This window comes from Hymenobacter latericoloratus (assembly GCF_014199535.1).
In the GTDB taxonomy this organism is placed as follows: domain Bacteria; phylum Bacteroidota; class Bacteroidia; order Cytophagales; family Hymenobacteraceae; genus Hymenobacter; species Hymenobacter latericoloratus.
In genome coordinates, this window is sequence record NZ_JACHNV010000003.1 from 311,289 (window position 1) to 367,610 (window position 56,322).

51 protein-coding genes and 2 tRNA genes (1 of these 53 cut by a window edge) are annotated in these 56,322 nt (G+C 60.1%); 23 read left to right on the plus strand and 30 right to left on the minus strand.

Annotated features, from left to right (window positions below; all coding sequences use genetic code 11):
• Positions 1-140: 140 nt before the first annotated feature.
• Together GGU46_RS11760 and GGU46_RS11765 are read right to left on the minus strand one after the other, a co-directional pair.
• Positions 141-214 (minus strand) — tRNA-Asp (locus GGU46_RS11760).
• 364 nt (positions 215-578) lie between these two features.
• Positions 579-652: transfer RNA gene (locus GGU46_RS11765), tRNA-Asp, on the minus strand.
• Positions 653-907: 255 nt separating this feature from the next.
• On the opposite strand from GGU46_RS11765, the gene GGU46_RS11770 reads away from it, so the two are divergent.
• From GGU46_RS11770 to GGU46_RS11790, 5 genes are all read left to right on the plus strand, one after another.
• Positions 908-1,855 carry an acetyl-CoA carboxylase carboxyltransferase subunit alpha gene (locus GGU46_RS11770; RefSeq protein ID WP_183403737.1) on the plus strand — a complete coding sequence of 316 codons (948 nt, stop codon included), beginning with the start codon at positions 908-910 and terminating at the stop codon, positions 1,853-1,855.
• Positions 1,856-1,963: 108 nt separating this feature from the next.
• Positions 1,964-2,815, plus strand: a complete 852-nt coding sequence (locus GGU46_RS11775) for an MBL fold metallo-hydrolase (protein ID WP_183403738.1) — start codon at positions 1,964-1,966, stop codon at positions 2,813-2,815.
• Between the two features lie 101 nt (positions 2,816-2,916).
• Positions 2,917-3,681: a patatin-like phospholipase family protein gene (locus GGU46_RS11780; RefSeq protein ID WP_246398994.1), complete on the plus strand. Its 765-nt coding sequence runs from the start codon at positions 2,917-2,919 to the stop codon at positions 3,679-3,681.
• Positions 3,682-3,766: 85 nt separating this feature from the next.
• Positions 3,767-4,336, plus strand: a complete 570-nt coding sequence (locus GGU46_RS11785) for a 1-acyl-sn-glycerol-3-phosphate acyltransferase (RefSeq protein WP_183403740.1) — start codon at positions 3,767-3,769, stop codon at positions 4,334-4,336.
• 95 nt (positions 4,337-4,431) lie between these two features.
• Complete coding sequence (locus GGU46_RS11790) at positions 4,432-4,986, plus strand: hypothetical protein (protein WP_183403741.1); 555 nt, start codon at positions 4,432-4,434, stop codon at positions 4,984-4,986.
• Between the two features lie 83 nt (positions 4,987-5,069).
• Here the strand turns inward: GGU46_RS11790 and GGU46_RS11795 are convergent, their stop codons facing one another.
• Positions 5,070-5,735, minus strand: coding sequence for a DUF4159 domain-containing protein (locus GGU46_RS11795; RefSeq protein WP_183403742.1), 666 nt, complete (start codon positions 5,733-5,735; stop codon positions 5,070-5,072).
• Between the two features lie 139 nt (positions 5,736-5,874).
• Between GGU46_RS11795 and GGU46_RS11800 the strand changes: the two genes are divergently transcribed.
• The gene (locus GGU46_RS11800; RefSeq protein WP_183403743.1) at positions 5,875-6,573 is read left to right on the plus strand and encodes a hypothetical protein; all 699 of its coding nucleotides are present in this window, start codon (positions 5,875-5,877) and stop codon (positions 6,571-6,573) included.
• On the opposite strand, the gene GGU46_RS11805 is transcribed toward GGU46_RS11800, so the two are convergent.
• Positions 6,558-7,295 (minus strand): 16S rRNA (uracil(1498)-N(3))-methyltransferase, encoded by a 738-nt coding sequence (locus GGU46_RS11805; protein WP_183403744.1) that lies wholly within the window; start codon positions 7,293-7,295, stop codon positions 6,558-6,560. The genes GGU46_RS11800 and GGU46_RS11805 overlap by 16 nt on opposite strands.
• Before the next feature lie 396 nt (positions 7,296-7,691).
• Here GGU46_RS11805 and GGU46_RS11810 point away from each other — a divergent pair, with 396 nt between their 5' ends.
• The gene (locus GGU46_RS11810) at positions 7,692-8,780 is read left to right on the plus strand and encodes an SDR family oxidoreductase (protein ID WP_183403745.1); all 1,089 of its coding nucleotides are present in this window, start codon (positions 7,692-7,694) and stop codon (positions 8,778-8,780) included.
• A gap of 122 nt (positions 8,781-8,902) precedes the next feature.
• On the opposite strand, the gene GGU46_RS11815 is transcribed toward GGU46_RS11810, so the two are convergent.
• Positions 8,903-9,688: a S1/P1 nuclease gene (locus GGU46_RS11815; protein WP_183403746.1), complete on the minus strand. Its 786-nt coding sequence runs from the start codon at positions 9,686-9,688 to the stop codon at positions 8,903-8,905.
• Between the two features lie 115 nt (positions 9,689-9,803).
• On the opposite strand from GGU46_RS11815, the gene GGU46_RS11820 reads away from it, so the two are divergent.
• A complete protein-coding gene (locus GGU46_RS11820; RefSeq protein ID WP_183403747.1) occupies positions 9,804-10,361 on the plus strand; it encodes a hypothetical protein in 558 nt (185 codons plus the stop codon).
• A 42-nt stretch (positions 10,362-10,403) separates the two neighbouring features.
• Here the strand turns inward: GGU46_RS11820 and pckA are convergent, their stop codons facing one another.
• Positions 10,404-12,017 carry a phosphoenolpyruvate carboxykinase (ATP) gene (gene pckA, locus GGU46_RS11825; RefSeq protein ID WP_183403748.1) on the minus strand — a complete coding sequence of 538 codons (1,614 nt, stop codon included), beginning with the start codon at positions 12,015-12,017 and terminating at the stop codon, positions 10,404-10,406.
• Between the two features lie 253 nt (positions 12,018-12,270).
• Here pckA and GGU46_RS11830 point away from each other — a divergent pair, with 253 nt between their 5' ends.
• Positions 12,271-13,695: a peptide MFS transporter gene (locus GGU46_RS11830; protein ID WP_183403749.1), complete on the plus strand. Its 1,425-nt coding sequence runs from the start codon at positions 12,271-12,273 to the stop codon at positions 13,693-13,695.
• Between the two features lie 392 nt (positions 13,696-14,087).
• On the opposite strand, the gene groL is transcribed toward GGU46_RS11830, so the two are convergent.
• The 13 genes from groL to GGU46_RS11895 form a co-directional block, all read right to left on the minus strand.
• Positions 14,088-15,725: a chaperonin GroEL gene (gene groL / locus GGU46_RS11835; protein WP_183403750.1), complete on the minus strand. Its 1,638-nt coding sequence runs from the start codon at positions 15,723-15,725 to the stop codon at positions 14,088-14,090.
• A gap of 39 nt (positions 15,726-15,764) precedes the next feature.
• Positions 15,765-16,055, minus strand: coding sequence for a co-chaperone GroES (gene groES / locus GGU46_RS11840; protein ID WP_119656410.1), 291 nt, complete (start codon positions 16,053-16,055; stop codon positions 15,765-15,767).
• Between the two features lie 332 nt (positions 16,056-16,387).
• The gene (gene secG, locus GGU46_RS11845; RefSeq protein WP_183403751.1) at positions 16,388-16,780 is read right to left on the minus strand and encodes a preprotein translocase subunit SecG; all 393 of its coding nucleotides are present in this window, start codon (positions 16,778-16,780) and stop codon (positions 16,388-16,390) included.
• Entirely contained in the window at positions 16,781-18,202 is a 1,422-nt protein-coding gene (locus GGU46_RS11850) for a hypothetical protein (protein WP_183403752.1), read from the minus strand.
• 105 nt (positions 18,203-18,307) lie between these two features.
• Complete coding sequence (locus GGU46_RS11855) at positions 18,308-18,841, minus strand: LptE family protein (protein ID WP_215906337.1); 534 nt, start codon at positions 18,839-18,841, stop codon at positions 18,308-18,310.
• A complete protein-coding gene (locus GGU46_RS11860; RefSeq protein WP_183403753.1) occupies positions 18,822-20,150 on the minus strand; it encodes a sigma-54 interaction domain-containing protein in 1,329 nt (442 codons plus the stop codon). Before GGU46_RS11860 ends, GGU46_RS11855 begins: the two co-directional genes overlap by 20 nt.
• Before the next feature lie 177 nt (positions 20,151-20,327).
• Positions 20,328-21,788, minus strand: a complete 1,461-nt coding sequence (miaB, locus tag GGU46_RS11865; RefSeq protein ID WP_183403754.1) for a tRNA (N6-isopentenyl adenosine(37)-C2)-methylthiotransferase MiaB — start codon at positions 21,786-21,788, stop codon at positions 20,328-20,330.
• Positions 21,789-21,958: 170 nt separating this feature from the next.
• Entirely contained in the window at positions 21,959-23,242 is a 1,284-nt protein-coding gene (gene pabB / locus GGU46_RS11870; RefSeq protein ID WP_183403755.1) for an aminodeoxychorismate synthase component I, read from the minus strand.
• Positions 23,243-23,557: 315 nt separating this feature from the next.
• A complete protein-coding gene (locus tag GGU46_RS11875) occupies positions 23,558-25,072 on the minus strand; it encodes a tetratricopeptide repeat protein (RefSeq protein WP_183403756.1) in 1,515 nt (504 codons plus the stop codon).
• Between the two features lie 58 nt (positions 25,073-25,130).
• Positions 25,131-25,880: a zinc ribbon domain-containing protein gene (locus GGU46_RS11880; protein WP_183403757.1), complete on the minus strand. Its 750-nt coding sequence runs from the start codon at positions 25,878-25,880 to the stop codon at positions 25,131-25,133.
• A complete protein-coding gene (locus tag GGU46_RS11885) occupies positions 25,870-26,970 on the minus strand; it encodes a Nif3-like dinuclear metal center hexameric protein (protein ID WP_183403758.1) in 1,101 nt (366 codons plus the stop codon). Before GGU46_RS11885 ends, GGU46_RS11880 begins: the two co-directional genes overlap by 11 nt.
• 75 nt (positions 26,971-27,045) lie before the next feature.
• Positions 27,046-27,741 carry a uracil-DNA glycosylase family protein gene (locus GGU46_RS11890; RefSeq protein WP_183403759.1) on the minus strand — a complete coding sequence of 232 codons (696 nt, stop codon included), beginning with the start codon at positions 27,739-27,741 and terminating at the stop codon, positions 27,046-27,048.
• 74 nt (positions 27,742-27,815) lie between these two features.
• Positions 27,816-28,556: a protein phosphatase 2C domain-containing protein gene (locus GGU46_RS11895; RefSeq protein ID WP_183403760.1), complete on the minus strand. Its 741-nt coding sequence runs from the start codon at positions 28,554-28,556 to the stop codon at positions 27,816-27,818.
• Between the two features lie 189 nt (positions 28,557-28,745).
• On the opposite strand from GGU46_RS11895, the gene lpxK reads away from it, so the two are divergent.
• The 4 genes from lpxK (at position 28,746) to GGU46_RS11915 (ending at position 33,105) form a co-directional block, all read left to right on the plus strand.
• Positions 28,746-29,807 (plus strand): tetraacyldisaccharide 4'-kinase, encoded by a 1,062-nt coding sequence (lpxK, locus tag GGU46_RS11900; protein ID WP_183403761.1) that lies wholly within the window; start codon positions 28,746-28,748, stop codon positions 29,805-29,807.
• Positions 29,800-31,863, plus strand: a complete 2,064-nt coding sequence (locus GGU46_RS11905; protein ID WP_183403762.1) for a putative porin — start codon at positions 29,800-29,802, stop codon at positions 31,861-31,863. The genes lpxK and GGU46_RS11905 overlap by 8 nt, the downstream gene beginning before the upstream one ends.
• Positions 31,864-31,952: 89 nt before the next feature.
• A complete protein-coding gene (gene miaE / locus GGU46_RS11910; protein ID WP_139921604.1) occupies positions 31,953-32,549 on the plus strand; it encodes a tRNA-(ms[2]io[6]A)-hydroxylase in 597 nt (198 codons plus the stop codon).
• Positions 32,550-32,640: 91 nt separating this feature from the next.
• The gene (locus GGU46_RS11915; RefSeq protein WP_183403763.1) at positions 32,641-33,105 is read left to right on the plus strand and encodes a hypothetical protein; all 465 of its coding nucleotides are present in this window, start codon (positions 32,641-32,643) and stop codon (positions 33,103-33,105) included.
• 17 nt (positions 33,106-33,122) lie between these two features.
• On the opposite strand, the gene GGU46_RS11920 is transcribed toward GGU46_RS11915, so the two are convergent.
• Both GGU46_RS11920 and GGU46_RS11925 read right to left on the minus strand, forming a co-directional pair.
• Positions 33,123-34,967 (minus strand): glycoside hydrolase family 2 protein, encoded by a 1,845-nt coding sequence (locus GGU46_RS11920; protein WP_183403764.1) that lies wholly within the window; start codon positions 34,965-34,967, stop codon positions 33,123-33,125.
• A gap of 144 nt (positions 34,968-35,111) precedes the next feature.
• Positions 35,112-36,389 (minus strand): asparagine synthetase B, encoded by a 1,278-nt coding sequence (locus GGU46_RS11925; RefSeq protein WP_183403765.1) that lies wholly within the window; start codon positions 36,387-36,389, stop codon positions 35,112-35,114.
• Between the two features lie 116 nt (positions 36,390-36,505).
• On the opposite strand from GGU46_RS11925, the gene GGU46_RS11930 reads away from it, so the two are divergent.
• From GGU46_RS11930 to GGU46_RS11940, 3 genes are all read left to right on the plus strand, one after another.
• Positions 36,506-37,870: an ABC transporter permease gene (locus GGU46_RS11930; protein WP_317171909.1), complete on the plus strand. Its 1,365-nt coding sequence runs from the start codon at positions 36,506-36,508 to the stop codon at positions 37,868-37,870.
• 59 nt (positions 37,871-37,929) lie between these two features.
• Entirely contained in the window at positions 37,930-38,346 is a 417-nt protein-coding gene (locus GGU46_RS11935; RefSeq protein ID WP_183403767.1) for a hypothetical protein, read from the plus strand.
• 305 nt (positions 38,347-38,651) lie between these two features.
• A complete protein-coding gene (locus GGU46_RS11940; protein WP_183403768.1) occupies positions 38,652-39,311 on the plus strand; it encodes a helix-turn-helix transcriptional regulator in 660 nt (219 codons plus the stop codon).
• A gap of 82 nt (positions 39,312-39,393) precedes the next feature.
• On the opposite strand, the gene mtaB is transcribed toward GGU46_RS11940, so the two are convergent.
• The 3 genes from mtaB to GGU46_RS11955 form a co-directional block, all read right to left on the minus strand.
• A complete protein-coding gene (gene mtaB / locus GGU46_RS11945) occupies positions 39,394-40,734 on the minus strand; it encodes a tRNA (N(6)-L-threonylcarbamoyladenosine(37)-C(2))-methylthiotransferase MtaB (protein ID WP_183403769.1) in 1,341 nt (446 codons plus the stop codon).
• 281 nt (positions 40,735-41,015) lie between these two features.
• Positions 41,016-41,384: a hypothetical protein gene (locus GGU46_RS11950; protein WP_183403770.1), complete on the minus strand. Its 369-nt coding sequence runs from the start codon at positions 41,382-41,384 to the stop codon at positions 41,016-41,018.
• A 60-nt stretch (positions 41,385-41,444) separates the two neighbouring features.
• A complete protein-coding gene (locus GGU46_RS11955; RefSeq protein WP_183403771.1) occupies positions 41,445-43,304 on the minus strand; it encodes an LTA synthase family protein in 1,860 nt (619 codons plus the stop codon).
• A 313-nt stretch (positions 43,305-43,617) separates the two neighbouring features.
• Here GGU46_RS11955 and GGU46_RS11960 point away from each other — a divergent pair, with 313 nt between their 5' ends.
• Entirely contained in the window at positions 43,618-45,807 is a 2,190-nt protein-coding gene (locus tag GGU46_RS11960; protein ID WP_183403772.1) for a glutamine synthetase III family protein, read from the plus strand.
• A gap of 168 nt (positions 45,808-45,975) precedes the next feature.
• Here the strand turns inward: GGU46_RS11960 and GGU46_RS11965 are convergent, their stop codons facing one another.
• From GGU46_RS11965 to GGU46_RS11975, 3 genes are all read right to left on the minus strand, one after another.
• Positions 45,976-46,401: an STAS/SEC14 domain-containing protein gene (locus tag GGU46_RS11965; protein ID WP_183403773.1), complete on the minus strand. Its 426-nt coding sequence runs from the start codon at positions 46,399-46,401 to the stop codon at positions 45,976-45,978.
• A gap of 35 nt (positions 46,402-46,436) precedes the next feature.
• On the minus strand, positions 46,437-46,766 hold the full coding sequence (locus GGU46_RS11970) for a hypothetical protein (RefSeq protein WP_183403774.1): 330 nt from the start codon (positions 46,764-46,766) through the stop codon (positions 46,437-46,439).
• Positions 46,767-46,980: 214 nt separating this feature from the next.
• A complete protein-coding gene (locus tag GGU46_RS11975) occupies positions 46,981-47,481 on the minus strand; it encodes a hypothetical protein (RefSeq protein ID WP_183403775.1) in 501 nt (166 codons plus the stop codon).
• A gap of 115 nt (positions 47,482-47,596) precedes the next feature.
• Between GGU46_RS11975 and GGU46_RS11980 the strand changes: the two genes are divergently transcribed.
• Both GGU46_RS11980 and GGU46_RS11985 read left to right on the plus strand, forming a co-directional pair.
• A complete protein-coding gene (locus GGU46_RS11980) occupies positions 47,597-48,574 on the plus strand; it encodes an NAD(P)H-quinone oxidoreductase (RefSeq protein WP_183403776.1) in 978 nt (325 codons plus the stop codon).
• A 115-nt stretch (positions 48,575-48,689) separates the two neighbouring features.
• Positions 48,690-49,349, plus strand: coding sequence for an NAD(P)H-binding protein (locus tag GGU46_RS11985; RefSeq protein ID WP_183403777.1), 660 nt, complete (start codon positions 48,690-48,692; stop codon positions 49,347-49,349).
• A 72-nt stretch (positions 49,350-49,421) separates the two neighbouring features.
• On the opposite strand, the gene GGU46_RS11990 is transcribed toward GGU46_RS11985, so the two are convergent.
• The gene (locus tag GGU46_RS11990) at positions 49,422-50,045 is read right to left on the minus strand and encodes a thioredoxin family protein (protein WP_183403778.1); all 624 of its coding nucleotides are present in this window, start codon (positions 50,043-50,045) and stop codon (positions 49,422-49,424) included.
• 62 nt (positions 50,046-50,107) lie between these two features.
• Positions 50,108-50,602 (minus strand): TlpA disulfide reductase family protein, encoded by a 495-nt coding sequence (locus tag GGU46_RS11995; RefSeq protein ID WP_215906338.1) that lies wholly within the window; start codon positions 50,600-50,602, stop codon positions 50,108-50,110.
• A gap of 301 nt (positions 50,603-50,903) precedes the next feature.
• Here GGU46_RS11995 and ispG point away from each other — a divergent pair, with 301 nt between their 5' ends.
• The 3 genes from ispG to GGU46_RS12010 all read left to right on the plus strand — a co-directional run bounded on the left by ispG (position 50,904) and on the right by GGU46_RS12010 (position 54,265).
• Entirely contained in the window at positions 50,904-52,958 is a 2,055-nt protein-coding gene (gene ispG, locus GGU46_RS12000; protein WP_183403779.1) for a (E)-4-hydroxy-3-methylbut-2-enyl-diphosphate synthase, read from the plus strand.
• 132 nt (positions 52,959-53,090) lie between these two features.
• Positions 53,091-53,537 carry a WapI family immunity protein gene (locus tag GGU46_RS12005; RefSeq protein WP_183403780.1) on the plus strand — a complete coding sequence of 149 codons (447 nt, stop codon included), beginning with the start codon at positions 53,091-53,093 and terminating at the stop codon, positions 53,535-53,537.
• 32 nt (positions 53,538-53,569) lie between these two features.
• Positions 53,570-54,265 carry a Rossmann-fold NAD(P)-binding domain-containing protein gene (locus tag GGU46_RS12010; RefSeq protein WP_183403781.1) on the plus strand — a complete coding sequence of 232 codons (696 nt, stop codon included), beginning with the start codon at positions 53,570-53,572 and terminating at the stop codon, positions 54,263-54,265.
• An 87-nt stretch (positions 54,266-54,352) separates the two neighbouring features.
• Here the strand turns inward: GGU46_RS12010 and GGU46_RS12015 are convergent, their stop codons facing one another.
• Positions 54,353-54,808 carry a Cif family virulence factor gene (locus GGU46_RS12015; RefSeq protein WP_183403782.1) on the minus strand — a complete coding sequence of 152 codons (456 nt, stop codon included), beginning with the start codon at positions 54,806-54,808 and terminating at the stop codon, positions 54,353-54,355.
• Between the two features lie 201 nt (positions 54,809-55,009).
• Between GGU46_RS12015 and GGU46_RS12020 the strand changes: the two genes are divergently transcribed.
• Positions 55,010-56,322: the 5' portion of an AMP-dependent synthetase/ligase gene (locus GGU46_RS12020; RefSeq protein WP_183403783.1), read on the plus strand. Its footprint extends 454 nt past the window's final position; 1,313 of the gene's 1,767 nt are visible here — the first part of the coding sequence; it begins with the start codon at positions 55,010-55,012; its stop codon lies beyond the right edge, outside the window.

The following is a 56,322-nucleotide window of genomic DNA, read 5'->3' on the forward strand; positions in this document are numbered from 1 at the left end:
GTCCCCCCCCCCCCCCCCCCCCCCCCCCCCCCCCCCCCCCCCCGCCGCCCCCCCCCCCCCCCCCCCCGGGGGGGGGGGGAGCTGCTTATAGGGCATAAAACCGAAAAAGCCCCAGCATCAAGTGATGCTGGGGCTTTTTGCGGTCCGGACGGGACTCGAACCCGCGACCTCCGCCGTGACAGGGCGGCATTCTAACCGACTGAACTACCGAACCGTTTTACACTAACCGGAAAACCGTGTGCTTTCCGTTATTGTGATGCAAATATAGAAGGCCGTTTTTGACTGTGCAAACAAAAAAATGCGCTGGTAGGGCAGGAGGGGGCTTTTTTTGAGGATAGTGTTCTGTTACTAAACAGGATAGGTCTGAAAAAATATTTTCAGTATGACCTTACTCCCCGCCGTGTGGCAGCCGGAGAAGATACCCAGCCGGCTTCTTCTGACCAATGAAAACCAGCCGCACGGTAGCCGCTACCTAGGCCTGGGGGCGTTGGTGGGGGCCAGCCTGGCCAGAACACCAGACGTGCGCGTGAAAACACGTAAAAGCAAAAGGCCCTTCAGATTGCTCTGAAGGGCCTTTGCGGTCCGGACGGGACTCGAACCCGCGACCTCCGCCGTGACAGGGCGGCATTCTAACCGACTGAACTACCGAACCAAGGTGTTCTACTTCGCTTGCCCGAGTGGCGTTGAAGTGGTGCAAAAGTAGATGGCCGGATCGGACTGCGCAACACTTGGGGCAAAAAAACCTGAAAAAAGACGTTGTTGCGTTTGTTTTTGCCTGTTTATCAGGAGGAAAATTTTTCAGGAAAATCGGGGGCGCGGGGCCATGGGCGGTATCAGCCCCGTCGCTTACCTTTGCTTTCTTCTCATTCCCCCTCGCAACCTCCTTAACACGCACTCCGCCGTGGCAATGCTCCTCGATTTCGAACAACCAATTGCCGCTCTCGAAGGCAAGCTCCGTGAAATGCAACAACTGGCCCTCGATAGCCAGGTGGATGTATCAGAAGCGGTGACGGCCCTTGAAGCCAAAATTCAGGCCCTTAAAAAGGAAACCTACCAGAACCTGACCCGCTGGCAGCGGGTGCAGCTCTCGCGCCACCCCGACCGGCCCTACACCCTCGACTACATTGAGGGCATGACCGAGAAGTTTATTGAGCTGCACGGCGACCGGACCGTGGCCGACGATAAGGCCATGGTGGGCGGCTTTGCCGAACTCGACGGCCGGCCCGTCATGTTTATCGGGCAGCAAAAGGGCCGCAACACCAAGCAGCGGCAGCTGCGCCGCTTTGGCATGCCCAACCCCGAAGGCTACCGCAAGGCGCTGCGCCTGATGAAGCTGGCCGAGAAGTTCAACCGCCCCATCGTCACCATGATTGACACGCCCGGGGCTTTTCCCGGTCTGGAGGCCGAGGAGCGCGGGCAGGGCGAGGCCATTGCCCGCAACCTGAAGGAAATGTTTCTGCTGAAGGTGCCCGTTATCTGCATTATCATCGGCGAGGGTGCTTCGGGTGGTGCCCTGGGCATTGGCATCGGCGACCGGGTGCTGATGCTGGAAAATACCTGGTACTCGGTTATTTCTCCGGAAAACTGCTCGACCATTCTGTGGCGCTCCTGGGACTACAAGGAGCAGGCCGCCGAAGCCATGAAGCCCACGGCTACTGATATGCTGCAGGCCGGCCTTATTGATGGCATTGTGAAGGAGCCGCTCGGCGGGGCCCACACCGATACGGCCACGATGATTACCACCCTGAAACAAACCATTCTGCAGACCCTGGATGAGCTGGAGGCCCTGCCCCCGGAAGAGCGCATCAGCCAGCGCATCGACAAGTTCGCGAGCATGGGCGTCGTAGTGGGGTAGCAGGCTCCCTGGCCGCCGGCCGCCGAAGAACGTCATGGGTAGCAGGGCTGCCCGTGACGTTCTTTTTTTATTTCTTCGCGCTGATTCCACCCCACATTCCTCTCATTCATGACCCTGCATACTCTTGATACCGGCCTGTTTAAGCTTGATGGCGGCGCCATGTTTGGCGTAGTGCCCAAAAGCATGTGGCACAAGCTCAACCCCGCCGACGAAAATAACATGTGCACCTGGGCCATGCGCTGCCTGCTGATTGAGGACGGCGGGCGCCTGGTGCTGGTAGATAATGGCATCGGCGACAAACAGGACGAGAAGTTTCGGGGGCATTTCTACCTGCACGGCAACGACACGCTGGAAAAGTCGCTGCGGCAGCGGGGCTTCACTTCCTCCGACATCACCGACGTATTCCTGACCCACCTGCACTTCGACCACTGCGGCGGCTCGGTGGTGCGCACCCCCGATGGCAAGCTGGAGCTAGCCTTCCCCAATGCTACCTACTGGAGCAACCAAAACCACTGGGACTGGGCCGTGACCCCGAACCCGCGCGAGAAGGCCAGCTTTCTGAAGGAGAACATTCTGCCCATTCAGGAAAGCGGCCACCTGCGCTTTGTGGATGCCGCGGCCGGCGCGGTGCCGGCGGAGCTTTCCTGCTTTCGGGAAATCATCTTCGCCGATGGGCACACCGAGAAAATGATGGTACCCGTGCTGGATTACAAAGGCCGCACGCTGGCGTTTATGGCCGATTTGCTGCCCAGCGCGGGCCATGTGCCGTTGCCCTACGTGATGAGCTACGACCTGCGCCCCCTGGTAACCCTCGATGAGAAGGAGCGGGTGCTGCGCCGGGCGGCTGATGAGAACTGGGTGCTGATTCTGGAGCACGACGCCCAAACCGAGTGCATTACGCTGCAGCACACCGACAAAGGCGTGCGCGTAGCCGACCGGCTGAAGCTGGCCGAGCTCTAACGCGCCCCCGGAAGCGCCCACTACCGTGCGGCCCCAACGTTTAGCGGGGGCGCCCCGTTAGAGCGTCGGTACCTCATTTTTTTCTCTCATTGGCCCATAGTATGCTCGGATTAGCCCTTTCCGGCGGCGGCGCGCGCGGTATTGCGCACCTGGGGGTGCTGGCCGCCCTCGACGAGCTGCAGCTCCCTATTGCTCACCTGGCGGGCGTATCGTCGGGGGCTATTGCGGGGGCCTTGTACGCCGCCGGGCTGCCACCGCGCGAGATTCTGCGGCTGTTCCAGGAAATCAGCATCGGGCAGGTTGCCCGCATTGCGTTCAGTAGCCGCGGCTTGCTGCGCAGTGAGGGGGTAGGGAAGCTGTTTGAACAACACCTGGGCGCTGATGCCACCTTTGAGCAGCTGCGCCTACCCCTCACGCTGGTCGCAACCGATATTCTGGCTGGGGAATCGGTGCATTTTTCGGAGGGTCCCCTGATTCCGCCCCTGCTGGCTTCCTCGGCCGTGCCTGTGCTTTACCGGCCGGTGCACTACCAAGAGCGTCATTTGGTTGATGGCGGCCTGCTCAACAACCTGCCCGTGGAGGCCCTGCTCGGCAAGCCGGGGCTGCAGGTAGTGGGGGTGCACTGCAACCCGCCCCACCGCGAGCCGCGCATCACTACCCTGCGGGGCATTGTGGAGCGCACCCTGAACCTGACCGTAGGCGCGAATACGCTTCTGAGCAAGCAGCGGTGCGCCCTGCTGCTGGAGCCCCCGGAGCTGGGCGGTTTCCGCATGACCCAGTACAAGCGCGCCCCGGAGCTGTTCGACATCGGCTACCACTACACCCTAAGCCGCGCCCCGGAGCTGGAGGCATTACTGCAGGAGTAACCCGAAGTGTGGCGCTTCCGTGGCATTTCTCTAGCTTTGACTTTTGGTGGCTTCCTTTTTTCCCCGCTACCTCCTTCTTTACTGCATGGCTCGCAAGACCTCTACGTTCTGGTATCTGTTTTCGAAGTTCTGGTTCCGAATTACCGGCTGGCGCCTGGGGCCGCAGGTGCCGCCCAACATCAAAAAAAGCATGATGATTGCGGCCCCGCACACCAGCAACTGGGACTTCATGTTCGCCCGCGCCGCCTTTTTTCTGATGGACGTGGACGTGAAGCTCACCATCAAGAAAGAATGGACCACCATTCCGGTGCTGGGCGCGCTGGTGCGCAGCCTGGGTGGCCTGGCCGTGGACCGCAGCAAGAACAACAGCCTCGTGGACGGTATGGTGCAGCTGTTTAAGGAGCGCGAGGAGCTTGTCATTCTTATTACGCCGGAAGGCACGCGGGCCTACCAGCCCAAATGGCGCAAAGGCTTCTACCACGCGGCTTTGGGAGCTGGAGTGCCCATTCTGCTGGGCTACCTCGACTACAAAAACAAGGAAGCCGGGGTAGGCCCCGCGTTCTGGCCCACCGGCGACTACGAAAAGGATTTGGAAGAAATCAAGGCCTTTTACCGCACCAAGCAGGGCCGGTTTCCGGAGAAAGGAGTGCGGTAGGGAGATTCGGCCCGCCTTGCCTTCGGCAGAAAGTAAAAAGCGGGCCGGCAGTTGGCTTGCTTTCCGTATCTTCTCCGGTTACTAGCGTACTACCCATGGAAAAGCTGCAAACCCTGGCCTGGATTCTGATTGGCTTGGCGGTATTCATCTGGCGAATGGTGCAAAAGGCCCGCGCCACCACAACCCGGGAGCAGCGGGAGCGGAAATTTACCCGGCCCGACAACTCCGGCCGCCCGCGCCCGGTGGCTCCGGGGCCACCGGCTACCGCTTTTGAAGAGCTGCTGCGCCAGATGCAAACCCAGAACCGCACCGGGCCGCCGGCAGCAGAACCTGCCGGGCAGGAAGAAGTAACGCCGGCGGGCCGGGCTGTGCCTAAAGAAACGACGCCGGCTCCGCGCAGCCTGGAGAAAAGCAGCCGTCCGGCCCGCTCCCTGGAGCAAGCGGCTCCGGCCCGTTCGCTGGAAGTGCCCGTACACCCGGCCCGCCGGGCCGCCACGCTACCCCGCCCCACCGCGCAAATCCAGCCGGGGTATCAGCCGCGCGAGCAAAACCGTCCAGAGTCGTCGCCGTCTCTTTCTGACCGCCTGCGTAACCCGGCCGACGTGCGCGCGGCTTTCATTCTGGGGGAAATTCTGCAACGTAAGTTTTAGGCAGGTACCAACAGCGCGAGGGGCATCGGGCCGCGTGAATAACGCAGGCCCGATGCCCCTCGCGCTGTTTCTCGTGCGCCCTTTTAGTCTTGTGTTAAGGCGTAGGTCACCAGGTTAGCCCCCATCTTCAAAGCCGCCTCGTGGGTTGCGGGCGTGTCCTCGGGGTAGGTGCCCAGGTCCTCCCAGCCGTTGCCCAGGTCGCACTCATAGCTGTAGAAGCATACCAGGCGGCCTTTGTACAGCAGGCCGAAGCCCTGGGGGCGCTTGCCGTCGTGCTCGTGCACCTTGGGCAGGCCGCGCGGAAACTGAAATTTCTGGTGATAAACCGGATGGGAAAAGGGCAATTCCACGAAGTCCAGCTCGGGGAAAACCTTCTTCATCTCGGGTCGGATAAACTTGTCGAGCCCGTAATTATCATCGATGTGCAGAAAGCCGCCGCCGGTGAGGTAGCGCCGCAGGTTCCGAGCCTCCGTGTCGGTAAAGGATACGTTGCCGTGGCCCGTCATGTGAATGAAGGGGTAGGTGAGCAGCTCCGGCGAATCCAGCTCCACGGTGGCTTCCTCGGGGTCGATGTTGGTTTTGAGCGCCTGATTGCAGAACCGGATGAGGTTGGGCAAGCTGGTTTTGTTGGCGTACCAGTCGCCGCCGCCGCCGTAATGCAGCTTGGCGATGCGGAAGCTGGGGGCTGCCGGGGCAGCGGCTAGCAGCGGCAGTAACAGAAAGAGCAGAAACGAGAAAAACCGGGGCATAAGATCAGAAAAGAGCAAAAAAGCAGGAAGGTGCGAAAGCGCACGAGGGCTCATGCCCTAACGGCCGCACCAGGGAACAAATTCGCTGACTTGCCTTGAATTACGGTTACTTTTCAGAAGATATAGTGCTACCCCTCTCATGAACGATAAACTTATTCTGCTACTAAATTACTACACGCGGGAACAACGGGCACTGGCTAAACAGCTACGGGAAGCAGTGCAGGAGCGCGACTACCGGGTTGCTGCCCGTATTCAGAAGGGGCTGTACCTCGTGACGCAGCAGCTGCAAACCCTCCGAGCGTTGCATAACCCGCACGCCGAAGAGGTGGATCGGCTGGGCCGGCAGATCCGCTATCTGAAGAAAACAAAGGCCCGCGTCCCGATGGAAGCCAGGTTTCCTGCTGAAATGCTGCGGAAGTACGAGCAGGAAAAGCAGCAACTGGAGGCAGCCCTGCCTGCTCCTAACCCCGCCACTACGGTGCTACGGGAGTGCATGGAGGAACTACTAGCCGGGCAGATTAAGGGCTTCCACCTGATCCTGAGCAAATCGGTCCGGTTGAGCGTGTCCATCCGGCGCGTGCGGCGCACCGCTATTCTTACCCTGCCGGAGCTGATTCGCCACCGCCGCGAGTACTCCATTCACAGGCAGCAAGTGCGGCAATTACGCCACCTGGAGTTTGCTTACTACGATCAGAAGGACAAGTTGCTGGCCGTAGTGCCAATGTCCAGCGCCGAAGATCTGGAACAGATCATGCACCTGTGGCTGCAAATTACCTGCGTGGTCTTCGACTCGCGGGAGTTTCGCAACGACTCCGAAATCCGTTATGTTGTGGCCTGAGTGAGGGGCGCAGCACCCGCTAATTCTCTGGCAATATGTACCGTATGTACGGCCGCCAGGGCGGCCGTTTCGGTGCGGAGGCGGGAGGAGCCCAAGGTCACGGGCCGGATGCCCCGGGCAAAAGCGGCCGTAATTTCCTGGGGAGTAAAGTCGCCCTCGGGCCCAATCAGGATGCAGCAGCTTGCCCCAGCCGCCGCCACGCGCGCGAGAGGGGTTCGTTCGCCGTCCTCCAAGTGCGCAATGAACGTGGTGGCAGGCGTAACGGTGGGTAGGAAACGGGCAAAATCCGTAAGCTCCATGAGCTGCGGCAGCCACGCCTGCCCCGACTGCTTCAGGGCGCTGACGGCTATTTTTTCCAAGCGGTCCAGCTTTAGCTCGCGGCGCTCCGAGCGGGCGCACCGCAGGAACGTCAGGGTGTCAATGCCTATTTCCACGGCCTTCTCCACCAGCCACTCCATGCGGTCGAGATTCTTAGTGGGAGCCACCGCTACGTGCACCTGGTAAGCGCGGGGGGCTACCTGCTGCTCTTGCAGGATGCGCAACTGGCAGCGCTTGGCGTCCGCCGCTTCCACCTGGGCCTGGTACACACCGCCGCGGCCGTCAACCAGCACCACCACATCAGCCGGTCCAAGGCGGAGCACGCGCACGGCGTGCTTGCTTTCATCTTCGGGAAGCGTATAGGTAGGCAGGGTGAGGTGGGGGGCGTAGAACGTATGGGCCATACCGCAAAACTACGGCGAATAGACCAGAGCCGGCTACCCCACTGGCGTCTTCCGGGCGCTGAAGCCAGCCGGCCAGGTATTTCCAGGCTCCGGCACCGAAGAAATGATTTGACTAACAACGGGTTTCGTCTTGCCACATACGCACCGTACGCCCTGCGCAATCAGCCTCGCCCAGATCTGACATGGAGCATGACCCGGTGGAAGCACCCTGCTGACCCACCTGTTTACCCGGGCCGGGTGGGGGCTGGAGCTACCCTGCGCGGGCGTCTCGGCTAATGGCGGGCTTGCTCTCCCGCCCTGAAGAAATGCCGGGGCCAGGTGTAACCCCGGTTGCCGTTAACCAGTAACCGCTACTATATCTGTGCTCTTCCTCCCGTGCCGTAACCACAATCACCCATGGCAGTTAAACTCAAAAAGCTCAAAAACCAGACCATCGTCATTACCGGGGCCTCCTCGGGCATTGGGCTGGTAACGGCCCGCATGGCGGCCAAAGCCGGCGCCAAACTGGTGCTGGCTGCCCGCAGCGAGAATGCCCTGCGCCAGCTCACCGATGAAATCAACCAGGCCGGGGGCCGCGCTACCTATGTGGTGGCCGATGTCAGCAAGCCCGAAGATGTGCGGCGCTTGGCCCGTGAAGCGGCCCACACCTACGGCGGCTTCGATACCTGGATCAATAACGCCGGCGTTTCCATCTATGGCAAAGTAGAGGAGGTTCCCGTAGAGGATATGCGCCAGCTGTTTGAAGTAAACTTCTGGGGGCTGGTGAACGGCTCGCTGGAAGCCGCCAAGCACCTGAAACAGAAGGGCGGGGCCATCATCAACGTGGGGAGCATCCTGTCCGACATCACGGCCATTCTGCAAACCATTTACAGCGCCAGCAAGCACGCCGTGAAAGGCTTTACCGATGGGTTGCGTATGGAATTGGAAATGGATGGTGCCCCCATTGCCGTAACCCTGATTCAGCCGGCAGCTATCGACACGCCGTACCCCGTTCACTCCAAAAACTTTATGGAGCGCGAGGCCAAGCACGCGCCGCCCGCCTACGCCCCGGAAACGGTAGCCAAGGCTATTCTGCACTGCGCCGTTACCCCGGAGCGCTCGGTGGTAGTAGGGGGCGGCGGTAAGGCCATGATTGGCATGGAGCACTGGACGCCCGCCCTGCTGGATAAGTTTATGGAGAAATCCTTCTCCAAGCAGGAGAAAGCCGATTATGCCCCGCGCCCCCTGCAGCAAAATGCCCTCGACCGGCCCATGGGCGCCCTGGAAGAGCGTGGTAACTACCCCGGGCACACCCGCGAAACCAGCTTCTACACCGAAACCGTAACGGCTGGTAGCCCGGCCTTGCGCACGGCCTTGCTGGTAGGAGTAGGGGTAGCGCTGGCGGCCTGGCTAGGCGGCAAAAACCGAAGCGGCAGCAAGAGTGGCAGCGGTAGCAGCAACGGCAAAAACGAGGAAATCAGCGCCCTGGCCTTCCACGATAACTAAGCTGAAAGGCATCATCGTTGCGTCGGTTTAGCTGTTCTGATGTCCGGCCGACTACCTATTAATAAGAAAAGAGCCCTTCCTCCAGCTGGAGAAAGGGCTCTTTTGTTTAAAGGAGGGCTGAATTAGCCGAGCGTATTGTTGAGCAGCCCGGCCAGGCGCACGCCGGCTTCCACAATGCGTTGGCGCATCAGGTCGGCGTGGGCGGGATAGTACTTGTAGTCCACATCGGTGCCGGCCGGCGTTTCCTGGTAGAGCTTCTCCGACTGCTGGTAGGACTCCCAGAGCCACTGCTCGGGCGCGGCTGCCTGCATTTCCCGGATCTGACGACCCCGCAGTTTCTGGTCGTACTGCTGGGCCATTTCGGTGTACGTCAGGCCCTGGTAGTCGAGCAGGCCGCTGTCCCAGAGGCTGTGCAGGTTGGTGTCGCGGCCGCGGTACTTGAGCTTAATGTCGTTACCGCCCTTGTCTTCGGCGTGCCCCGTGTGCATGGGCTGGTGGATGTCACCTACCAGGTGAACCACAAATTTAAGGGCCGCCGCACGCTCCTGCTGGGTTTTGTTGGGGTCACCGAGGGTCCGGAGCTGGGCTTCCAGCGCGCTGTAGGCATTGGCTGTGGTCTGTGACTTTACCTGCTGAATGTACTGGTCGCGGGGCAGGCCGGAGGGGGTATTCACGTAGTGCCACGGAGCCGTTTCCTTGAACTCCGGGTAGTAGCGGATTTCATCGGGCCAGGTGCTGACCAGGGTCAGGGTTTCCGTGCCCAGCAGGCGCTGCACCTCGCGGCGGGCCTTGCGGCTGAGGTGATTCTCGGCAATTTTGCCCACGGCCCGGTGGCCATCGGCGCCCCAGGCCCAGAGGGTCAGCGGCGACAACAGGCACAGCAGCAGCGGAAGAAGACGCTTACGCATACAATGGAAAAAGAAGGGTGTGTGGCCGCAAAAATAGCGCCTTTGAAAAGGATATCTGGTATTATTCCGCGTAAACTTACTTCCGGCTGGAAAATCCCCCACTACCACGCTTGCTATGCACACCGCAGATTACTGGCGCAGTCTTAAGTTCGACTACCTTACCACGTACTCTCTGCTGCGCGGCCCGAAATGGCAGCATCTGCTGGCGGCCATGCGCCAAGAAAAAGACACTAGCCGCAGGGCGCTTCTTACCGCTACCCCTGCAGAGCTACCAGAACTCCGAGAGCGGCTAAGACGCATCGAGCGGCAAAATGACTTGCAAACCCGCCTAACCACGAATGCCAACCGCGCTTATCATATCACGGCTACCCCCACCGCTACGCTCAACCGTGGTTCACTAGAGGTAGAGGAGCTAGGCCGGATATTGCAAACACCCTGTCAAGACCTTCGGTACATGATGTGTGCGCCTGTTTTCCGCGATGCGCTGGCTTTCTACAACGCGGAGCATGAACTAGTGGGCGTATTGAATATCTGCTTTGGCTGCAACGTAATGCAAACGGAAAGCGGCCAAGATGTAGAAGCTGACTACCGCGTGTATGAGCAGCTGCGGAAGTGGTTTCAACGGTTAGGCCACCAGATAGAGGTAGCAGCCTACGAAGAAAGGCCCGGCTAGCTTGAGCTAACCGGGCCTTTGCACAAACTAAGTCGCCTTCAGCTACACGCTGGCTACTACCTCAGCTTTCGGAGCGCCAGCCAGAATTTCCTCGTTGGCGTAATCCGCATACTTCTTGAAGTTCGCTACAAACTTATGGGCCAGGTCGGTAGCCGTGCGGTCGTACTCTTCCTTGTCGGCCCAAGTGTCGCGGGCATCCAGAATTTCAGTGGGTACGCCGGGCACGGCGGCCGGAATTTCTACCCCGAAGATGGGGTGCTTGTGGAAGGTCACGTCGTCCAGCTCGCCGTTGAGGGCGGCGGTAATCATGGCGCGGGTGTAGCTCAGCTTCATGCGCGAGCCAACGCCGTAGGAGCCACCCGTCCAGCCGGTGTTCACCAGCCACACGTTCACTTCGTTCTCGTCCATTTTCTTACCCAGCATCTCGGCGTATTTGGTCGGGTGCAGGGGTAGGAAAACGGCGCCAAAGCAAGCCGAGAAAGTGGTCTGGGGCTCGGTTACGCCCATTTCCGTGCCCGCTACCTTGGCCGTGTAGCCCGACATGAAGTGGTACATGGCGTGGCTCTTATCGAGCTTGCTGATGGGAGGCAGCACCCCGAAAGCATCGGCCGTCAGGAAGAAAATGTTCTTGGGGGCATCGGCTACCGAAGGCTCAATGGCATTCGGAATGTAATTGATGGGGTAGGCCGTGCGGGTGTTTTCCGTTACGGATTTGTTGGCGTAGTCCACTGTGTGCGTACCCGGCACAAACCGCGTATTTTCTACAATAGAGCCAAATTTGATGGCGTTCCAGATTTCGGGCTCCTTCTCGGCCGAGAGGTCAATCACCTTAGCGTAGCAGCCGCCCTCAAAGTTGAAGATACCCGCGTCGGGCGTCCAGCCGTGCTCGTCGTCGCCGATGAGGCCGCGGTTGGGGTCGGCGGAGAGGGTAGTCTTGCCCGTACCGGAGAGGCCGAAGAAGATAGCCGTGTCGCCGTTTTTGCCCACGTTGGCCGAGCAGTGCATGCTCAGGGTTTCCCGCTCGTGGGGCAGCAGGTAATTGAGCACTCCGAAAATGCCTTTCTTCATTTCGCCGGCGTAACCCGTACCCCCAATCAGAATCATCTTCTTGGTGAAGTTCAGAATAGCGAAATTTTTCTGGCGCGTACCATCTACGGCCGGATCGGCCTCGAAGCCGGGGGCGCAGATGATGCTGAAATCGGGCGTCCAGCTCGTGTCAGCGCCCTCGGTGGGGCGCAGGAACATATTGTAGCAAAATAGGTTGTGCCAGGCCAGCTCGTTCACCACCCGCAGCTTCAGCTCGTAGGTAGGGTTGGCGCCGGCGTAGGCGTCGCGCACGTAAATTTCCTTGTCTTCCAGGTACTGCACCATCTTCTGGTGAAGCTGGTCGAACTTGTCGGCGTCGAAGGGGATGTTGATGTCGCCCCACCACACGCTGTCCTGGGTGTTGGCATCTTTTACTACGAACCGGTCTTTGGGCGAGCGGCCGGTGAAGGCACCGGTATCCGCCATGAGGGCGCCGGTGTCCGTGAGGGTACCTTCGCCCCGACGCAGGGCTTCTTCTACCAGCTCGGCAGGGGTGAGGTTAAGGTGTACCTGAGCGGCGCGGGAAATGCCCAAAGGGGCGAGGCGGGCGTTGGCGGCGGAGTCCATCATAGGGCCGAAAACGAAAATTTGGGTGGGTGGGAAATTGGGGGAATTGGCGAACAAAAATAGGCAAAAACCTGAGGTGGGCACGGCTTTTGACCAAAAAATAGCGAAAATTCGCTATTAGCGGGGCTGAACTATAAGCTGATGTTCGCCTAACGAGTGTTAGCACACCAGGGTTAAGAAACTTTTGTAGCTTTACCAACTAGCCTTACGGTTTCGCGGGGGCTAGCTTACGTATCACACCTCTTCCTTCACGTTCATGCAAACAACCTCCGCTGTTCAGGAGCAGCCGATTGCGAAACAGGGCCACCCGCCGGGGCTCTACCTCCTCTTCTTCACCGAAATGTGGGAGCGGTTCAGCTACTACGGTATGCGCGGCCTGCTTATGCTCTACCTGTCGAAAACGGCAATTCAGGGCGGATTGGGTATCGACGCGGCCAGTGCTTCGCTTATCTACGGCTATTTCACCGGCTTCGTGTACCTGACTCCCATCCTGGGCGGGTGGTTGGCTGATAAATACATCGGGCAGCGCCGGGCTATTCTAATCGGGGGCCTGACGATGGCCGTGGGGCAGTTTTTCCTGTTCATGCAGCCCGCCTTGTCAGCGGACGCCTTCTTCTTTGGCCTGCCCTGGCCAACGGTGATAGGCCTGCTGCTCCTGATTTTGGGCAACGGTTTCTTTAAGCCGAATATCTCCACCATTGTAGGTAAGCTGTACGCCCAGGGCGACCCGCGCCGAGATGCGGCTTTCACTATTTTCTACATGGGTATCAACACGGGCGCCTTTATTGCGCCGCTCGTGTGCGGCTACCTGGCCGAAGATATGTTCGCCACGAAGACGGTGGTAGATGGGGTAGAGCAGGTGGCCAGCTACGGCTTCCGCTACGGCTTCTTGGCCGCCGGTATTGGCATGCTGCTGGGTCAGCTGGCCTTTAACCTGCTGGGCAAGAAATATCTCGGCGACGTGGGTATGTACCCCGAAGGCCAGAACGAGGATAAAACCGTTGCCAAGGCCCCTCTTACCAAGGAGGAAACTGACCGGATGGCCGTTATCTTCATTATCACGCTTTTCGTGGTATTCTTCTGGGCCGGTTTTGAGCAGGCCGGCTCTTCGCTGACCCTCTACACCGATAAATACATCAACCGCGAGGTAGCAGGCTTCCTGATTCCGACTTCCTGGTTCCAGTCCGTAAACGCCGGCTTTATCGTGCTGCTGGGCGCACCCGTGGCGGCTTTGTGGGTAAATCTGAGCCGCAAAGGCAAGGACCTGAGCATTCCCGTGAAGATGGGTTTAGGTATGGTGCTGCTGGGTGTGGGCTTCCTGTTCATGGTGGGCGCCGTGCTGGAGCGCGGCGGCGATGTAGCCGACCAGACCATTAAGGCAAGCATTCTGTGGCTGCTGGCTACGTACTTCTTCCATACGATTGGGGAGTTGTGCCTCTCGCCGGTGGGCCTTTCGATGGTGTCACGCTTGTCGCCGCCTACCCTTACTTCTATGCTGATGGGAGTGTGGTTCCTGGCGCCCTTCGTGGCCCAGATTGCCGGGGGCTACATTGCCTCCTACGTGGAAGAACTCGGCGCCCTGAAGGTATTTGGCCTGATTGCCGGCTTCGTAATCCTGGCTGGCCTGATTCTGATTGCCATTGCCAAGAAGCTGTTCTACATGATGCACGGCCGCGGCTAAATCACGGATTCAGACGGTTTTTTTTGGATTACATAGATTCCGCTCTGATGAATAAAAAGCCCCATTGGCAGTTGCCAGTGGGGCTTTTTGTTTGTTACCCAGATAATTGAAAGCAACACCTACACTACGCCGATTCGAAGCTTAGAGGCATCTGGCCGTTGATATCTGCACTGCTCGGGCCGTTTGCATCGTTGAATACTATTCGCCTACCCCTGATGCCAGCACAAACCTGCCGTGCTAAAGGCCTAAGTGTTAGCATGTAGCCATCTAGCCGGACGCATCCAATATCGGGCATGGCAATAGACCGGCTTCTAAATAAAAAGCCCTGTTGGCAATGCCAACAGGGCTTTTTTTAGACGAAACGGAATTTGAAAAACCGCCTTAATCTATAATTACATCATGCCGCCCATGCCGCCCATAGCGTTGCCGGGCACACCAGCGCCAGCCTTCTCATCTTCCGGCTCGTCGGAAATTACGCACTCGGTGGTCAGGAGCAGGCCGGCAATCGAAGCGGCATTTTCCAGAGCCAGGCGGGTAACTTTGGTCGGGTCGAGGATACCAGCGGCCATCAGGTTTTCGTAGCGGTCCTCGCGGGCGTTGTAGCCGTAGTCGGCCTGGCCTTCGCGTACCTTCTGTACTACTACCGAGCCTTCGCCACCAGCGTTAGCTACGATGGTGCGCAAAGGAGCTTCGATAGCCGTGCGGATGATGTTCACGCCGGTGCGCTCGTCGCCGTTCAGGGTGTCAACGCCCTCCAGAGCGTCCAGGGCGCGCACCAGGGCCACGCCACCACCGGGAACCACGCCTTCTTCTACGGCAGCGCGGGTAGCGTGCAGGGCATCGTCCACGCGGTCCTTCTTCTCCTTCATTTCTACTTCCGTAGAAGCACCGATGTAGAGGATAGCTACGCCGCCCGACAGCTTGGCCAGACGCTCCTGCAGCTTCTCTTTGTCGTAGTCAGAAGTGGTAGTGCCGATCTGAGCTTTGATTTCGTTTACGCGGCTGGTGATACCATCCTTGTCGCCACGGCCGTTTACAATGGTCGTGTTGTCTTTGTCGATGATAACTTTCTCCGCCTGACCCAGGTACTCCAGGGTAGCGCTGTCGAGCTTGTAGCCACGCTCTTCCGAAATTACGGTACCACCGGTCAGCACAGCAATGTCTTCCAGCATGGCCTTCCGACGGTCGCCGAAGCCGGGAGCTTTCACCGCAGCAATTTTCAGCGAGCCGCGCAGCTTGTTTACCACCAGGGTAGCCAGAGCTTCGCCGTCCACATCTTCCGAGATGATAACCAGGGGCTTACCGGTCTGAACAACCTGCTCCAGCACGGGCAGCAGCTCCTTCATGGTGCTCACCTTCTTGTCGTAGATGAGGATGTAGGGGTTGTCGAACTCCGCCTCCATTTTCTCCGGGTTGGTCACGAAGTAAGGGGAGAGGTAGCCACGGTCGAACTGCATGCCCTCCACCGTTTTTACCTCGGTTTCGGTGCCGCGCGCTTCTTCCACGGTGATAACGCCTTCTTTGCCTACTTTATCCATGGCGTCGGCAATCATTTTGCCGATTTCCATGTCGTTGTTGGCCGAAATAGCACCTACCTGGGCAATTTCCGACGAGTTTTCAATCTTCTTGGACTGTGCCTTCAGGTTAGCAACCACAGCAATAACAGCCTTGTCGATGCCACGCTTCAGGTCCATAGGGTTAGCGCCGGCGGCTACGTTCTTCGAGCCAGCGGCGTAAATAGCCTGGGCCAATACGGTAGCAGTGGTAGTACCATCACCAGCCTGGTCAGCGGTTTTGGAAGCAACTTCTTTTACCAGCTGCGCACCCATGTTCTCAATCGGGTCGGCCAGCTCAATTTCTTTGGCTACCGTCACCCCGTCTTTGGTGATGCTCGGCGCGCCGAATTTCTTGTCGATAACCACGTTGCGGCCTTTGGGGCCCAGGGTTACCTTCACTGCGTTTGCTAGTTTGTCAACGCCGCGCTTCAGCTTGTCGCGGCCATCGGTATCGAATTGGATGTTCTTAGCCATCTTGGGTTCGGGTGTTGGGAAATCAGGGAAAGGAAAAGCTTACAGTACGGCGAAAATGTCCGACTCCTTCATGATGAGGTAGTCCTGACCATCCACAGTGATTTCAGTGCCGGCATACTTGCCGTACAGCACCTGGTCACCGGTTTTTACCTGCGGCTTGATGGTGGTACCGTTGTCGGCCACTTTGCCTTCGCCTACGGCAACTACTTCGCCACGCTGGGGTTTCTCCTTAGCCGTGTCGGGGATGATGATGCCCGATTTGGTTTTCTCCTCGGCAGCGGCCGGCGCAATGATTACGCGGTCAGCCAGCGGTTTGATGCTAAGCGACATATTGTACGTTTTGGTTGAAAGGTTTACTTGAAGTAAGACGGTGAAGGGCAAGCTACACTTCCTGTGCCAGCCCCGCTAAACCTGACAGAATGGACGCTTTTACCCGAATTGTGCGTCAGGATTGCATTGGTGGCTGTCAGGTCTGACAGGAAAAAGTTCCCGTTGCGGGCGGAGGTTGCGCGGCTGTACGCCCTTTTCGTCGAATAGTTGGCCGTGCGACGCTAGAAAATCAGGGCTTTCATACCGGAAAGGGGTAGGGAACTGGATAAGAAACAAAAAAGCCGGTAGCTCCGCGGGGGGGCTACCGGCTTCAAGGCCGAAAAGACAATACGTTATTGGGCCGGGGCTGGGGTGGGCTGAGCGGCCGGAGCCGTAGCGGGCGCACCGGCCGGAGCGCCGGGGGCTGCCGCGCCCGGAACGGCCGGTGCCGGCGTAGCGGGAATACGGGTTTCCAGCGCTTTTTGCTGGTTGATGCTGCGAACCGGACCCGCTTCGGAGGCGCCACCTACTACGTGGGTGCCCAGGCTGAGGACCATCAGGCCAATAGCGAAGCCCCAGGTTAGCTTCTCAAGCAAGTCGCCGGTGCGCTTCACGCCCATGAGCTGGGCCGCGCCACCCGCGCCGAACTGGCTGGAAATTCCGCCGCCTTTGGGGTTCTGGGCCAGCACTACCAACGCCAGCAGCAGGCAAACAAGAAGAATCAGGGCAATAAGAGCGTAGTACATCTACTCCGGGGATTGTTGCAGTTGTTGAATTTGCTCGGCAAAGTACGCCTTTTTTTCGGGCTGTCGCTCCATCAGGCGCTCATATATTTCAATGGCCTTCTCCCGTTTTCCCTGCCGCACCATGATTTTGGCGAGGCTTTCAGAGGCCAGCGCGGGCGGCGTGCTGGTGCTACGCACCGATAAGTCGGCCTGCTCTTCGGCGGGAAGCGCCGCCCCAACCGGCGTTTTGATGCGGGGCTGAGTTTTCAGGAACTGATTGATCAGGTCCAGGGAAGATGCCTGAGGTGTGGGCTTGTTGTTTTTTAAATAAGCCAGCAGCAGCGCATCGGGCTCAAAGAAAGCATCCAGCGGCAGATCAAGCGTATAGCCATCGTGGGGCTGCAGGTCGTAGCCCAGGCGGCTGCCGGCGCCCAGTGCGTAGCCCACTTCCTTGTCGGAGCGGAACGGGGCTGAAACGACCGGGAGCGGGGCGCTGGTGTTGCGTAGGGTAGGCAACTCATCTTCTTCGTCCGCGTCATCGAGGCCGGGCAGCAGGTAGCCCGAAGGGGCCGGCAGGTCCGGCTCACTTAACCCGAACTCAAAGCGGGAAATACCGGCGTCGGCCGGCGGCCGGATGGGTGGGGCCACCGCTGGCAGCAGGTCGGCCTCCGGCGCAGTTTCTTCACTGGAAACTAGCTCCGGCACGCTCGTGGCCTCAGCGGGGGCAGGGTCCGGCTCAGATTGTATTGGCTCAACTTCCTGGAAGAAGGTTTGATCTGCCTCGGCTTCCTCAGCTTCAGGCTGTTTCGCCGCGGGCTGCTCGGTAATAGGTTCCGGGGCTTCTTCGGAGGTAGGCGTGGTGGCCACCATCTCCGGCTCTAGCACCAGCACATCTGCCGTAGAAGTTGCTTCGACTTCTGATAAAGGCTCTATCGTCGGCTCCGTTACCGGCTCTTCCTGGTGCTCAATGGATGGGGTAGGTGCCTGAGCTTCTTGCTCATCTGAGGGAGGCGCTTCAACTACCGCAACGGGCTCTTCAACCTGAGGCGCACCGGAAGCAGGTTCTGGCAGCGCTGGCTCAATACCAGGTCCTTCCGCCGACGTGGCAACGGAGCTATCGGGCAGGAACGTCGCGAAAACATCCGCCTCGGGCTGGGCTGCCTGGCCCGGTGCAACTGCCTCCGGAACCATTACGGCTATTTCGGGGGTAGCGGGCTGCTCCAGCAGTTGGCGCAGCAGGTTGCGGTCGGCGGCGTAGGTAGCCGCCCGGCGCAGGCGTTGGCTGGCCAGCATGCTGCCCCGGTCGTGGGCCGCTTTGGCCAGGAGTACGTGGGCCGTCTGGCAGTAAGGAAATGCGGCCGCCAGCTGTTCCAGCTCCCGGACTTCGGCATTCGAAATTCCGTTTACGTGGTCCAGGATATGCAAAAGCGACGCGCGGGTCATACAGGAAAGGTAAATGGGAAGGAAGATTGGGCGCGAAGGTACTACCCTAGCGCAGGACTGCCGCATAGGAGCGGGGTAGGCAGGATACTACTCCTGGGTGTATGCCTACCAGTTGGCTACCGATTTATTAAAGGCATCACTGATAATGTTGCGAAATAGCCGGCTCAGAACGGTTGGGTCGTTGTTGATGCTGGTGATGTCGCGGGTAGCAGGAAAAGGCTCACTGGTCTGTAGCGTTTGCTCGAAGTCCTGCTTGGGGTCCTTGGTGTTGGTAAATTTCACCCGGACCTGAATGGTGAGCTGGTTGGCCCCGGCCCGGTCCTGCCCGTTCTGCTGCTGAATAGCGGCGGGAGCGAAGTCGTAGGCGATGATCTGCCCTTCAAACTGCAGGTCGCCGTCGCGCGGTACGAGCTTCAGAGACGTATTGCGCTGAAAATAGTCCTTGAAGTCCTCGGTAAACCGTGGGGCCAGGAAGGAGGGACCATTGTTGGCGTTGTTGGCAAACGTGGCAATGGAAATCGTCTCTACAGTAGGGTCGATGCTGGTGCCGGTGAAGGAGTACACCCCGCAGCCACTAAACAGGGGTAGCACCAGTAGCAAAACCAGCCCAAAAGCCCAATTACGCTTGTTCCAGATCATATTGCTTGAGTTTGCGGTAAAGGGTACGCTCGGAAATGCCGAGGTCGTGGGCAGCGTATTTGCGCTTGTTGTTATGCTTCTTGAGGGCCTTGATAATCATTTCCTTTTCCTTAGCCTCCAGGGAAAGGGTTTCCTCCTCGGTTTCGTGCGGAATGTCCTCCACGCGTTGGATTTCTTCCTCGTAGTCGGTGGTGTCGTCCAGGTCCAGGTCGCGCGGGCTCAGGATATAGTCGGCGGGACCAGTTTCCGGACCAGCGGGGCGGAGGGGCCGGGCCGCCGGGCCCTCGTAGGGCGCTACGCTCAGGTTGTTGAACAGATGAGAGTTCTGGCGCAGCAGCTCCTGGGTTTCCTGGGGGCGCTGACCGGCTGCGAGGTCAAGAACCAACTTCTTCAGGTCGGTCATGTCGCGGCGCATATCGAAGAGCACCTTATACAGCAGGTCGCGCTCCGAGTAGGCGTTGCCGGCCCCATCGGTGGCGGAACCGGCGGCGCTGACCAGCATGGGCAGGCGGCTGCTCTGGTCGGCGGGCAGGTAGCTGCGCAGGCGGCGCGAATCAACCTCCCGCTCCGTTTCCAGCACCGACATCTGCTCGGCCACGTTCTTGAGCTGACGGATGTTGCCGGGAAACCGGAAGCGCTGCAATTCCTGCACCGCGTCGGAGGTCAGGCTGATGGGCTTTACCCGGTAGCGGTCGGCGAAATCCGTGGCGAACTTTCTAAACAGTAGATAGATATCATCGCCTCGTTCACGCAGTGGTGGAACCGAAATCGGGACGGTGTTGAGGCGGTAGTACAGGTCTTCGCGGAAGCGGCCTTCGCCCACGGCGTTGAGCAGATTCACGTTGGTGGCAGCCACCACGCGCACATCGGTCTTCTGTACTTTCGAGGAGCCTACCCGAATAAACTCGCCGTTTTCCAGCACCCGCAGCAAGCGGGCCTGGGTGCCCAGCGGCATTTCCCCAATCTCATCCAGGAAAATGGTGCCGCCGTTAGTTACCTCGAAATAACCCTTGCGGGCTTCCTGGGCCCCGGTAAAGGAGCCCTTCTCGTGGCCAAACAGTTCGGAATCGATAGTGCCCTCGGGAATGGCGCCGCAGTTGATGGCAATGAACTGCCCGTGCTTACGGGGCGAAAGCGCATGAATAATCTTCGAGAATGACTCCTTGCCCGAGCCGCTTTCCCCCGTGATAAGCACCGTCATGTCCGTAGGGGCTACCTGGGCGGCTACCTGGATGGCGTAATTCAACGAAGCCGCATTACCAATAATGCCGAACCGCTGCTTAATAGATTGTATTTCGGAAGGAGTCAAGGTCGAGAGTGGGTTTTCGTGGGGTAGACGAAAAAGGGTGGTGGTTTATTTTGCAGCGAGTGGATAAGCTTCCCCATCCTGGCCCGCCCGGCTGTTCTAGCTGCAGGAGTCAGCCGCTACCTGCACAATCATGTACCGCGAACAAGAAGGAGTAGGAAATAGCGGGATGACAGCTACTTACACCATTTCGCCCAGCAGCGCCGCACCCGTAGTGCTGGTAGCCAGCACGTTCACGTAGTCGCCTTTTTTGGCGGTGCCTTTGGGGAAAATAACGACCTGGTTTTGACTGTTGCGGCCGCTAAGGTGCTCCTGGCTGCGCTTAGAAGGGCCTTCTACCAGCACCTGGTGCACGCGGCCCACCATGCGGGCGTAGCGGGCCCGGGCGTGCAGCTGCTGCCGATCAATAATCTCCTGCAGCCGACGCTTCTTCACTTCCAGCGGAATATCATCTTCCAGCTTGCGGGCGGCCAGCGTGCCGGGGCGCTCCGAGTAGAAGAAGTTGTAGCCCATGTCGTACTGCGCGAAGTCGAGCAGGCTCAGGCTGTCCTGGTGTTCTTCCTCGGTTTCCGAGCAGAAGCCGGCAATCATGTCGGTGCTGATGGCGCAGTCTTCGCCCAGAATACGGCGAATGGCTTGCACACGCTCCTCGTACCAGGGCCGGTCGTAGGTGCGGTTCATGAGTTTGAGCACGCGCGAGTTACCGCTTTGGGCGGGCAAGTGAATGTACTTGCAGATGTTCTCGTGGCGCGCCATGGTGTGCAGCACCTCGTCGGTGATGTCCTTGGGGTGGGAGGTGGAGAAGCGCACGCGCAGCTCGGGGCTTACCAGGGCTACGCGCTCCAGCAGCTGGGCGAAATTGACGTGCTCAGTGCCATCTTCGGAAGCCCATTTGTAGGAGTCCACGTTCTGGCCAAGCAGGGTAACTTCCTTGTAGCCCTGGGCCACCAGGTCGCGGGCTTCCTGCACGATGCTGTGGGCGTCGCGGCTCCGCTCACGGCCCCGGGTAAAGGGCACCACGCAGAAAGAGCACATGTTGTCGCAGCCGCGCATGATGCTGATGAAGGCCGTGATGCCGTTGGAGTTCAGGCGCACCGGCGTAATGTCGGCGTAGGTTTCCTCGCGGCTGAGCAACACGTTTACCGCTTTCTGGCCGCCATCTACCTGCTGAATGAGTTGGGGCAGGTCGCGGTAGGCATCGGGGCCTACCACCAGGTCCACCAGCTTCTCTTCTTCCAGGAATTTGCTTTTCAGGCGCTCAGCCATGCAGCCCAGCACCCCCACCAGCAGGCCAGGGTTGCGCTTTTTGTGCCCGTTGATCTGGGCCAGACGCATGCGCACGGTCTGCTCGGCCTTTTCCCGGATGGAGCAGGTGTTCAGCAGCACCAAGTCGGCGCCTTCCAGTTCCTCGGTGGTATCGAAACCCTGCTCAAACAGAATACTCGACACGATTTCGGAGTCGGAGAAGTTCATCTGGCAGCCGTAGCTCTCAATGTAGAGCTTGCGGCTGCGGCCCGTGCGGGTGGCCGGGTTCACGCGCACCTCACCCGAGGGTTCGTGCTCGTGCGTTACCGCCTCAACGGTGGGCGTGGGCAAGGTGTTTTTATCGAGGAAGTCGAGGGTAATCAGCGGTTGGGACATGGAAAAGGCCGTAGCGGGCGTCAGCTTCACAATTCAGGGAACGGCAAAGGTAACGCTTTACTACCTAAAATGACAGAATGGCAGGAGAGAGTAACGGAGTAAATGAGTAGCTGAGCAATTACGCCGTCAGTTGCTGCCTGCCTATCTTCATTTGATACTCAACTGATCCATTACTCAGCGACTCTCTGACTCTGTCCCAATACTTCCAGCAGGGCCTGAGCTTTCAGCAGGCACTCCTCGTACTCGCGCTCCGGTACCGAATCGTGGGTGATGGCCGAGCCGACCTGGAAGGAAAGGTAGCCCGTATCCTGGCGGTATTGCAGGCTGCGGATGACCACGTTAAAGTCGAAGTCGCCGGAGGGTAGCACGTAGCCGATGCTGCCGCTGTAGAGGCCCCGGTGGCTGTGCTCGTAGTCTTCAATCAGCTCCATCGACCTGATCTTCGGCGCCCCCGTCATCGAGCCCATGGGAAAAGCGGCCCGCAGGATGTCCACCAAATCCACGTCGGGGCGGACCTGGGCCCGCACGGTGGATATCATCTGCCAGACGTGGCGGAAAGGGTAGAGGCCGAACAACTCGGGTACCTGCACCGTCCCGGTCTGGGCTACGCGGGCGAGGTCGTTGCGCACCAGATCCACAATCATCAGGTTCTCGGCGCGCTCCTTCTCGTCGTGCAGCAGAGCCAGGCGCTGCTCTTCGTCGGCGGCGGGGGTAGGGCCCCGGCGAATGGTGCCTTTGATGGGCTGGGAAAGCAGCGTACTGCCCTGCCGCCGCAGAAACCGCTCGGGCGAGGCGCAGAGCAGGTAATGGTCGTGGTGACGGTAGAAACCGGCGAAGGGGGTAGGTGAGGCTTGCTGTAGCTGCAGAAACACTTCCACCGGACTCAGCTGCACGTTTTCAGCGTAAAATTCCTGGCACAGATTGAGCTCGTACACCTCCCCATCCAGAATATCGTTCTGCACGGCCCGCACGGCGGCCAGGTACTCCGCGCGCGGCATGCGCGGGCGGAGGGCCGGGGTTGGGGCCGGAGCCGGGGGTAGCAAGGGCAGCGCCAGAATCTGCCGCAGCACGGCGGCCGGGTCGGGAGCATGAATTTCCAACGTCGTCTCCTGCCACTGCAGCCAGATTTCGGGCGTAAAGAAGTGCAGGTTAGGCCAGGCTAGGCCGGTAGGATTGGAGCTGTGCAGGGCTTCTACTTCGTTCTTGACATCGTAGGTAATAAAGCCGCAACGGGGCGCCGGGCCCGGCACCGTAGCCAGCCAGTTCCGAAGTTCCGGGAGGGTAGCGGGGGCGGTAGGGGCTTGAGTTGCTACCCCCAGCAGGCGGCTGAATGGCCCGCCGGGGTAGGGCAGGTCGTTGGGCTCGAAGTAGGCGCAATGCGGAAATTCGGCGGCCCAGTGCAGCGCTTGGGCGCGAAAGGCAGTGGGTAGGGTGTTGAGTGAAACGGTGAGCACGAGGCAAAGGTAGCAGGGGCACTAGTGCAAATTCGTGAACCATTTACGGACGCAGCCTTGCGTCTCGGCGTCCGCGCCGTTCAGGTGTTGTCGTTCGACGACTCAGACGCGGATACGCGTCTTTGCACGCTCGGGAATTCATAAGATGACAAGGAAAAGCCAGCGGCACGGATGGCGCCAGCGCGAGCTGGCCGCCGTTGGCGGCCGCAAGTCGGGAGACTTGCCTTATTTGCCGGCGGGCAGACGCCTGGCCTGCGGCCAGAAGTCTGCCGCCAGTTCGCCTACCCCCGCCGAGCGGTTAAACGCATTTTGGGGTTACTCTAACTCCTTGAGAGCCAGTTTGGCTTTAGTGTCGGTGCTGTTCTTGTACTCGTGTTTGGGGTAGCTGAGGGCTTTCTGAAAGTAGATTTTCGCCGTGTTCTTCTGCCCTTCCAGCTGGTAGAGGTAGCCCAGCTGCAGCGCCGACTGTGGGGCGAAATAGTAGGGGGCGTTGCCGGCCAGGGCAATAGTACGGGCGTAGAACAGCCGGGCCGAATCGGGGCGGCCGAGCAGGTGCCAGGCTCTGGCTAGGCGGTAGGGCTCCTCCAGCCGGTCGCGCAGGGGAGTAGCTGGGGTAGCACGGAAACCGTTGAGCGTCGCCAGGGCCTCGCGGTAATAGCCGCCGTCAATCTGCAGGCGGGCACGGGTCAGGAGTTTGTGCAGCGGCTGCTTGTCCTCGAAAAAGCGCTGGGCATAGGTGTCCTCCTCCAGCACGGTGCGGCCCCCGGCCCCGATGTGCCGCCGGTGCTGCTCGGCCCCAGCCGCGTCGCCGCTCAGCCAGGCCGCCAGATACAGCTTGAAATACGCATCCTTGCGATAGTGCTGGCCCTGATACTCCGCTAAAAATACCTGGTTAGCCCGGACGGAGGCGGCGTATTGCCCTTGGTAGAGCAACAAATCGGCCGCCATGTGGTGCAGGTAGGGCAGCGCCAAGTAGGCCGAGCCGGTGGGGCGGGCGCGGTAGGCGGCCAGGGCGGCTTCGGTGTGGTGCTGCTTTTTGTGCTGACTGATCAGCAAATAGCTCAGCAGCAGGTTGTCGGGCTGCTGGCGGTGCAGGGTTTCGATGAGGGTAAGGGCGGCTGCGGGCTGCTTGTAGTAGGTTTCTTCCAGCAGGGCCAGAATCAGGCGGGCCTCCAGCTGGAAGTCGTTGGGTTGGGTGGCGGCCAGGCGCAGGTTGTGCAACCCAGCCTCCACGCTGCCCGGCAACCCCAGTAGTTTCAGAAACCAGCGGTACGACTCCGGCAAAGACCCAATAAAGAACTGCATCATGCCCAGGGTTTTGCGCGCCGGCAGGTACTGGGGGTAGCGGCGTACTACCTGCTGCATCTGCTGGTAGCTCTGGCGCAAACTCCAGGCGCCTTGCACCTCGTGCCCGAACACTACCTGCGCCGCCGCTTGGTGCAGCCGGATTTCGGCCCGGGTGTATTCGCGCAAAGCGCCGGCCTCAGCCGACTTCTCCAGCAGGGCGAGGCGGCGGTTCTGGGCCGCTACGGTGGTGGCGTAGCGGCTGGCATCCTGACTGACGAGCAGTTCGGTGATATCCAGGCAGTCCTGCACCAGCAGGGTGCCGGTGTCCGTGCCGCGCAGCAGGGCGCGGGCTGCGGCCGGGCGCATGTTCAGCACCTCCGTGTAGGCGCGGGCCTGGGCGGGCGTGAGAACGGGTGCGGCTACGGTTTCCCGCAGAGGAGCGCAGAAGGCTTCGCGGAGGACCGCAGAGCACAGCAGCAGCAGCCAGAACAGCCTCTGCGGTCCTGGGCGCACTCCTCGGCGAACCTCAGCGGGAAATTTCATAGGCAAAAAAAGAACGGCCCTGAAACAAGGCCGTTCTCTTCTAAAAGGTCAGGACAACTTACGCGTTGCGGGCCTCTACGTCGGCCAGAACGCGGCCGCAGTGCTCGCACACGATGATTTTCTTGTGAGCAATGATGTCGGCCTGGCGCTGGGGCGGAACGGTGTTGAAGCAGCCGCCGCAGGCGTCGCGCTTCACCGTTACCACGGCCAAGCCGTTGCGCACGTTGCCGCGGATGCGGGTATAGGCCGTCAGCAGGCGCTCTTCTACCGGCTGCACGGCCGTAGAGCGCTCGTCCATAAGCTTTTGCTCATCGGCTTCGCTTTCGCTCACGATGGTTTCCAGCTCTGACTTCTTATTATCGAGGTCTTTCTTGCGCTCTTCCAGGCGCTGCTTGGTGCCGCTGATTTCGGTGTTCTTCAGCTCAATCTGGTACTGAGCTTCTTTGATTTTCTTTTCCGAAATCTGGATTTCCAGCTTCTGCAGCTCGATTTCTTTGGCAATGGCCTCGTACTCACGGTTGTTGCGTACGTTTTGCTGCTGGTCTTCGTAGCGCTTAATCAGACCGTCGGCGTCTTTGGCGTTCTGCTTGCGCTGCTTGATCTGGTCGTTGAGGGCGGCAATTTCCTCGTCGAATTTGCCTACGCGCACCTCATAGCCCGCAATTTCGTCCTCCAGGTCCCGAACTTCTTCGGGCAAATCGCCGCGCACGCGCCGGATTTCGTCCAGTTGCGAGTCAATGCGCTGCAGGTTCAGAAGGGCTTCCAGCTTACTGGCAACGGGGGTTTCCGCGGAGGGATTAGAAATCATAACGGACGGGGTTGGTAAGGGTCTCAGCAATGAAGAGCGCAAAAGTACTTCCAAAGTTGCCCATAAGCAAATCAAGGAAGATTTCGCCGGTGAACTGCTCGCTCTCAAAATGGCCTACGTCGCAGAGCAGCAAACGGCCTTCGGCAGCGAAATATTCGTGGTATTTCAGGTCGCCGGTTACGTAGGCATCGGCCCCGGCCGCGCGGGCTTTGCCAATGAGGAAACTGCCGGCTCCGCCGCACAGGGCCACTTTCCGGATGGGCGGCTCGAACTCCGTGTGCTTGACCACGGGTACGCCCAGGGCCTGCTTCAGGCGCTGCCGGAACTCCCGGGGGCTCAGCGGCTCGGGCAAGTCGCCCACCATGCCGGAGCCCACATCCTGGTTGGTATTTTCCAGCTTCACGATTTCGTAAGCCACTTCCTCGTAGGGGTGGGCCTGGCGTAGGGCCCGCAGGGCGGTTTGCTGCAGGTGCAGGGGTAGGAGCACCTCCACCCGCTCCTCCTGCACGGTCTCCGCTTCCCCGCGCCGGCCAATAAACGGGTCGGTGCCGGCGCCGGGCGTGAAGGTGCCGGTGCCCTCGGTGCGGAAGCTGCACTCGGAGTAGTCGCCGACTTGGCCCGCGCCGGCTTGGTAAAGGGCCTGCAGAACCGCTTCGGTATGAGTGACGGGCACGTAGGTAATCAGCTTGGCCAGCAGGCCGGGCTTGGGGTCGAGGATGCGCAGGTTGGTGAGGCCCAGCTTTTCGGCCAGCTTGCGGTTTACGCCGTGCCGCACATTGTCGAGGTTGGTGTGGGCAGCGTACAGGGCTACATCGTGCTTGATGGCTTTAAGCAGGGTTTGCTCCACCTCGTTGGCCCCGGTCAGGCGCTTGAGGGGTTTGAAAATGAGCGGGTGGTGGGCCACTACCACGTTGCAGCCGCGGCGCAGGGCTTCGTCCACCACGGCCGGGGTGCAGTCGAGGGCAATAAGCACGCCGCGCACTTCCATCTGCGGGTCGCCGCACTGCAGGCCGGCGTTGTCGTAGGATTCCTGGTAGGCGAGGGGCGCGGCGCGCTCCAGCACGCGCATAAGGTCTTGGACGGTAGGCATGGGTAGGGAATAGGTTTCGGGCCGGAAGGAGGGTAGGCGCTGTTATTGGGTAGTCATTGCCAGAAATGAGCTAAGCTAACCCTGGTGCATATTTCCCACATTTCCGGCACTCCGCAAGGTTTCTACATAATGCGCCACATTATCCGCGAGGTGGCGGCGCTTGTACTGCATGAGGTAACGGGGGTGGTCGAGGATGTGCAGCTGCTCGAACAGCCCGAGCTCCTCATTAAGGCGGGTGAAGTATTGCCCGTTGCGGCGACCCAGGCAAATGGCCGCGTGGCGGGCCAGGCCTACTTCCTCTACCAACTGCCTCATGCCCTGCTGCATGGTGGGCCACAGCGCGGCCGTAACCACCGGCGAATCATAGAAGTTGTAGTTCAGCCCGTTGCGCAGCAAAACCAGGGGGTAGAGGGAGCCCAGGTAAAACTGCCCGTAGAACGCCGCCGGCCCGCCCATGGCCGTTACCACGGCCTGCATAAACTCGCTGGAAGGCTCCCGGCGGCGGGGCAACTCATTCTCAATGCCCCAGGCAGCCAGGGCAACCGGGTCGGTGAAGGCTACGCCGGTGCGGCCGTTGCCCAGGCGGCCGGGGTTGATGCCCAGCACGGCCACACGGGGCTGGTTGCCGGTATAGTACTGCCGGGCAAACTGCGTGAACAGGCCCAGGGGCGTTGGATCTTGGTAAGGACTGAAGGCCTGTACGCTTTCGGGCAGAGGCGGGGGTAGGGGGAACTCGCTCAGAAAGCGCAACAGACGGTCGGCAAAGGGCATAAGCGGGCGGTACATGATGCTACTTGTACGGTGCAATAGCATCTGTGGCTCGACCAACGGGCGGGGAAACGCCGCTACGGGAGCCGCACCCGGATAATAGCTACGTCGTCGGTAGGCACCAGGCCCGCGGCGTTTTGTAGCTGCCGGACCTTAATGTTGAGCATCTCGGCGCGCTCGGCTAGCTCTTCATCGACCAGCAGCCGATGAGCTACCGCTGCCGGCTCGGCCAGGGCGGGACCCGCTACGGGCCGGAAGCTGTCGATGCCATCCGTGGCCAGGCTGATATCCCGGCAGGCCAACACGTGCAGGCGCTGCCGCTGCAGGGCGTACCACGCGTCGAAGTCTTCGCCGAGGTGGTAGGCCAGATAATCAGGTCGGTTTTGCTGCTCGAAGCGGATAAGCTCGCCGTTTACGGCCACGGTAGCGTCGCCGAGGGCCAGCAGCATGGCCTCGCGGCGGGCGGTGTCCAGTAGCAGGATTACCAGTGTGGTGAGCAGCTCTGGAGTATCGAGCAGAAGTAGGTTACGCATTTCCCGGAAGCCATGAAACACGCCGGCTACCAGTAATTTAAGCTCTTCGGGCAAGGAAAGGGAGGCCGTGCGGGGCTGGTACAGCTCTTGGTAGTAGTACTCCTTGGCCGCCTTACGCAGCAGCTTGGCCCCGAGCGTAGCGGCAAAGTGACTATCCTGGCCCAGGGTGCACCCATCGAGCACGGCGCACACCAGCTTGTCTTCTCCCAGCGGCATCACTACCGTAAAGTCTTCGCAAAAATCAACGTGATACTCTCCGCGTTGCAGGAACTGATAAATCGTCATCGGGGGCGGGGCTTTCCGGCGGAGTCTGCTGTAGCAGTAGAGAGAAGTGGTGCCGGAAAGAGGCCCAATATCCGGCGTTTACGGCAACTTCCGACAAAAACAGCCGCGTAGCCCCTCATTATAGGCCGCGGGGCCCTCGCAAGCTGTCCGTAACCCACTACTTTTGCGCCTCTCCTTACCGCCTACCCCATGCCTTCCCTGCTGACCTGGCTGCTGCTCCCCCTGAGCTGGCTGTATGCCGGCGTAATGGCCGTGCGCAACGCGCTTTACCGGAGCGGGACCAAGCCTTCCGTGCGCTTCACCGAAGTGCCCGTCATCAACGTGGGTAACCTGCGGGTGGGCGGCACCGGCAAAACACCGCACGTGGCGTGGGTAGTGGCCTGGCTGCAGGCCCAGGGCCAGCGGCCGGCCCTGCTGAGCCGGGGCTACGGCCGCCGCACCCGGGGCTACCGCCGCGCCACCACCGCCGATACTGCCGCCACCATTGGGGATGAGCCCCTGCAGCAGTTCCGGCACTTCGGGAGCCAAGTGGCAGTAGCCGTCAGTGAGGACCGCGTGGCGGGCATCCGGCAGTTGCTGCAGGAGGTGCCGGCTACTACCGCCGTGGTGCTGGACGACGCCTACCAGCACCGGCGCGTACAGCCCACCGTCAATATATTGCTTACTGAGCAGGAGCGGCCCTTTTACGAGGACTTTGTGCTGCCCGTCGGCCGCCTGCGCGAAAGCCGTGCCGGGGCCGTGCGCGCCGATGTGGTGATAGTTACCAAGTGCCCGGCCTACCTCTCGGCCACCATCCGGCAGGAAATCACCCGGCGCATTGAGCGCTACACCCGGCCGGCGGTGCCCGTGCTGTTTTCCTGCTACCACTACGGAGCGGCCGTACCGCTCACGGCGAAAGCACCCCCTGAGCCCGGCAGTGAGGTGGTAGTGCTGACCGGTATTGCCCAGCCCGAGCCGCTGCTGGAGCACCTGCGCTCGGCCGGCTACCGGATTGTGTACCACGCCCGCTTCCCCGACCACCACGCTTTTACCGCGGCCGAGCTGTGGGAGCTGACCGCGCAATTAGCGCCCGGCCAGAGCGTTCTGACCACGCAGAAAGATGCGGCCCGTCTGCTGGAGCCCACTCTGGCCGCCGTTGTGGCCGATATGCCCGTATTTTACATTCCAATTGAGGTCCGGTTTCTGGCCGACGGGGAAGCCCGGCTGGCCGCGCTGCTGACCCCATATTTTCAGCCCCACGCTGTTGTCTGATCCGCTAGTGTTTTCGTTGTTGAAGGCCCCCGTGGGCCGTATTACTATGTCGGCGCCGGCTTACGGCCGGGTGCGCGTCCGGCCCTGGGTAGGGCGGGCGGCGGCGCTACTGGCCGGCCTGGGCGCGCTGTCCGGCACGGCCCGGGCCCAGATTACGGACGACTCCACCAAGGTGCGGTACGGCGCCCACACCACCTTTATCCTGCGGGAAGCCGATGTGTTTCGGGGCGATACGCTGGGTCGCATGGTGGACACCACCCTCACGCGCCTGCCTCAGTCGCGCTACTGGACCTACGACAGCACCTACCAGCAAAACCTGGGCAACTTCGGCACGGCCTCGCGCCGCCTGCTCTGGACGCCGAACACGGAGTTGGGCGCCCGCCTGGGCCGCAACGTCTTCGACCAGTACGTGCGCGACGCAGCCACCGTGCCTTATTACGATACCCGCTCGCCTTATACCTTCTTCCGCTTCTTCCAGGGCAACCCCTTCGAACAGGTATTTGAGCTGTCCTACACCCGCAGCATCAAAAAAGCGTTCAACGTGGGCTTTGCCTACGACCGGTTCGGGTCGAATAAGTATCTGGCTGACGTAAGTGGTAACCGGGCCGGGCTGGTGGAGCACTCCAACTTCCTGTTTTTCGTGCGCTACCAGTCGCCCGATGACCGTTACCACGCCCTGGCTAACTTCAGCACGGCCCGGCACCGGGCCGTAGAGCAGGGCGGCGTCCGGCCGCTGGCCTCCGACACGCTGGCCGGCCGACCGGGGCAAATTGATTTGTCGAAGCTGTTTGACTACGAGGACGAGGAGGTATATCTAACCAACGCCATCAACCGCGACGACCGGGACCGGGTGCGCCTGGCCCATACCTACCGCCTGCTGGGCCGGGGCCTTACCGTATTCCACATTTTTGATTGGCGCCGCCAGCTCAACAAGTACACCGATGACCGCCTGAGCCTGGTACAGGGCGTTTCGGCGTTTTACCCGAGCGTGCTACTCAGCCGGGCTACCACCGACGACCGCGCCGAGTTCCGGCAGCTGGAGAATACGGTGGGTGTAATGGGCAACACCAACACGGTAGAATACCGCCTCTACGGCCGGCAGCGGACTTATTCCCTGATTACACGCGCCAACTACGGCGAGCCCGCCGTGCTACGGGAAGCTTTGCCCGAGCGCGATGACACGCAATTTTTTGTGGGAGGCACGGCGGCTTTTCGCTACCGGCAGTTTGCCATTGAAACGGCCGGCGAAATTCTGCCGGCTCTCAATATTAAGGATAGCGAATACTGGCTGCGGGCCGGCACCCGCCTGGGGCCGCTCAGTGGTGAGGTGCTCTCAACCAGCTACTCGCCCACGCTTACGGAGCGGGAAGTAAAAGGCAACCATTACCGGTGGCGCCAGAGTGCCGACAGCGCGGGCATCTACGGCTACCTGCACAACTTCCGCAACACCCAGGTGCAGCAATTGCGGGTGCGGCTTTCCCGGCAGCTGGGCCGCCACTACCTGGAACTGGTCGGGACGGTCGCCAACATCAACAACCTGATTTATTTCGATGAGGCCGGCCTGCCCCAGCAGCGCGGCGAGGCCCAGCAACTGGCCACGCTCCTGACCCGCTACCGCGTGAGCGTGGGGCATTTCCACTGGGATACCCAGGCTACCTACACGGCGGGGGGAGAGGATGAGAATACCCGGGCCAGGGATAAGGGCGGAGTCCGGGTGCCCCGGCTGGTTGGCGATTCGCGGCTGTACTACCAGGGGTACGTGTTCCGGAAGGCGCTCCTGACTCAAGTCGGCGTGCAGGGCTACTTCCAGTCGCGCTGGAAAGCCTACGACTACAGCCCCAGCACCCAGCAGTTTTTCCTGCAGGACCACTTCACCATCCGCAACACGCCGCTGGTTGACGTCTTCCTGAGTGGAGATATCAAAACCGTAGGCGTGTTTCTGAAGATGGCCTACGTCAATCAGTTTCTGCCGCAGTCGGGCTACTTTACTACCCCCTACTACGTGGGCATGCCGCGGCGCTTCCAGTTCGGTATCCGTTGGCAGTTCTTTAATTGAATGTGCGGGAGTGGCGAAAGGTAACATTGTGAAGGAGGCGCATGCTGTCACGCCCAATCTTACCTCTCACCACTTCGCTACCTGAAAGCATGAAAGAGAAAACCATTCTTAAGCTCAAGCTGAACTCCGACCCCCGCTGGGTGGACATTGCCAGCAAAAACATTGTTGATATTCTGGTGGACCATGCGTACTGCGAGCAGAAAGCAGCCAGCACCGGCATTTCCCTGATTGTAAAGTACCCCGAAAAGACCCGGCTGGTAGAAGAGCTGACGGCCCTGGTGGCCGAGGAGTGGGAGCATTTTACGCGGGTGCTGCAGGAGCTGCGCAAGCGGGGCCACGAGCTGGGCCGCCCCCGCCGCGACGAGTACGTGGTGCAGCTGATGAGCCACGTCCGGAAGGGGGGCGCCCGGGAGCGGCAGCTGATGGATCAGCTGCTGGTAAGCGCTCTGATAGAGGCGCGTAGCTGCGAGCGGTTCAAGTTGTTGTGGAAGCACATTCCGGACCCCGAGCTAAGCCAGTTCTACTACGAGTTAATGGCCTCGGAAGCCGGACATTTTGTGAGCTACGTGGACCTGGCCAAAGAGTATAGTGACCCCCAGGAGGTAGATGCCCGCCTGCAGGAGCTGCTGAAAATCGAAGGGGAAATCGTGACCAATCTTCCGGTTCGCGACGACCGGATGCACTAAGCCAAAGAAATTATGTGGGTCACTGTTCCGGAGTGCATTACTCACACCGCAGTAGGCTATATATTAGCCCGGCATTTTCAGGCTTAACCGGATGAAGAAGTTATTACTGCTTTTCTTTTTGTGGGCACCCGGCTGGACAGCACTGGCGCAGGAGGCAACCCCTGCCACTCTTAACTTCTGCGGCCTTGACCTACCAATAACTGCCGGCTGCGTGCCGGAGTCGAAGTACGCCGTGCGCTGCCAGGACTACCAAATGACTTGGATGTACCTGGATTACGGTATGCTGCGCACCTTTCCGGAGCAGTTCATGCAGCAAATCCAGAAAAAGAAAAAGCACCTGGAGCGCCAGCCGCTGGAGTGTACCATCCTGGGTGCCCCAGCCAAAGGATTCCGGCTGAGCTACCCTACGGAAACGGGGGGCATGGCCTACGAACTGATTGCCTACGGGGTAGCCAAAGGCCAGCCCGTGATGGTACAACTCGTCCTGGCCGTTGACCCCGATAAAACGGCCGACCTGCCCGAGCTACCCCGCCAGGTTATTCAGTTGGCGAAGTAGCCCGGGCGGCCCGGCGGCTACCCCTGCTGCGGGGGAGTATCCTCTGGGGAAGCGCTTTTGGAGGCCAGCAGCCCCTGGGGTACCGTCAGCTCGCCGCCGTGGAAGTCAATCAGGCCGTTCCGCTCATCCTCAATGTTAGTGGCCTGGGTATATACGTCGCCGGCAATGGGGCGCTTGCGCAACTCCTGCTTGAACTGGCGAATGCGCTCCGTGCGCTCATCGGAGCTCTGGGGTCCGCCGTAATCGGCAAAGCCAAAGCCACCCCATTCGCTGACAATCAGGGGCTTCTGGCGGCCGTAGAAAAATGGGTCGCCGATGACGAGGGGTAGCACGGCTACGTTGTTGAGGTCGCCCTGCACCATGCGGTCGAGCAGTTCCGACCAGCGTTCCAGCTCCGGGGTGTACACGTGCGCCGTCAGGAGGTCGGATTTTAGCCGGCCCTCCTGCGAAATATGCTGCCACCCGTCGTTATCTACCACCAGAAACTGCGGGTGGTTGATGTGCATGTAGTGGTACATTTCCACGATGTAGCGCCGGGTTTCGGGGTTAGTGGCAATGTCCTGGGCGCCCCAGTCCTCGTTATATAAGCTCCAGATAACAATGGATGGGTGCGACTCAATCAGGGCCAGCATGCGCAGCAACTCGGCGCGGTGGTTTTCCCGGCTTTTGGGGGTAGAGGAGTGCGGGCTGGGCACCTCCACCCACAGCAGCAGGCCCAACTCGTCGGCCAGGTTGTAAATGCGCGGGTCCACGCCGGCAATGTGTACGCGCACGAGGTTGCAGCCCAGGGCCTGCATGGCGTGCATGTGGCGCTGCATCTCCTCGAAAGTGGCCGTACCAGGCTGATACAGAATACCGTCCAGGTAAATGGGCTCGTTGTTGAGGTACACGTAAGTACCGCGCGACTCAACCTTGCGGAGGCCGAAGTGGGTTTCGATTTCGGCGGAATAACCTTCGCTATCAATCAACTGCGCTACCAGGCGGTACAGGTTCGGGGAGCCCGGGGCCCAGAGCTTGGCCCCGGCCAGCTCCATCACTACCCGTTGCTGACGCTGACCGGCCTCCAGGCGCAGCGGAAAATCGGCGGTAGCCAGGGGCTGGGGCGTGGGCGCTACCCGGTCGTACACCTGCAGACGCAGCGTGTACAAGCCGGGGTCATGAATACGGGTGGTCAGGTTGAAGCGCACCATCCGGTCCTCGATGATGCTATCTACCCCCACGCGGGAGCGGAGGCGGTTGCGCTCTACCATTTCCAGCCACACGCTGCGCACGGCGCCGGTGTAGGTCTGGTACCAGATGCCGCCGCGCTTGTACACGTGCGACTCCTGTTTGCCCCGGGTGGTGTCGGCGTCCATGGTATCCACGATGCGCACGGTCAGGCGGTTGACGGGGCGCAGGTGTTCCTCGCGCAGCTCAAACGAAAAGGAGGTGTACTCACCGTAGTGCACCTGCTCCCCCTCAATGGTGCTGAGCAGGAAGCCATTCAGCCACACGCGGGTTTCGTAGCCGCAGGCCCCGAAGGTCAGCTGAAACAGCGAGTGGGTGCCGTCGTCGCCCCGCTCGGGCAGGGTAAATTCCCGCTCGTACCACACCACTACCTTGTCCTGCCACTGCGGGGCTTCGGGTTGGCTCTGGGCCATGTGCTCTTCCACCGAGCCCGGCCAGCTGGCGGTCTGCTGATAGTTGTGCGCCAGATACCAGCCGTCGCGCAGCCCCGTATCATCGGGGTCCACGGCAAAGCGCCATTCGCCATCCAGCAGCAGGTAGTTATTGGAGCGAAGAACCGCGCGCGGCAGGGGGTTAGCCGTCCGGACGTCGTTCTGAGAGGTGGAAAAGCCGTAGTTAGAGGCAGAAGCAGGCATAACAACAACGTTGGTGTGAATGCTACAAACGAGTTTGGCGCGGGGCTGGATACCTGCCCCACCAGATAAAACAAAAAAAACTCCCTGCCACGATGCGGCAGGGAGGCGTCAAAGCAGGGCATGGCAAGTGCAATAACCTAGGAATTAGGTCTTTTGCTTTTTCTTTTTGGCCGCCGGGAACAGAATGTTGTTCAGGATAAGCCGGTAGCCGGGGGAGTTGGGATGCAGGGCCAGGTCGGTGGGCTCTTCCTCCACAAAGTGCTGGTAATCTTCGGGGTCGTGGCCACCGTAGAAGGTCCAGGTGCCTTTGCCCAGCGTGCCGTGCATGTAGCGCACCTCGCCGGAGGCCTTGTTGTCGCCCATAACCACCACATCGGGCTTCACCAGCGACTTCCGGAAGGCCGTGGTCTGGCCCATAAACCCTTTGATGGTGCGCTCGTGGTCCTGAGTGAGCATGGTGGGCACCGGATCGTACTTGGCCGAGAAAGTGAAGAGCTGGAAATAATCGTTGTCTTCGTACACGCGCCGCTCCCGCGGGTCCATGTCGATGTCGGAGTATTCGTACTCCAGCGGGTCGCGCACCAGATGGAAGTTCTGGAAGGCGAGGGTGCGGTTGAAGTTGAGCTTTTGCTGGGCCTGGGGGTCGGCCGGGTCGCCGTCATACATGCTTTCTACCAGGTCCAGGCCCAGCCCGGCCAGGGCAATATCGTAGGAGTCGGTGGCCGAGCACATGGCAAACTGAAAGCCGCCGCCGGCAATAAACTCCTGCATTTTTACCACCACGGCCGCCTTCATCTGGCTTACCTTCGCGAAGCCGTTGCGCTTGGCCGTAGCCTCGGCCTCGCGCTGCTGCTGCTGGTACCAGGGCCGGCCGCTATAGCTACGGTAGAACTTGCCGTACTGGCCCGTGAAGTCCTCGTGGTGCAGGTGAAGCCAGTCGTACTTGGGCAGGTCGCCGCGTAGCACCTCGTCGTCGTAAATCTGGGTGTAGGGAATTTCGGCGTACGCCAGCACCAGCGTTACGGCGTCGTCCCAGGGCTGCTTGCCTTTGGGCGTGTACACCGCAATTTTAGGCACCTTCTCCAGCTTCATCACGTCCATGTTGGCGTTGGGGTCGGCTATTTCCGAGAGGATGCTGGTGTACTGGGCCTCACTGATAACCTGGTAAGTTACCCCCCGCACGGCCAGCTCATTTTCGGCCCCCGGGGCTACCGCGCAGGCAAAGGCTCCGCCCCGGTAATTCAGCAGCCAGTCAACCTCCACCTGCCGGCCCAGCAGCCAGTAGGCCGCCCCGTAGGCTTTCAGGTGCTCCTTCTGGGTGTTATCCATCGGGATGAAGATGTGGTTGGCCCAAGCAGTTGCGGGCCGGAGCCCAGCCAGTACCAGCAGCAGAATCAGGGCAAACAAACGAGGAAAGGTCATACTAAGAAACGCCAAAAGCAGACCCACCCGCCTTACAGCCGCTACCACGGCCCGGCCCCGGGTGAATCCATGAAAGTCGAGAAAGCCGGCTGAATCCGTGCTTCTAAAGGTACTAAATGCCACTGGGAGTTTACGCGAAACCGCTTACCTTGCACGGCTGGTTGCTGGTGCCCTACGCCTCCGCAGGCGAGTTTACCTCAGCTCCGGCTCCACGCTTCCCGAGCCTACCTGCCGCCCGCCCTATGCATCTGCTGGAAAACATCAAAGAGGCTTTTCGTTCCATCAAAAGCAATCTGCTGCGCACCATCCTCACGGCCCTCATTGTGAGCATCGGCATCATGTCGCTGGTAGGGATTCTGACGGCCATCGACGTGATGAAATTCTCCCTGAACCAAACGTTTGCCAGCCTGGGAGCCAACTCCTTCGAGATGAAGGCCAAGGGCTATAATAACCGTTCCCGGCGGGGCGGGGTAAAGGGCAAAGTGTACCCGCCGATTACGCTGCTGCAGGCCCAAAAGTACAAACAAACCCTCGGCGACGAAGCCCAGGTAGGGGTGTCCGCCTTTATCTCGGGCGCGACGGAGGTGAAGGCCAATGGCCAGAAAACCAACCCCAATATTCAGGTAGTGGCCGGCGACGAGAACTACTTGCGGATTCAGAGCTACAACCTGGGCACCGGGCGCACGTTTTCGCCCCTGGAGCTGGAGAATGGCACCAACGTAGCCATTATTGGCTCCGAGATAAAGGACAAGCTCTACCCCACCGGCAGCGCCCTCAACAACTACGTGTATCTGATGGGCCGGCGGTTTCTGGTGGTGGGCGTGCTGGAGAAAAGCGGCAGCAGCGGGCAGGGCGGCGGCGCCGACCGGCTGGTGCTGATTCCGCTGGAAACCGGCAACCAGCTACCCCGCCAGCGCGAGTTGACCTTCGACGTAAAGACGGCCACCACCAACCCCGGCGAGCTGACTTACCTCACGGGCCAGGCCACGGGCATTATGCGGGCCGTACGCCACGACGCGCTGGGCCAGGAAGACAGCTTTGAGGTGGAGCGCTCCGATTCGCTGGCGGCCAAGCTGGATGAGCTCTCGGGCGGGTTGAAAACCGGCGGCTTTCTGGTGGGCTTTATTACCCTGCTTGGGGCCAGCATTGCCCTGATGAACATCATGATGGTGTCCGTGACGGAGCGCACCCGTGAAATTGGTATTCGTAAGGCTCTAGGGGCCACCTCCTTTCAGATCCGGCAGCAGTTCCTCATCGAGGCCATTGTAATTTGCGTAATGGGCGGATTACTGGGTATTGTGCTGGGGGTAGGCGGGGGCAACCTGCTGACGTTGTTTATGGAGCAGGGCGGCTTTATTGTGCCCTGGCTCTGGATGACGCTGGGCCTGCTGATCTGCGTAACGGTGGGGTTGGCCTCGGGCTACTACCCCGCCAGCAAAGCCGCCGCCCTCGACCCCATCGAAAGCCTGCGCTTCGAGTAGGGGATGCCCGCTCTGCCTGGTAACGGCAGCATATGCCGCTACCATTACCTAGCTCAGCTATGCTTGGAGTTTCTTTACTGAGGTTAGCGCTCCAGCTGCTGGGGTCCCGCACCGCAAGGAAAGCTGATGAACGACAATTGCGGCGGGAACTGCTGGCGCATCAGCGGCGGCAGCTGATTCATGCGCGTATTCCTGCTGTTGACATAGTGCGCGAGTCCTTTGGGCCGCGCTTTGATGAATTGCACCAACTGCTGATCACATACAATGTGGCTGGCGTGGAAGCAGATCATGCTTACTACCCCGGGTTAACACGCACGGTGCTGTATCAGCTTCATAACGTGGGTAGCACAGTGCAGTTGGCGCAGTTGCTGGAGCAGGAGCAGGGGCTATGGTTTGGCTCTCGTGCTGTAGATAAAGAACAACTGACTGCCTTAACCCAAGCGGTTACAGAGTGGCAAGCTGCCGCCAACCGCTAAACTAACCGGTGGGGTACGGGTGTGAGCTACTTATCTTATGGAAAAGAAGCATTGCAACAGCAGCCAAGGTTTGGTTACGGACTGAATGCTGATCTTTACTCTCCTCAGAGGGGTAGGGCAGACCGGTAACCTATTCGAAAGATTACCGGTAGCGGGCGCAACCCTGAACCGTGATAAGCCCGCTCTATCGCCTGACAACTTAGGATACGATTTCGCCAAACGAAGATGAGCGCAAGAAGCACTTGCATTCGCAAGGTAAATTAAGAATTTTATTATACATTTGAAAAAATAATCATTTGTATAAGATGGCTGATTCTTCCACCGTTGGGCAGCGTATTGCGCAGTTTATCCAGCAACTTGGCATTAGTAAAAACGCTTTTGCCATTTCGTTAGATAAGACGGCTACCGTGATTCAACATTTGGTCGAAGAAAGAAACAAGCCCGGATTTGACCTTTTGTGTAAGATATTTGAAGTATATCCAAACATATCAAAAGATTGGCTATTGCAAGGCGTTGGGCCAATGCTCCATGATGCAACGGAGAATCGGGCGTCGGAGCGTGAACCCAAATCAGTTGCTGCTACTATTGCCGCTCCGGTAAACGCCAGTGCTGCGGTTGCAAGCAGCTCCTCAGTGGTCGATGCTGCTCCTCTCAACGTCGCAACGGCTCCTGAACAGGCCAGTTCACCAGTCGCCCCATCAGTTTCCCCAGTAACCCTACCAGCACCCGAAGCTGCAGCAGTTCCGCTGTCTTCGCCCCAGCCAGTAGTTGAAGTACCTGCGCCAGCCCCGGCAGTTGCCTCGGCACCAACCGCTGCCCCGGATACCAGCTGGCAAACGGCTCTTTATACCCAGCAAATGGCCCATCAGCTGGCTCTGGCAGAGTTGCGCAACCAGCACTTGCAGGAGCAGCAACGACTGATGCAACAAATGATGGATCTGATGCAGCGGCAGTTAACCCGTTAGTATACCAATGGTTAGGCTTTCCATGAAAAAGCGCCCGGTCAATCATGACCGGGCGCTTTTTCATTTGATGTAACCTGAGGCGCTAGTGCTGAAACACCTCTATGCCTACCTCCTCAGCTTCCATAAGGTTCTGCGGATTGACAGTGGTGAGCCGTAGCCGCTTCATCTCGCCTACCAGGATGGGGTCGTACTTGGCCGTGACGCGAATGTAATTCGGCGTGAAGCCCTCCATTTGGCCATTTGTTACGTCGTCCTCAAAAAGCACCTGAGTTTCGGTGCCAACGTGCTGCTCGTAGAAGTAGCGTTTCTTCTTCTCGGAGAGGCTGCGCAGTTGGGTGGTGCGCTCGTGGCGGTGGCGGTCCTGTACGCGGCCAGGCAGGGTTGGGGCCAGAGTATTTTCGCGCTCCGAGTAAGGAAAAACGTGCAGGTAGCTCACGTCCAGGTCGTTGAGGAACTGGTAGGTTTCCAGGAAGTCAGCTTCCGTTTCGCCAGGAAAGCCCACAATTACGTCAACGCCAATGCAGGCGTGGGGCATCACCTCCTTGATAAGCGCCACGCGCTCCTGGTACAACTCACGGCGGTAGCGGCGGCGCATCAGGCCCAGAATCTTGTTGGAGCCCGACTGCAGCGGGATGTGGAAGTGGGGCATAAACCGCTTCGAGCGGGCTACAAAGCGGATAATTTCATCGGAGAGCAGGTTCGGCTCGCAGGAGCTGATCCGGAACCGCTCAATACCTTCCACCTCATCAAGGGCCCGCACCAAGTCGTAGAAATTTTCTTTCCGTTCGCGTTCCGGCCCCTGCAGGCCGAAGTCGCCGAGGTTTACGCCCGTCAGCACAATTTCTTTTACGCCGGTTTCAGCCAGCTTCTCCACGCGCTCCACCACGCTTTGTACCGAGTTGGAGCGGCTCTTGCCCCGGGCCAGCGGAATGGTGCAGAATGAGCAGGAGTAGTCACAGCCATCCTGTACCTTCAGGAACGTGCGGGTCCGGTCACCGTAGCTGTGGGCGGCATGAAACTCGGTAGCCTCCGAAATGGGGGAGGCAAAGACCTGGCCTGGCTGCCCGGCGGCGGGCTTGCGAAAGCCCGCCAGGGTTTCCACCAGTTGAAATTTCTCGGCGGCCCCTAGTACGGCGTGCACTCCGGGAATTTCAGCAATTTCCTGGGGCTTGAGCTGAGCGTAGCAGCCCACAATGGCCACAAAGGCCTCCGGGTTGTGCTTGAGGGCTTCCTTTACCACCTTGCGGCACTTACGGTCCGCGTGGTCCGTGACGGAGCAGGTGTTGATAACGTAAATGTCGGCCGCATCCTCGAAGGCCGCTTTCACGAAGCCGTGTTCCTCAAACTGCCGGCCAATGGCCGAGGTTTCGGAGAAATTGAGCTTGCAGCCCAACGTATAGAAGGCAACTTTTCTGGTTTCCATAAGCAAGACCACAAAGATACTGCACCGGGTTGGATAGCCGGCACACCGTGGGCTTGGAAACAGACACCACGTAGGCAAGGGAAGGTTCTCGGAGGTGCTTTTTGCCAGCGGCTTTCATGAAACGTTCTTGCCTGCTGAACGGGGAATACTCTGTCCGGCCGGGAAGGGATGACGGCAAGCGGCAGCTTCCGTGCTGCCTGTGGTGCCACGGGCCTGTATTCCGAACTGGCTGGTGCGCCCTCCGGGCCTTTGCCTGTACAGCGCCGCCGGGGAAGGAGCCCCTAAACAGCAACCCGGAGGCGCTCTTGAAGCAACCGAATCAGACTGGGTAAATCAAGTGGCTTCAGCTCCCGGGCCGACACAACCACCTGCCACGGAGCATCCGCCGCCGCCCGCCGGAACACGGCCGGCAGCGGTTCGGAGCGCAACGAGGGGTAGTGCTGGCGTAGCTCGTCGCGGTGCAGAAAAACAGCCGGTACGGACAAGTGGCGCAGGAAAGTGCGCCACTCGGGTCGCATGCTGGTGGCCCCGTACGTGACCGCGCACAGGGAGCAAGCGTAGGTTGCCGGCGACAGGGCTTTGTGCAGGGTGTCCAGCGCCGCATTTAGCAGTCCCGAGTCGGCATTATAAACAAACAGCAGTTCGGCCATGGGGCTAGGGTAGGAGAAAGAGGTTGCCCGCAGGAAATGCACCAGCAAGAACCCAGCGCATTACTTCTGCAGAAAATCGGCGAAGGACGTTTGCTCGTAGGCTTTCCCTAATTGCAGTTGGGCTTCCGAAGGGGTGCCCGTGCGCTCAATCGGGCGGCGGGCAACATTATCAAACGTGACCGTTCCGGCGGGGGTAGCTACCCCAAACCCATCAGTAAAGCAGTAAAAGGCCGCGCCGCCGGGCCAGGCCGCCGGGGCGGGCGCCAGCAGGTCGCGGCTCCAGGGAAAGCCGCGGACCGGCAGCTGAAGCTGGGTCAGCAGGGTAGCGGCTACGTCGGTTTGGCTGCCAAAGGTGCCGATGCGGCGGCCTCGCGCGCTGGCCCGCAGGGCGCCCCCGGTCAGAAGCAGCGGAATCCGAAATTTCTCGGGTGCGTGGTTGGGCGTGTCGCCCGGCTGATGATGGCCGTGGTCGGCAACCACTACCACCACGGTATTGTCCCACCACGCTTGCCGGCGCGCCTGCCGCAGAAACTGGCCCAGCACATGGTCGGTGTAGTACACGGAGTTCCGGAACCGGGCGGCTTCGTCCTCGCCGGGAAAACGGGTGGGCATGGGCACATCAAACGGTTCGTGGCTGCTCAGGGTAAAGGCCGTCACGAAAAACGGGGTGCGCTGCCGGGGCAGCTCCTGCAGCATGCGGGCCAGCAGCACATGGTCGTGGGCACCCCACTTGGAGTTCTGGTCGCGCCGGGCAAAATCGGCCCGCTCCGTGAACCGTTCGTAGCCGGCCGTCACGAGGTAGCTTTTCATGTTGGCAAAAGCCAGCTCTCCCCCGTGGTAATACGCGGTGCTGTAGCCCTGGGCCCGCAGCACTCGGGCCAGGTGCGGCAGCTGCTCGGTTTTGCGCGGCGACTTGATGATGCTGGTGGTAGGCTGGTTGGGGTAGCCGGAGAGCAGGGCTACCAGGCCCTTCTGGCTCCGGTCGCCGGCGGCGTACAGATGCTGAAACGACACGCCTACCCGGCTCAGGCTGTCGAGGGTAGGGGTTACGCCCGCCTCGCCGCCCAGGTGGCCCACCAGCTTACCCGTGAAGCTTTCCAGAATAAGAAAGAGCACGTTGGGCCGGGTAGTTCGCAGCAGCGCCACCGTATCGGGGCCGGCGGGGGCGTACAGCTGGCGGGTAAGGCGGGCGGCGGTAGAATCGGGCAGGAACTGGTAGGGGTTGGGGCCGGCATTCTGCAGGCGTAGGGAGTTGATGACGTTCCAGGGCACGTTAACGGCCGCGTGGTTGGCAAAGGGGCGGGCGGAAAAGTACACGTCGCTTTGGTTAACCGGAATCTGCTGCAGGCCCCCGCGCATAGGCACCACCAGCAGCGCCAGGTACAGCAGACCGGCCAGTGCGGCTCGGCCCCGCCCGAAGCCCGGCGGCAGCGCGGGCACATTCCCTACCACCCGCCGGTACAGCAGCCACCCCAGCGCCAGCAGCCCCAGCCACACCGCCAGCAGCAAGGCCATCGGGGCGCTGCCTGCCGAAGCGGCCATTTCCTGCGGGGTGCTCAGGTACTGCAAGGGGGTAGCATCCAGCCGGAAACCCCAGGCCCGGTACAGCTCCAGGTCAGCTACCGTCAGCAGGGTCACTACTATCCCCAGTATAGCCGTGAAAAGCCTGATCAGCCGCTCAAAAGGAAAACGAGGGCCGGCCAAGCTGCCTAGTATAAACAGCAGAAACGGAACCGCGCACAGGTAAGCCGTGGCCGCCGCGTCCAGGCGCAGGCCGTAGCTGAAAATACCAACCGTCGTGCCCGCCGACGCCCCGGCCAGGCGGCTGCCGTGGTACACCACAAAAAGGGCCTTAGCCAGAACGAAATAGAGCAGCCAGAATAAAAAGTAGCGCGGCTGAAACGCGAACCGGTTTTTCACCCCGCAAAGGTAGGCGCCCGGTATCATCTGCTCGCGCCCGCCTGCAGATTAAAGGACCGCCCCTGGAACCGGACAAGGACAGCTGAGCGGTGGGGGGCCTACCTGGCGGCTGTAGTATTTATTAGGGCACCCAGATGATTTTCAGCTAAAAATAGGGTCGATGATGGTATTGACAAGAGGCAGTTGATCGGTAAAAAGATGAGTTTTGTCGATTAGGGGGTAAAAAAAGAGGGGGTATTATGGAAAAACAGGTAATCTGTTCTACCTTTGACCCGGATAATTCCTCTGAAGTTCTCTCACGCCTAATTCCAGCATGGCAATTCTTCGCTTTAAAGCTCTTGAACTAGTTGACCAGCGCCAGCCGCTGGCCGTCACCATTGCCGGCGAGCGTCGCTCCGAGACGTTTGGCAAAAATGTTTTCAACCTGGATGCCATGCGGGCTACTATGCCCGGCGAGTATTTCAAGAAGCTGCAGGCCGCCATCAAGCAAGGCTCGCCGGTAGAACGCAGCGTGGCCGACGCCGTGGCTTCGGCCATGAAAACCTGGGCCATGGCCAAGGGGGCTACCCACTACACGCACTGGTTTCAGCCCCTGACCGGTGCCACCGCCGAAAAGCACGACTCGTTTTTCGACCTGAACTCCGACGGGCGGCCGATTGAGAACTTCAAGGGCTCGGCTCTGGTGCAGCAGGAGCCCGATGCCTCGTCGTTCCCGAACGGGGGCATCCGTAATACCTTTGAGGCCCGCGGCTACACCGCCTGGGACCCTACCTCGCCCGCTTTTATCATTGAAACCGCCGGGGCCAAAACCCTGTGCATCCCCACCATCTTCGTGGCCTACACCGGCGAGGCGCTCGACTACAAAGCCCCGTTGCTGAAGTCGCTGGCTGCCTTGGAAAAGGCCGCCGTAGATGTGTGCCAGTACTTCGACAAGGATGTGCAGCGCGTGCACACCACCCTGGGCATCGAGCAGGAGTACTTCCTGGTGGACCGCGCCCTGTACAACGCCCGCCCCGACCTGGTCATGACCGGCCGCACCTTGTTCGGGCACGCCCCAGCCAAGGGCCAGCAGCTCGAAGACCACTATTTCGGCTCTATTCCGGCCCGCGTACACGCCTACATGCTGGATTTCGAAGAAGAGTCCAACAAGCTGGGCATTCCGCTGCGCACCCGCCACAACGAAGTAGCGCCCCACCAGTTTGAGTGCGCCCCTACGTTCGAGGATGCCAACCTGGCCGTGGACCACAACCAGCTGCTCATGGATATCATGGAGCGCGTGGCCGACAAGCACAACTTTAAGGTGCTCTTGCACGAGAAGCCCTTTGCGGGCGTGAACGGCTCGGGCAAGCACAACAACTGGGCTATGAGCACGGATACCGGCGTGAACCTGCTCGCGCCCGGCCGCCGGCCCAAGGAAAACCTGCAGTTCCTGGCGTTCTTTATCACCACGATTAAGGCCGTGCACCGCTTCGGCGATTTGCTGCGCGCCTCCATTGCCTCGGCCTCCAACGACCACCGTCTGGGTGCCAACGAAGCCCCGCCGGCCATTATGTCGGTGTTCGTGGGCTCGATGCTGGACTCGGTGCTGGATGAGCTGGAGCGCACCGCCAAAGTGCCCCTGGACAAAGGCGACAACATCTACCTCAAGCTCGGCATCGACAAGATTCCGGCCATTCTGCTCGACAACACGGACCGCAACCGCACCTCGCCCTTTGCCTTCACCGGCAACAAGTTCGAGTTCCGCGCCGTGGGCTCGTCGGCCAACTCTTCCTCGGCCATGACCACGCTCAATACCATTGTGGCCGAGCAGCTCATCGACTTCAAGCAGTCGGTTGACAAGCTCATCGAGCAAGGCAAGAAAAAAGAAGTGGCCATTGTGGACGTGCTCCGCGAGTACGTGATCAGCTCGAAAAACATCCGCTTCGAGGGCAACGGCTACTCCGATGAGTGGAAGGAGGAAGCGGCCCAGCGTGGCCTCTCCAATGTGCCTACCACCCCCCAGGCCCTGGATGCCATCGTGCAGGAGGATGCCGCTTCGTTGTTTGAGCGGCACCACATCTTCTCGCACGTAGAGCTGCACGCCCGCCACGAGATTCTGCTGGAAGACTATATCAAGAAAATTCAGATTGAAAGCCGCGTGATGGGTGACCTGGCCGTGAACCATATCATCCCAACGGCGGTTGCTTACCAGACCAAGCTTATTACCAACGTGCGCGGCCTACGCGAGCTAGGCCTCGACGATGAGAACACCACGGTAACGCTGAATACCATCAAAGCCATTTCGCGGCACATCACCACCATCAAAACCCAGGTGGATGAGATGATCAATGCCCGTAAAGTGGCCAACAAAATTGACGATACGCGCGAGCGGGCCGTGGCCTACTGCGACACCGTCAAAGCACATTTCGACACTATCCGCCGCTCCGTAGATAAGCTGGAGCTGATGGTGGCCGATGAGGACTGGCCCCTGGTAAAGTACCGCGAACTGTTGTTCCGGCACTAAGTCCAGGGTCAGAATCGGGCCGGAGTTGGGTGGGAATTTTCTCCGCGCCACGATTTCAGAAAAGCCGTTTCCGGGTGGGGACGGCTTTTTTTTGTGCCTACTGCCAAAGCCACGGCTGGAGAAACCAAGACTTTAGCAGTAGGCTCAGAGGTAGGAGAGAGTCCAGTTCTAGCGGCCTACGGAATGCTGCTGGGCTTCACGGAGCCACTGCTGAGCCTCGTCGAGGCGGGAGAACATGCGCATGTGCAGGCGCCCCCCAATGCCCAGAAACATGGATTGGGCCGACTGTGCGGCCAGGGACTCGGAGCTCACCACGTGCGCAAAATGGGTAAGGCCTTGGCTGCTGGCACGGGGCGCCCAATCGGTTGCAATCCATTCTACGGCGTGGTCCCAGGGGCCCAGAACCTGGCGGTTGTCGTTGAGCAGGTAGGGGCAGGCGTTTTCACGCAGGGGGTGCAGGCAGGCATCGGCGCCCGCCAGAACACCCACGTAAGTCTGGTAGCCAATCCAGTTGTTATACACCCATCGGGAAGCAGTATCATACTCGGTCGTAAAATACACCTTCCCGAAGCCATTGGTAAGTTCTGTGCGCATACAAGCAGGCCGGAGCAGCGGTAAGAAAACTTGTTTTAGCCAGCCCGGTGTTTCGCCTCCGCGGCCAGCACTTTATCCAGCACCAACAGCATCTGGCTGATGAGCAGCTGCCAGTCGGCGGGCTGGCTCAGGTGCAGGCGGCCCTGCAGCAACTGCTGGTGCAGCGTGTCGAGGTAGGCAAACTGCTGGCGCAGGGCCGGCCCATCAAGGTGCAGAAACCGGCCGTAAGGCAGGGAGAATATCTCGTCGATGAAGAACTGAATGGCCTGCTGCAACTGCTGCTGGTCGTGCGGGTGGTCTTGCCGCAGGGAAGGAAGCTGGTCGCGCAGGCGTTGAAGCTGGCTGACGGGCAGGGAGTGATTCATGTACGAAGAAAGGCGCGAAGCGTGGCCGCGCTCATATAGTTGATAGGGTATATCCTATTTTCTATAAACTATGTACGCAAATTCTTCGGTAATAGTCAAGATGTTAATGTAAGTGACTTGTTGCGAGATGTTTGCGAAGTAAGTTCTTGCGTCCTGACGGCCGGGCGGAGGGCTCCGCTGCCAGAGGAACGGGTTCATTTCTGGCCCGACTGGATTAGGCAGACAACTGGGGTGGCAGGGGCGTGTCATCCGGCAGCACTTCCGCGCCAGTACCGTGGTCAGGGGCAAGGCGCTTCCAGGTAGCGCGCTTCAGCTCTTCCAGACGTTGCAGCGCGTCCTGCACGGTAGCATGCTCGCGCAGCCTGTCGAAAAGCCCTGACTTCTGCGCTGCCTTCATTAACTGCTCCACCACCACAGGCAGAATCCAGCCCACCACATGCGAGGCCAGCGCCCCGCGCAGTCCCAGGCGCACCAGCAGGCGGGCCGTCATGCGCTCTAGCAGCAGGGTGCGGGCCGCGGGCAGGGCTTTGCTACTGAGAAAGTCGCGCACCAGCTGCACGTTTCCTTTCTGCACCTCAGCCCGCAGTACCTCCTGCACCGACTCCAGGGCCGACTGGGCGGCTTTGCGGAACAGCCGGCCGGTTTGCCAGGCCGCCAGCCCCGTCAGCTGGCCGGCCGTGCGCAGAAAGTGCGGAAATAAGGAGATATTCTTCATGCTGCAAGAAACGCAAAAAGCGGCGGCAAGGGTAAGTCCGCCGTGGCCTGCCTGCCCGGCCCATCGAACTTCCGTCGCGGCGGCTCGTTACTTACCTGTCCTTGTTTTTCTGCCTATGAATGCCATAGTCATAACCCAGCCCGGCGGCCCCGAAGTGCTGGAACTCCGCCAGTTGCCGCTGCCGGTGCCCGGCCCGCACGAGGTGCTGCTTCAGGTAGCCGCCGCCGGCGTCAACCGCCCCGATGTGCTGCTGCGCCAGGGCAAGTATCGCGGCAGCGGCGACGTGAGCGGCCTGGTGCCGGGCCTGGAGGTAGCGGGCACAGTGGCGCAGTGCGGCGCGGCCGTAACCCGCTGGCAGCCCGGCGACGCCGTGTGCGCCCTGCTGACTCAGGGCGGCTACGCCGAGTACGCCGCCGTGGACGCCCGCCATTGCCTACCCCTGCCCACCGGCTGGACCCCAACCCAGGCCGCCAGCCTGCCCGAAACCGTGTTCACCGTGTGGCACAACGTGTTTCAGCGGGGCCAGCTGCAACCCCACGAAACGCTGCTGGTGCACGGCGGCAGCAGCGGCATTGGCGTAACGGCCGTGCAGCTGGCCCGGGCCCTGGGCAGTAAAGTAGCCGCCACGGCGGGCTCTGCGGAAAAGTGCGCGGCCGTGCGGGCCTTAGGGGCCGAGTGGGCCATCAATTACAAGGAAGCCGACTTTGAGGCCATGCTGGCCGCCGCCGGTGGGGTAGATGTAATTCTGGATATGATAGGGGGCGACTATACCCCGAAAAATCTGCGGCTGCTGCGCGAAGACGGCCGGCTGGTGTTTATCAATGCTATGCAGGGTAGCACGGCCTCCTTTAACGCCCTGGAAGTTATGGCCCGCCGCCTGACCATAACCGGCAGCACCCTGCGGCCCCGCTCCGCCGAGTTTAAGGCGGCTCTGGCGGCGGAAGTAGAGCGCCACGTCTGGCCGCTGCTGGCGGCCGGCAGCGTGCGGCCCGTTATTCATGCTACCCTGCCGCTAACCCAGGCCGCCGACGCCCACCGCCTGCTGGAAAGCAGCGCCCACATCGGCAAAATTGTGCTAACGGTGCCCGGTTAGGAAGGGCTGACGGCGCACTGCCTGTGCCGCTACCCCATACAACCCGGCATGCGGCAGAAGCGTTGAGCTTCTGCAAAGCGGCTTTCTGCTTCGCCCACTTCCTATTTTCTTTTGTATGCCTACTGCTCTGCTTATCGGCGCCACCGGATTGGTTGGCGACCACCTGCTCCGGCAACTGCTGCTCGATGAGCGGTTTGACCGCCTGAAAGTATTTGTCCGCCGTCCTACGGGCTACCAGAGTCATAAGCTGGAGGAACACGTAGTGAATTTCGACCAGCCCCAGGCCTGGAGCGAGGACCTGACCGGCGACGTGCTGTTCTCCACGCTGGGTACTACCCTGCGCCAGGCCGGCAGCCAGGAAGCCCAGTACAAGGTCGATTACACATATCAGTACCGCACGGCCCAGGCGGCGGCGGCCAACGGCGTGTCATCCTTCGTGCTGGTTTCATCAGCCGGGGCCGATGCCGACTCTTTTGTGTTTTACAACCGCATGAAGGGCGAGCTGGAGCGCGACATCAAGCGCCTGCCGTTTCGCCGCATCCGGATTCTGCAGCCGGGGGTGCTGGCCGGCGGCCGCCAACAGGTGCGGCTGGGTGAGAAAATAGGGTTGGTGCTGGCCTCAGTGGTAGGGGCAGTGCCCCCGCTACGCGGCTACCGCCCCATTCATGCCCGTGTGGTGGCCCAGGCCATGATCAACGCCGCCCTCGACGAGGCCCCCGGCGTCAGCACCGACACGCTGGGCGGCGTGTTCACGCGGGCCGGTGAAACGGCGTAACCTGTCATTTGTATGCACAAAAAAGCCCGCTACCTGGCGGGCTTTTTTATAGATAGAATCTTCAACAGCACACTAGGCCCGCTTCCACTTAATGGTGCAGCCAATGGCTTTGGTGGAGTTAACCGAAGCGGGCTTGCCGGCCATGATGTCGGTCAGGGCGTTTTCCAGGTACTTGGTTTTCACCTGCTTGGCGTCTTCGGAGTTGTCGTCGATGGCCCCGATGTAGCTCACCACAAAGTCATTGCCCTGGCGGGTGAGTACGTAGAGGTGGGGCGTGCGGGTAGCGCCGTACTGCCGGGCTACCTGCTGGGTTTCGTCCTGGAGGTAGGGGAAGGCGTATTTCTTGTCCTTGGCCCGCTTCTGCATGTCGGCGAAGGAGTCGCCGGGGGCCACGGCGGGGTCGTTGGGGTTAATAGCCACCACGGGGTAGCCCTGGGCGGCATATTTGGTATTCAGGTCGATGATGCGCTGCTCGTAGGCCTTGGCGTAGGGGCAGGTGTTGCAGGTGAATACCACAATGTAGCCTTTGGCGGCCTTGTTATCAGCCAACGATACCATCTTGCCGTCCACGTTCCGGAGCTTAAAGTCGGCGGCTTTATCACCCACCTGGTACCCGTCGGCCGCCGGCCGAAGCACAATGAAGCTGCTCAGGGCCAGCACCAGGCAAGCCGCCAGAAAAGGAAGAAGCTTTTTCATAAGATGACTGGAAAAAAGGTGAAGAATTGGAGTGTCGTTCCGCGCTAAGCGAGAAATGACAGTTAGTTCACAAAAGCCTGCAGCTGCTTCTGCAACTCTTCGGCCGACATTTCCTGCTCAAACGTGGCCCGCTTGTGCTTGGCGTTGTTCAGGATGATGGTAAACGGCAGGGCCCCGGTCCATTTGGTATCTACCTTGTCAAGATAGGTATTCGGGTCGGTTTCATTGAGCAGCACCACTTCTGATTTCAAGCCCCGCTTCTGCACGAAGGGCTTTACCTTCTTGTCGAGCTGGGAGGCGTAGTCCATGCTCACCAGCAGCACTTTTACTTTCTGCTTGGCGTAGGTGGTCGTGAGCTGGTCGAAGTGGGGCAGCTCCTTCACGCAGGGGGCGCACCAGGTAGCCCAAAAATTGACCACGTAGGTCGTGTCGGTGGGGCGGCTCAGGCGCTTCTGCAGCTCTGGCAGCTTAATAACATCCACTTTCTGGGCCTGTCCTGGTAAGGCTAGCAGAAGGAAAGCAGCCGCCAGAATAAGGGATTTGAGTTGGTTCATCATGGAGAGAGGGGTAGGAGTTAGGCTAAAGACAGTTGAGTCGGCCAGAAGTTGCGAACGGGTAGGGGCGGGGCTCGTCCCCGCCCAAACGCAAGCACGAAACCAGGGGCCTAGCAGGCACGGCAAAGTATGGGCAAAGCTCGTCCCTGCTTAGCTATTGGCACGAAATCAGCCTGAAGGTATGTATGAAATCGGTGGTGTGGCGCGCCTGGCGGGCGGGGACAAGCCCCGCCCCTACCCCTAGGCGGAGCACAAACCTTCCGTTACCTTTGTTATTCCTCTGCAAACGCCTCCCCATTGGGTTATGAATAAGATCTATTGCCCCAGCCTCACTGAATACAAGCGCCGCTTATCCCGCGAAGTCCAGCTCGGCGACCTGCCCATGGGCGGGCTCAACCCCATTCGGGTGCAGAGCATGACCACCGTGGATACCATGGATACGCTGGGCTCGGTGGAGCAAACCCTGCGCATGGTAGAGGCCGGCTGCGAGTACGTGCGCATCACGGCGCCCAGCGTGAAGGAGGCCCAAAACCTGCTGGAAATCAAGAAGGAGCTGCGCAAGCGCGGCTGCAACGTGCCCCTCATTGCTGATATTCACTTTACGCCCAACGCTGCGGAGCTGGCCGCTCGCATCGTGGAGAAAGTGCGCGTGAACCCCGGCAACTACGCCGACAAAAAGAAGTTCGACGTCATTGAGTACACCGACGCTACCTACGCCGCCGAGGTGGAGCGCATCCGGGAGCGGTTCCGGCCGTTGGTGCAAATCTGCAAGCAGTACGGCACCGCCATGCGCATCGGCACCAACCACGGCTCTTTGTCGGACCGGATTCTGAGCCGCTACGGCGATACCCCGCTGGGTATGGTGGAGTCGGCGCTGGAGTTTCTGCGTCTCTGCGAAGAGGAAAATTACTACAACGTGGTCTTGAGCATGAAGGCCAGCAACACCCAGGTGATGGTGCAGGCCTACCGCCTGTTGGTGCAGAAGCTCGACGAGGAAGGCCTGCAGCCCTACCCCCTGCACTTGGGCGTAACCGAAGCCGGCGAAGCGGAAGATGGCCGTATCAAGAGCGCCGTGGGCATCGGCACGCTGCTGGAAGATGGCCTCGGCGACACCGTGCGCGTGTCACTCACCGAAGCGCCCGAAGCCGAAGCGCCCGTAGCCCGCGCCCTGATTGACCGCTACACTACCCGCGCCCAGGAGGCCAAACCTATTGCCCCGCTAACCGACGATTTTACCTCGGGAGCTACGGCCGGGGCGCACGAGTTCAAGCCCGAACTGATCAGCAACGACGCCGCTCTGTCGCCGATTGACCCCTTCCAGTACCACCGCCGCGTTACGCGCGAGGTGCTGAACCTGGGCGGGCAAAACGTGCCGCGGGTAATGGCCGACCTCTCGCGCCTGCCGGGCCTGGAGTACGCCGACCTGCGCGCCGCCGGCCACCTCTACTCGGCCTTCCTCGACAAGTTCCAGATGAACGACCTCGGGGCCGACTACGTGTACTCGGGCCAGCAACCCATTCCGTTTATGCTGCCCAACGGCCTGAAGGAGGTAGTGGATTATTCTGCCTGGCTGGATGGTGGCCAGCGCCCCGAGCATTACCCCGTGCTCACGCCGACCGAGTACGCCGCGGCCGGCGCCCGGCACCCGGAGCTGAACTTCGTGTTTCAGAACCTGGCTTCGCTCACGCCCGCGGCCCTGGAGCAGCTGCGCCAGGATGCGACGGCCGTACTCATCCTGCACACGGATAACGCCCACGCCATGCCGGAAATCCGGCGGGCCTTCTTCCGGCTGCTGCATAGCGGCGTCACGAACCCCGTACTCATCAACCGCCAGTACCCCGCCCTCACGCCCGAGCAAACCCAGCTCTACGCCGCCACCGACGTGGGCGGTTTGCTCCTCGATGGCCTCGGCGACGGGGTAGTGCTGAGCACGGAGCTGCTGCCCGAGCGCTCGAAAGCCGAGTGGCTCCAGACCATCGACCAGCTCAATCAGCTCTCCTTCGGAATTCTGCAGGCGGCGCGCACCCGCATGAGCAAGACGGAGTACATCAGCTGCCCCAGCTGCGGCCGTACCCTGTTTGATCTGCAGGAAACCACCGCCATGATCCGCAAGCGCACTGACCACCTGAAGGGCGTGAAAATCGGCATTATGGGCTGCATCGTGAACGGCCCCGGCGAAATGGCCGACGCCGACTACGGCTACGTGGGCGTGGGTAAAGGCAAAATTGCCCTCTACCGCGGCCAGGAAGTCATCAAGAAATCCGTGCCCGAAGAACGCGCAGTAGATGAGCTGATTGAACTGATGCGCGAGGATGGGAAATGGGTGGAAAAGGAGGTTATGGAGCCGGTGGTGGGGTAGGTTCCCGCACGTTTGTCATGCTGAGCGCAGTCGAAGCATCTCTACTGGCTATCCCGGTCGTGAGGGCGAAACGGTAGAGATGCTTCGGCTGCGCTCAGCATGACAGGCCTATTTTAGTTTGATTCTTCAGGTATGGAAGAAATTACAATTCAAGGGGAAAGTGGTAGCTTTCTACATATAGATCTTATTGAGGTATACGGGTTCCCATATGAAACTTGCTTTTGGGGTGGTTATGAGGTTCGGGCTGTTATTGAAATAAAGTCGGGTGGTTTTGAAGCATATTCAACTCTGTGGCTATCAACCGGCGAGCTATACACTTTTTACAATTCTTTAAAAGAGTGTAATGAGCGACTCAAAGGTGAGGTAAAACTGACTACTAGCGATAGTAATCTAGAGCTTGTAGTTCGCTATGATATCCAAGGCTTGGCTGCTGTTACAGGAAAATTCCGCGCCTCTGATTTTGATGGAAATGAACTGCAGTTTAAATACACTACTGACCAATCCTATATCCAGGCAACAATTACAGACTTGAAAAGGATTGTCGCTAAATACGGTGACATGAAAGGAGCTACGAATTAAAACATCCGCGCCGCTCATCCGTCTGCTTCTCCATGAAACTACGTGTGATAGTAACCGGCACGACCGGCATGGTGGGGGAGGGTGTGCTGCTGGAATGTTTGAATAGCCCCGAGGTGGAGCAGGTACTGTCCGTGAGCCGCAAACCCAGCGGCCGGCAGCATCCAAAGCTGCGGGAAATTCTGCACGCTGATTTCCAGGACCTCACGCCTATTCAGGACCAGTTGGCAGGCTACAACGCCTGCTTTTTCTGCCTGGGCGTGTCGTCGATGGGGATGAAGGAGCCGGAGTACCGCCGCCTCACCTACGACCTGACCCTGCACTTCGCCCACACGCTGCTACCCCGCAACCCCGGCTTAACCTTCTGCTACGTGTCGGGCGCCGGCACCGATGGCACCCTGCAAAGCCGGCAGATGTGGGCGCGGGTGAAAGGAGAAACCGAAAACGCCCTGCAGCAGCTCGGTTTCCAGGATGCCTATATGTTCCGGCCGGGTTTCATGAAGGCCACGCCGGGCCAGCAGCACGTGCTATCGTACTACAAGTATTTCGACTGGCTGTACCCGGTGCTGCGGGCCGTAACGCCCAAGTACGTTTCCACGCTGGCCGAAGTAGGGCAGGCCATGATTCGGGTGGCCCAACACGGGTATCTGCGCAAGGTGCTGGAAGTGCCGGATATTGTAGCGCTAGCTAACCTGCAGCAGCGGCAGGGTTCACCGGTTTCGGAGGGGTAGGGCCAGAACAGCTCTGCGTTCCTCTGCGCTCTCCTTCGCGCTCCTCTGCGGGAACCACCACCCGCCGGCACCACCAGAACCGTCCGCTTATTTACACTTCTCCTTACGGCGGGTGTCGATGACGTGAGCAATTTTCCAGCCCTCGGCCAGCTTTACCAGCTGAAACGAGTTGTAACCGCAGTGGCTGAAGGTGTTGCCCAGGTAGAACTCGTAGGGCGTCCAGACGCTGGCCAGGTTAGCATCAATCAGCACTTTATCAAAGGTGATGCGCTCATCATAGACCTCCTGGTGCGGGGTGCCCACCATCTTCACGAAGCTCGCCGGATTATCGGGCCGTAGCTGGATTTGGCCGCCTTTGGTACTGATAGTATGAAACACGGCGCCGGGAGCCAGCGTGGCCCGTACCATGGTGCTGTCGCCCTTGCGCATGCCCTCAAAAAAGGTCTGGATGGTGCGCTTCACCGCCTCTGTTTCGTTGGCGGGCTTTTGGGCGAAGGCTGGGGCAGCGGCAGCCAGCAGGCAGGGGAGTAGCAAATGTTTCATGGGGTAGGGAAGTTAGGTAGAGGTAGAGACACAGAAGGTCTGCCTGGCGTTGCGGACACCAACAAGCGCAGCTATCAGGCTTGAAGTGAGTTGCCGCTAGGCCAGTGGTAAAATTATGGGCTACCCCCTTGTAGCGGCTCAAACAGGCTATTTTTGCGGGAGCAAGGAATCCAACTGTAGCCCTTGCTCGTTTGCTTTTGCATGGAAATCCGCCGCACCTTCGACCTGCTACCCCACCTTATTGCTACCTCGCCCCAGGCCGATTGTCTGGTTGAAAAGAAAGCCGGCACCTGGCAGCCCCTGAGCACCACCCGCGTGCAGGAGCTGAGCAACCACGTTAGCCTGGGGTTGCGCCAGCTCGGCATTGGGCGCGGCGATAAAGTGGCTATTATTTCCGCCAACCGCCCCGAGTGGGTCATTGCTGACTTAGGCATTGCTCAGCTGGGGGCCGTGAGTGTGCCCATGTACCCTACCATTACGGTGGAGGATTACCGCCATATCTTCCAGGATGCGGGCGTGCGCGTGGTGCTGGTGCAGGATAAAAAGCTGCTGGCGCGGGTGCAGCAGGCCGTGGCGGGACTGGCGCACGGCCCCGAGCACATCTTTACCTTCGACAAGCTGGAGGGGGTAGCACATTTTGGTGAGCTGCTGGCGCTGGGCCAGGGCGAAAACCCGGCGGAACTGGAGGCCCTGAAAGCTGCCGTGCAGCCCGATGACCTGCTCACCCTGATTTACACCTCCGGCACTACCGGTCGGCCCAAGGGCGTAATGCTCAGCCACCGCAACATCCTGTATAACTGCGAGAACCTGACCGGTTACCTACCCATGCCGGCGGGCCAGAAGGCGTTGAGCTTTCTCCCACTCAGCCATATTTTCGAGCGCACGGCCACCTACCTCTACCTGCGGCTGGGCTTTAGCGTGTGGTACGCCGAAAGCGTGGAGCGCATTGCCGACAACCTGCGCGAGGTACAGCCCCAGGTATTTACCACCGTGCCCCGCCTGCTCGAAAAAATCTACGACAAGATTGTGGCTCAGGGCCAGAAGCTGACCGGCGCTAAGAAAAAGCTGTTCTTCTGGGCCCTGGACCTGGGCCTGCGCTACGACACGCAGAAAGACCAGGGTTTCTGGTATAATACGCAGCTGGCACTAGCCAATAAGCTGGTGTTCAGCAAGTGGCGCGAAGCCCTGGGCGGACAGGTGCGCTACATCGTGAGCGGGGGTGGGGCCCTGCAGCCGCGCCTGGCGCGGGTGTTTTGGGCCGCAGGCATCCCTGTAATGGAAGGCTACGGCATGACGGAAACCTCGCCCGTAATTGCCGCTTCCCAGCCCGTAGCGGAAGGTAACTTTATCGGGGCAGTAGGCCCTGTCATTCCCGGAGTGGAGGTAAAAATTGCCCCCGATGGGGAAATCCTGACCCGCTCGCCCTCCGTGATGCAGGGCTACTACAACCGCCCCGACCTCACGGCCGAGGTCATAGACGCCGAAGGCTGGCTGCATACCGGCGACATCGGCGA

Bases quoted from the DNA above. Each gene is read 5' to 3' on its own strand.
- GGU46_RS11795 (WP_183403742.1), bottom strand. From the start codon at position 5,735: ATGCCCCGGTTTTTCTCGTTTCTGCTCTTTCTGTTACTGCCGCTGCTA.
- pckA (WP_183403748.1), bottom strand. From the start codon at position 12,017: ATGATGGACTCCGCCGCCAACGCCCGCCTCGCCCCTTTGGGCATTTCC.
- GGU46_RS12005 (WP_183403780.1), top strand. From the start codon at position 53,091: ATGGAAGAAATTACAATTCAAGGGGAAAGTGGTAGCTTTCTACATATA.
- GGU46_RS11790 (WP_183403741.1), top strand. From the start codon at position 4,432: ATGGAAAAGCTGCAAACCCTGGCCTGGATTCTGATTGGCTTGGCGGTA.
- GGU46_RS11980 (WP_183403776.1), top strand. From the start codon at position 47,597: ATGAATGCCATAGTCATAACCCAGCCCGGCGGCCCCGAAGTGCTGGAA.
- GGU46_RS12015 (WP_183403782.1), bottom strand. From the start codon at position 54,808: ATGAAACATTTGCTACTCCCCTGCCTGCTGGCTGCCGCTGCCCCAGCC.
- secG (WP_183403751.1), bottom strand. From the start codon at position 16,780: ATGTACTACGCTCTTATTGCCCTGATTCTTCTTGTTTGCCTGCTGCTG.
- GGU46_RS11800 (WP_183403743.1), top strand. From the start codon at position 5,875: ATGAACGATAAACTTATTCTGCTACTAAATTACTACACGCGGGAACAA.
- miaE (WP_139921604.1), top strand. From the start codon at position 31,953: ATGAAAGAGAAAACCATTCTTAAGCTCAAGCTGAACTCCGACCCCCGC.
- GGU46_RS11890 (WP_183403759.1), bottom strand. From the start codon at position 27,741: ATGCCCTTTGCCGACCGTCTGTTGCGCTTTCTGAGCGAGTTCCCCCTA.
- GGU46_RS11975 (WP_183403775.1), bottom strand. From the start codon at position 47,481: ATGAAGAATATCTCCTTATTTCCGCACTTTCTGCGCACGGCCGGCCAG.
- GGU46_RS11985 (WP_183403777.1), top strand. From the start codon at position 48,690: ATGCCTACTGCTCTGCTTATCGGCGCCACCGGATTGGTTGGCGACCAC.
- GGU46_RS11785 (WP_183403740.1), top strand. From the start codon at position 3,767: ATGGCTCGCAAGACCTCTACGTTCTGGTATCTGTTTTCGAAGTTCTGG.
- ispG (WP_183403779.1), top strand. From the start codon at position 50,904: ATGAATAAGATCTATTGCCCCAGCCTCACTGAATACAAGCGCCGCTTA.
- GGU46_RS11965 (WP_183403773.1), bottom strand. From the start codon at position 46,401: ATGCGCACAGAACTTACCAATGGCTTCGGGAAGGTGTATTTTACGACC.
- GGU46_RS11810 (WP_183403745.1), top strand. From the start codon at position 7,692: ATGGCAGTTAAACTCAAAAAGCTCAAAAACCAGACCATCGTCATTACC.
- GGU46_RS11820 (WP_183403747.1), top strand. From the start codon at position 9,804: ATGCACACCGCAGATTACTGGCGCAGTCTTAAGTTCGACTACCTTACC.
- miaB (WP_183403754.1), bottom strand. From the start codon at position 21,788: ATGTCCCAACCGCTGATTACCCTCGACTTCCTCGATAAAAACACCTTG.
- GGU46_RS12010 (WP_183403781.1), top strand. From the start codon at position 53,570: ATGAAACTACGTGTGATAGTAACCGGCACGACCGGCATGGTGGGGGAG.
- GGU46_RS11970 (WP_183403774.1), bottom strand. From the start codon at position 46,766: ATGAATCACTCCCTGCCCGTCAGCCAGCTTCAACGCCTGCGCGACCAG.
- GGU46_RS11815 (WP_183403746.1), bottom strand. From the start codon at position 9,688: ATGCGTAAGCGTCTTCTTCCGCTGCTGCTGTGCCTGTTGTCGCCGCTG.
- GGU46_RS11930 (WP_317171909.1), top strand. From the start codon at position 36,506: ATGCCACTGGGAGTTTACGCGAAACCGCTTACCTTGCACGGCTGGTTG.
- GGU46_RS11915 (WP_183403763.1), top strand. From the start codon at position 32,641: ATGAAGAAGTTATTACTGCTTTTCTTTTTGTGGGCACCCGGCTGGACA.
- mtaB (WP_183403769.1), bottom strand. From the start codon at position 40,734: ATGGAAACCAGAAAAGTTGCCTTCTATACGTTGGGCTGCAAGCTCAAT.
- lpxK (WP_183403761.1), top strand. From the start codon at position 28,746: ATGCCTTCCCTGCTGACCTGGCTGCTGCTCCCCCTGAGCTGGCTGTAT.
- GGU46_RS11850 (WP_183403752.1), bottom strand. From the start codon at position 18,202: ATGACCCGCGCGTCGCTTTTGCATATCCTGGACCACGTAAACGGAATT.
- GGU46_RS11935 (WP_183403767.1), top strand. From the start codon at position 37,930: ATGCTTGGAGTTTCTTTACTGAGGTTAGCGCTCCAGCTGCTGGGGTCC.
- GGU46_RS11830 (WP_183403749.1), top strand. From the start codon at position 12,271: ATGCAAACAACCTCCGCTGTTCAGGAGCAGCCGATTGCGAAACAGGGC.
- GGU46_RS11990 (WP_183403778.1), bottom strand. From the start codon at position 50,045: ATGAAAAAGCTTCTTCCTTTTCTGGCGGCTTGCCTGGTGCTGGCCCTG.
- GGU46_RS11950 (WP_183403770.1), bottom strand. From the start codon at position 41,384: ATGGCCGAACTGCTGTTTGTTTATAATGCCGACTCGGGACTGCTAAAT.
- GGU46_RS11895 (WP_183403760.1), bottom strand. From the start codon at position 28,556: ATGACGATTTATCAGTTCCTGCAACGCGGAGAGTATCACGTTGATTTT.
- GGU46_RS11995 (WP_215906338.1), bottom strand. From the start codon at position 50,602: ATGATGAACCAACTCAAATCCCTTATTCTGGCGGCTGCTTTCCTTCTG.
- GGU46_RS11780 (WP_246398994.1), top strand. From the start codon at position 2,917: ATGCTCGGATTAGCCCTTTCCGGCGGCGGCGCGCGCGGTATTGCGCAC.
- groES (WP_119656410.1), bottom strand. From the start codon at position 16,055: ATGTCGCTTAGCATCAAACCGCTGGCTGACCGCGTAATCATTGCGCCG.
- GGU46_RS11925 (WP_183403765.1), bottom strand. From the start codon at position 36,389: ATGACCTTTCCTCGTTTGTTTGCCCTGATTCTGCTGCTGGTACTGGCT.
- GGU46_RS11920 (WP_183403764.1), bottom strand. From the start codon at position 34,967: ATGCCTGCTTCTGCCTCTAACTACGGCTTTTCCACCTCTCAGAACGAC.
- GGU46_RS11875 (WP_183403756.1), bottom strand. From the start codon at position 25,072: ATGAAATTTCCCGCTGAGGTTCGCCGAGGAGTGCGCCCAGGACCGCAG.
- GGU46_RS11940 (WP_183403768.1), top strand. From the start codon at position 38,652: ATGGCTGATTCTTCCACCGTTGGGCAGCGTATTGCGCAGTTTATCCAG.
- groL (WP_183403750.1), bottom strand. From the start codon at position 15,725: ATGGCTAAGAACATCCAATTCGATACCGATGGCCGCGACAAGCTGAAG.
- GGU46_RS11775 (WP_183403738.1), top strand. From the start codon at position 1,964: ATGACCCTGCATACTCTTGATACCGGCCTGTTTAAGCTTGATGGCGGC.
- GGU46_RS11805 (WP_183403744.1), bottom strand. From the start codon at position 7,295: ATGGCCCATACGTTCTACGCCCCCCACCTCACCCTGCCTACCTATACG.
- GGU46_RS11770 (WP_183403737.1), top strand. From the start codon at position 908: ATGCTCCTCGATTTCGAACAACCAATTGCCGCTCTCGAAGGCAAGCTC.
- GGU46_RS11960 (WP_183403772.1), top strand. From the start codon at position 43,618: ATGGCAATTCTTCGCTTTAAAGCTCTTGAACTAGTTGACCAGCGCCAG.
- GGU46_RS11885 (WP_183403758.1), bottom strand. From the start codon at position 26,970: ATGCCTACCGTCCAAGACCTTATGCGCGTGCTGGAGCGCGCCGCGCCC.
- GGU46_RS11880 (WP_183403757.1), bottom strand. From the start codon at position 25,880: ATGATTTCTAATCCCTCCGCGGAAACCCCCGTTGCCAGTAAGCTGGAA.
- GGU46_RS11855 (WP_215906337.1), bottom strand. From the start codon at position 18,841: ATGATCTGGAACAAGCGTAATTGGGCTTTTGGGCTGGTTTTGCTACTG.